This is a genomic window from Shewanella sp. MM_2022_3, assembly GCF_022557375.1.
Classification (GTDB): Bacteria; Pseudomonadota; Gammaproteobacteria; order Enterobacterales; family Shewanellaceae; genus Shewanella; species Shewanella xiamenensis.
In genome coordinates, this window is sequence record NZ_JAKZGV010000004.1 from 1 (window position 1) to 57671 (window position 57671).

A 57671-nucleotide genomic window follows, 5' to 3' on the forward strand; every position below is an offset into this window, starting at 1 on the left:
ACAACGTCCATTTGTGAGACAAATTTATTCGAAGACGAGTATTTTGAGGTTTTTAATTCTTCCGATCAATTAAATAATTATTTTATTAATACAGAACGGAGTTTTATATAGCTAGGTTTTTTAAATGTGTTTAATTTGTATGAGTTTAATAAAAGCATTAGGGTGATTAATTGAATTAAAAACATAATTGATACAATTGTTGTATAAATATTTAATGCGCACCCATTCCGTATCAATTTGTTGCAATTTTAATTAAAACGCCAATATAAGAAATGGCGTTCTAATTAAAATGGTAATTTATTGCGCTAAGTTAATATATTGAGCGGCAATATATTGGCTATCTACTGCCTTTAATATTTCTAGATTGTCTAAAGCAGGTGGTGAGGCTAAGCACTCTAGTGCCTTTTGTGCCAGCAGCGCGGGTTGGCGAACGGGGACGAGATATTGTGCTAAATGGCCTGTGAGAATTTCATTGGGCCCGTGGGGGCAATCCGTACTGACGACAGGCGTTCCACAGGCTAAAGACTCAATTACAACGGTCGGTAAGCCTTCAAAATCTGAGCTGAGTAACATCAACTCGGCCTTGGCAATCCAGGCGTAGGGATTGTGTTGAAACCCTGGAGTGATGATTCTGTGTTCGACACCGTATTTCTTGGCCAGTTTGCGCGCCTTTTTGGGGCGGTTGCACAGCAGGACAAGTTTAGGGGCTGTTGGCATATCCCTAAGTGCCTTAAACAAAATATCGTGGCGCTTTTGCCGTGTCACGCGGCCGACATGGATCATATAAGGCTCGCTTGGGATCTCGGCAATTTCTTCTTGAGTCTTCTTGCGGATCTCCTCCAATCTAAAGGGGTTATAGATGGTCTGAACGCTTTGTGGTTTGAGCCAGGAAGTGGCTCTGAGCTCATCGGCGATGCCATTGGAAACTGTGATGATTTTTTTGCCTATCAGTGCCTTGGCTTTTTTCCAGCGGCGCCAGAAATGCACTGGACCGCGCTTTAATTCCATCAATAGCTCTTGCTTAAGGGCGCAGTGGCAAAAGTAGTAGCAGGGTTCGAAGTCGCAACCCGATACAACGACATCGCAGTCGGTCGAGTTACTTAAAAATAGCGAGAACTTACCCGATTGTTCCGCTTCGGCCACCTTGGCCTTCAGGCGTTGTCTTTGTTCCTGTAGGCTTGGCTTTTGGCCGGCGTCATACAGGTAATGAATCGTCACATTTTCTGGCGGCATAAAATCTCCCTCTTTATGGAACACAAAGAGGTGAACATCTTGCCCGGCTTCCTGCAGCACTTCGGCCTGAGATAAGGCAATTTTGACCGTGCCATTCGAGAAAAAGTTATGGCAAAAAATGGCGATTTTTTTCATATAAGTGCTCTGATTACGTGGACTTAATCGGTTGCAGTATGGTTTTAATCCTCCTCGGTTGGATGAAAACCATTGCCTACTTAATCCAATATATTGCGAGTCGGCATTATATCAGTTCATGCCTTTACATGGGCTTAATCCGAGGAATTCTTGCCAGTATTTCAATTTTTAATAGGATTTTGGGTGGTTTTTATCTGGAAGATTCACTCAAGTGGCTAAAACGAGTAGACTGGCGGCAATGATTTTTAGGTATTTATCTGAGTCGAGCCAGCAAAGTGCATACAAGAGCAATTTATCCTGGGACGTTTGATCCCATTACCAATGGTCATGCCGATTTGATTGAGCGTGCGGCTAAGTTGTTTAAGCATGTGATTATTGGTATTGCAGCCAATCCATCCAAGCAACCTAGATTTACCCTCGAGGAGCGCGTTGAGCTGGTGAATCGTGTCACTGCGCATTTGGATAATGTCGAAGTGGTTGGTTTTTCGGGCTTGCTGGTGGATTTTGCCAAGGAACAGCGTGCGAGCGTGCTGGTGCGTGGTTTGCGTGCAGTGTCTGACTTTGAGTATGAGTTCCAATTGGCCAATATGAATCGTAGATTAAGCCCAGATCTTGAGAGCGTGTTTTTAACACCGGCCGAAGAAAATTCCTTTATTTCTTCCACCCTAGTGAAGGAAGTCGCGCTGCATGGCGGTGATGTGAGTCAATTTGTACACCCTGAGGTAGCAAGCGCGTTGACCGCCAAGCTTAACCTCGCAAAAGCCTGATAAGGCTGAGTATTTCTATAAAACCTTTGAGGCATCAAGCCTCGCGATGATAATGAAAAGGATGTTATGAAGGCTTTTTTGACCCCCACTATCCTCGCTGCTAGCGTTGCATCTGGTTTACTGTTTTCTGCTTCCGTTGCTGCCGCCCCTTGGGTGGATGCCTCGGACATTTATTTAAGAGCCGATATTCAAGCACTAGCCGATGCGGGCGTGATCCGTGTGCCTGTGAATACCTTTCCCTTGATGTGGTCGGGAATTGGTGGTGACTTAGCGAAAGTCGAACCCGAGCTATTGTCTCCCCGATTAGTGCAAGCCTTTGCCCGAGTTAACTTTTACTATCAAAATGCCGTCGATAATCGCGGCAATGCTAGGGTTAAACTCTCGGGGGCGACCGATCCTGCTCGCTTCCAGCATTATGGCTCCGACTACCGTGAAAAGGGCGAGGTTAAAGCCTCCTACGAATATTTAGGCTCACGTGTGGCCTATAAAACCACAGTTGCCGAGACGTATGATCCGCAAGATAACAAGAACTTCCGCCTCGATGAGTCTTATTTTGCGGTGATCATGGGGAACTGGATTGCCACCTTAGGTACGGTTGAGCAATGGTGGGGCCCAGGATTCGATTCATCACTCCATCGCTCTAATAACGCGCGTCCTATGCAGTCACTGTCGCTCAGCCGCAATAATGCCGCCGCCTTCGAAACGCCATTGTTATCTTGGATTGGTCCTTGGACCTTCAAGACCGGTTTTAGCATGGCTGAAAAAGAGCGTGCCGTGCCTAAAACGGCTGAATGGGATATGCGTTTCACCGCCAAACCCCTTCAGCAGCTAGAAATTGGTCTGTCTTGGTCGACACTCTTTTGCGGTGAAGGGCAAAATTGCGACTTCGATTCCTGGTGGGATTCGGTGGCGGGCAATGCTGTTTGTATCGACGGTTCAGATTCTTGTCTTGCCGAACAACGTCGTGACGCGGGCCATAGAACTCAGAGCATCGATTTACGCTATGCAGATACTTGGCAAGATATTCCCGTTGGTTTGTACCTTGAACGCAGCTGCGAAAACGGCAGCGATTGCGGCTCACTCTGGGGTATAGATACTCATTTCGGCACATCAGGTAAACAGTTCAAGCTGTTTATGGAATACTCGGATACCTTTGTCGAATGTGATGGCAAGCCTAACTGTTTCTATGAAGATCCTGTTTACCTCAGTGGAGCGCGTTACTACGGCAGAGCTTTAGGCTCGACCTATGATAGCGATGCTCAAGTCTTTGTGTTTGGTTTGGTTGGTCAGTTCCATAACAGTCGCGGTTTTACCTCGCTACTGCGTTATGCCAAGTTGAATAAAGACGGCACCAACGTGGCGACCACATGGGCGCCACAGCCACCGAAGGAAGACTTACTGATGCTGGAACTTTCCTATCGTATGCCGGTGTGGAAGGGCATGTGGAGTTTGGGGGGCACAGTCTCGAGATCGGAATTTGATGTACAAGAAAACGATACTAATGCGACTTTCTTTAGCAGTTTTGAATATCGTTTTTAAGCGCTAATCCAATAAAGAGGCCTGCTAATCAGCAGGACTCTTTATTTTCTCAGAGAGCTTACTTTGCGTAAAACGCGCGGTACCACTCGACAAATCTGCTCACCCCAGTATTGATATCGACTTGGGGTTTGTATCCCACGGCCTTAAATAGATCTTCGGTATCGGCCCAAGTGGAATGCACATCACCTGGCTGCATGGGTAAAAATTGCTTTTTCGCCTCGATGCCAAGCGCGCGCTCGAGTGCGGTAATAAAGTCGAGCAATTGCACCGGGCTGCCATTACCTATGTTGAATACGCGATAGGGCGCGCTGCTATTGGCGGGTGTGCCTGTTTCAATATGCCAGTCAGGAGTTGAGCTAGGTGGCTTATCTTGTACCCGAATAATGCCCTCAACGATATCGTCGATATAGGTGAAATCACGGCTGAGATCGCCATGGTTATACACATCAATCGTTTCACTGGCGAGTATCGCTTTAGTGAATTTAAACAAGGCCATATCGGGTCGTCCCCAGGGGCCATACACAGTAAAAAAGCGCAGGCCTGTGGTGGGTAACTGATAGAGATGCGAGTAAGTGTGCGACATTAACTCGTTGGCTTTCTTGGTCGCCGCATACAGGGATATCGGATGATCGACGCTATCCTCGGTCGAAAATGGCATCTTTTGATTCAAGCCGTAGACAGAGGATGAAGAGGCATACACTAGATGCTCAATCTTATGGTGGCGACACCCCTCTAATATCGTGAGATGTCCGACTAAATTGCTATCGGCATAGGCGAGGGGATTATCGAGGGAGTAGCGCACTCCAGCCTGCGCGGCGAGATGGATAACACGTTGGAAACCCTGCTGCGCAAATAGTGTTGCTATGCCTTCTCTGTCGGCTAAGTCCTGTTTGATAAAACGGAAATTGCTTAACGCTTCGAGTGGTGCCAGCCGTGCGAGTTTTAATCCAACATCATAGTAGTCATTGAGGTTATCAATCCCGACCACCTCATGGCCCATTGCGCAGAGGCGCTTACTGACGTTGGCGCCGATAAACCCTGCCGCGCCTGTGACTAAGTATTTCATGGTAAACCTTGGTGTTGGGGACGCTTAGTCGTGATGGAACAGATCTCGAGTGTAAACCTTATCGGCAACATCTTCGAGTTCACTGGCCATGCGATTCGTGACGATGACATCACACATGGCTTTAAATTCTTCTAAATTGCGGATAACGGTTGATTTAAAGAATTCGTTTTCCTTTAAGACTGGTTCATAGACCACGACTTCAATCCCTTTAGCTTTAATGCGTTTCATCACACCTTGCACCGCAGAGGCTCGGAAGTTGTCCGACTCTGACTTCATGATCAATCGGTAAATCCCCACTCGCTTAGGCTGCTTACGGATAATGGCATCGGCAATAAAATCTTTACGGGTAGTGTTAGCATCGACAATGGCGCTGATCAGATTGTTGGGCACATCGTTATAGTTTGCGAGTAATTGCTTAGTATCCTTTGGCAGGCAGTAACCACCGTAACCGAAGGAGGGATTGTTATAGTAATCGCCGATGCGCGGATCTAAACATACGCCTTCGATAATCTGGCGGGTGTTAAGTCCACGACTTTCAGCATAGGTGTCCAACTCATTAAAATAGGCGACGCGCATGGCTAAAAATGTATTGGCAAATAACTTTATCGCTTCTGCCTCGGTGCTGTCGGTGAGCAAAATCGGAATATCTTGTTTAATCGCCGCATTAGCAAGAAGGGTTGCAAAGGTTTGGGCGCGAACTGAACGTTCACCCACAATGATACGAGAGGGGTGAAGGTTATCGTAAAGAGCTTGGCCCTCGCGTAAAAACTCGGGTGAGAACAGAATGTTCTCGCTATTTAATCTGGTTCTCAAACTCGCAGTAAAGCCGACGGGTACAGTCGATTTAATAATAATCGTCGTGTCGGGATTCAGGGCGAGGACTTCCTTGGCGACATTTTCGACCGATTGAGTATTAAAGTAGTTGGTTTGCGGATCATAGTCAGTCGGGGTGGCAATAATGACAAAATCGGCGTCTTTGACTGCGTTTTTGTCCATCGTGGCGCGCAGATTTAAGACACTATTGCACAGGTATTCTTCAATCAGGTTGTCCGCGACGGTTGATTTTCGGTCATTGACCAATTTGACTCGTTCAGGCATCAGATCAATAGCAGTCACTTGGTTTTGCTGCGCGAGCAACACCGCATTTGATAGGCCGACATAGCCCATTCCAACCACAACTATGTTCATAGATTCAATAAAGTTTGGCATGTAGTTATCTAACCTAGCATTTTCTGTGGCGATAAAATATGTCATTTCGATGAAATCCACAGTTCCAAATTAAGTACTCTTTTCTTGCATTTTACGCCTATACAATGCTGGTCTTGCATACGGTTTAATTCATAACATCCTATCAATGCAGATTTTTATTTTGCAACAATCCTATGTTACCGTATTTATGGTCATAAACGCTGGAGTATTAATGTGATTTCAGTTGTCATCCCCGCAAAAGATGAGGTGGGCAATATTGGCCCATTAATGGAAGAGATATGCCAAGCCCTGCAAGGGATGACTGAGTTTGAAATTCTGGTCGTCGATGACGGTAGCCAAGATGACACTTTTGGTGAAGTCATCGATACCGCTGAACTGATGCAGTGCAACGCAAAAGCTATTCGTCACGAGCGCAGTACTGGCCAAAGTACCGCAATATTTACAGGCGTTTTACATGCCCGCGGTAAATACATCGTTACCTTAGATGCCGATGGGCAAAACGACCCTGCGGATATTCCCGCCATGTTGACACAACTGCCGCAAATACATGCCGAACACTTTTGTATTGCCGGTTACCGCAAAAACCGTAAAGACACGGCGTGGAAGCGATTCCAGTCCCGCTTTGCTAATAAAGTGCGTGATGCACTGTTACACGATGGCGTACCCGATACCGGCTGTGGCCTAAAACTCTTCCCCCGTGAAACCTTCCTTCGTATGCCTTACTTCGACCATATGCACAGATATATCCCTGCACTCGTGCGCCGCATGGGGGGAGAGGTATTTATTTCTGTGGTGAATCATAGAGATCGCCAAGTTGGGGTGTCTAAATATACCGCTTGGAATCGGGTCTGGGTCGGGATTGTCGACATCATGGGCGTCATGTGGCTCGGTCGCAGGGCGAAAATCGCTAAGGTCGCCCGTAGCGAAACCCGCTGGCACGATTAAGATGAAGCGACTCTATAAGGCGGTGTTTATCGTCTTTATTTTGCTGGTGTTAATGTTTGCGGCCCAGCAAGGGTTATTCGAGCATGTGACCGATAGCAATTGGGTGGCGCACTTTATTAAAGCGGAAGGAAACTATGCGTTAATGGCTTTACTAGCCGTGGGCGCACTATTTACCGCTGTCGGTGGACCAAGGCAGGTGATCGCCTTTGTGTTTGGTTTTGCTTTAGGTGGTATTTATGGTGGCTTATTTTCCACCTTAGCGGCATTGCTTGGCTGTGTGCTGGCGTTTTATACCGCGAGATTGACGATACGCAGTAGCCTCCAGCGACGTTTTGGCCATCGCTTGCAAAAATTTGAGGCGCTGATCATTCATCGGACTTGGTTAAAAGTCTTAATGATCCGCCTGTTGCCCGTAGGCAGTAATCTGCTGACAAACCTGTTTGCGGGAGCGACGCATATTTCCCCCGGGGGATTTTTATTTGGCAGTATGCTGGGTTATTTACCGCAGATGTTGATTTTTAGTTTTGCGGGTGCGGGTATTGGCTTGTCTGATCATAACCAACTGGGGATCAGTATCGGGCTGTTTATTATCTCGAGTCTTATCGGTGCTTACCTTTACCGTTCTAGCCTGCGTAAGCAGGTGGATGAATTGGAACACTAAATAGGGATTAGGAATGGATGCATTGAATCGTCGTTTCAATAGCGAAGATTATTACCAAGTACTCTGGCCGCTGCTGTTGATGAGTTTGCTGATCTTGCTGGTTGGCATTGGTTTTCGTTCCCCTTGGCCAGCCGACGAGCCGCGGTTTGTTGAGGTCGCGCGGGAGATGGTGGCCTCGGGTCAATGGCTATTCCCTACCCGGGGCGGGGAATATTATCCCGATAAACCACCAGTATTTATGTGGGCGATTGCCCTGTTTTATCAACTAACGGGGTCGTTAAAATTCTCCTTTTTACTCCCCAATGCCCTCTGTGGCTTGCTGACGGTATTCCTTGTCTATGATTTGGGTGCCAGATTGTGGAATGTGCGGGTTGGGCGCAACGCCGCTTTATTGCTCCTCATCGTGCCGCAATTTTTAATGCAGGCGAAAAATGCCCAGATAGATGCCATGGTGATGTGTTGGATAACCGTGGGATGTTACGGATTAATCAGACATTTTATGCTTGGGCCTAAGTGGCATTGGTATTTTATCGGTTGGGCATTTATGGGGCTTGGGGTGATCACTAAGGGGGTTGGTTTTTTGCCCCTATTGTTGCTCATTCCGATTGGGATTTACGCCTTCAAAGATAAGACCCGTTTTGAGGGGCGCTTAACTTGGCTTTGCCTCGCGGGGCCGTTGGCCATGCTGGCCGTGATTGCCTGTTGGTTAGTGCCAATGGTGATGACGGTTCAAGCCCATGGCACTCCCGAGATGGTGGCCTATCAAAATAACATTTTGTTTAAGCAAACGGGCGAGCGTTACGTCAATGCTTGGCACCATATCAAGCCTTGGTATTTCTTCGTGCTGAGCGTGATCCCTTGGATGTGGTTCCCGATTTCGTTGCTGGTGGTCGCCTATTGGAAACAGTGGCTGCAAAAGGTGAAGGCCGATCCCACCATCGCGATTCTGCTGATTTGGGTCGGGCTCGTGGTGCTGTTTTTCAGTATCAGCCCGGGCAAGCGCAACGTGTATATTCTGCCCGCATTACCTATGTTGGCCTTGGCGGCGTCAGCGGTATTAACGAGTGTTTCACCCAAAGCTTGGTTTGAAAAACTGGTCACTGGTGTGCTGTGGTTCTTGGGCGCACTCGTGTTAGTGGCCGGCGTGCTGGCATTTATCCATCACCCTGCACTTGTCAAAGCGCTGGCGGATTATACCGATGATCTCACTAGCATTAGTTACTTATTTATTTTGCTCGGGGTGCTTTGGTGTGCCTTGCTGTGGCTGGCGCGTCGTCAGTTTGCACTGGTGAAAGTGGGGTTAGTTTCAGCCTTGGGCTGGGTGCTGGTGAGCACTTGGGGTTACGCTATGCTTGATGAAATGCGCACCCCCAGAAGCCTGATGCTACATACCGCCGAAGTGATAGGTGAGGATGCCGAGCTTGGGTTAGTAAACTTTAAAGAGCAATTTATTCTGTTCTCGCCCATGAGTGTGACGCATTTTAGTTATCTCGCGCCAGTAGAAGAGCAGGAGCGTAACGCGTGGCAATGGATGCTGGAGAACAAACAGCGTTATGTGCTAGCACCTAGCGGTGCCGAGCTGAGTTGTTTCGATATTAAAGGCGGTAAGAGTATGGGGATTGCCCACCGTGACGAGTGGATTTTGTTATCCGCTGCGGAACTTAAGCCTCAGTGCCAAGCGCCAGAGCGTGAGTACCGTTACTTTACCGATCATCCTGGCCGTTGGTTAAAAGAGTAATCAAACACCATATCGAAGAAGCTAAAAATGCCTGCAATAGCAGGCATTTTTATGAGCGAGATTAACGCGTCTGGCAGATGCTGCAAAACACTGTGCTGCGTTGACCAAGGCGGATTTCGCTGAGTAGATTGCCGCACTGAGTGCAGGTTTCGCCGCCGCGGCCGTAAACATGCAGCTTTTGGGCGAAATAGCCGGGTTTACCCTCGGCATTGGTGAAGTCCTTAAGCGTGGTGCCGCCCTGCTTGATGGCGTGTGCGAGGATTTGTTTCACTTCAGCAACCAGTACCATTAAGCGTTCAATATCTATCTTGCCTGCCTCCGCCTCGGGGTGTATCCCTGCGGCAAACAGTGCTTCGTTGGCGTAAATATTTCCCACACCCACCACAATATGATTATCCATCAGGCAGAGTTTGATGGCCTTTTTCTTGCCCGCCAGTGCGGCAGCTAACTGATTGACATTAAAGGCATCGGTCAGAGGTTCTGGCCCGAGTTTTTCCAGCAGCGGATGGGCTTCCTCTGGCAATTGGCACCATAACCAAGCGCCGAAGCGTCTTGGGTCGTTAAAGCGCAGAATGCGGCCATTGGCGAGAACGAGATCGATATGGTCATGCTTCTCCACTGGCGTGTCGTGGGGCAGGATCCTTAGGCTGCCCGACATTCCCAAGTGCACTATGCTGGTGCCGGCATCGGTATCGATGAGCAGATACTTAGCACGGCGGCGCACTTGGCGTATGGTTTGGCCGATGATCTGTTTGGCAAGTTCGGGAACGGGCCAACGCAGTGAGGCGTTCCGCACAACGAGGTCAACCACGGTTTGATCGACTAAGTAAGGGGTTATCCCCTGACGGGTGACTTCGACTTCTGGTAATTCCGGCATGATTGGCTTCTTTTATTCAATAGATTAACGTGCAGGTTTCGCATCGAGGATTGGCTGTAAACCCGTCCTTAAGCTCGGTGGCACTAAGTACCAGTTGCTCGCGGGAGATTTAAGGACGCCTTCATCGGGGAAATAAATCCAGCGCTGTGATTGACGAATATCGGTAATTTGGATCACCAGCTCCTGAGGTTTGCCAGTGGGTTGTGGCGCGTCATTGAAGGGCGAGACCCTTAAGCCTTGCCAAGCCTTTGCCCATTGCTCACAGTTGAGTACTTGTGGATCGCATTCCCAGTTTGAAGTTTGTTTGTGCAGCCAAATACCATCCAACTGCAACTGAGCCAGCGGGGCATTATCATCAAATAGCCGTTGCGCATCACTGGGCACATTTTGGGTTTTCTTATCCATAAACGTGAGCACGCCAATGATAAACACGCAGGCAAGAATAATGATGTTATTCCACTGTTTACGAGTAAGCGCCATAGGAAGAGTGACACAAAAAATAGGACTAATGCCATGAGTGTATCACGGCAAAATTGAGATGCTAGCCCTGAGGTGAGGAGGTTAACCGCCGGTGGCGTTCATAAAACGCAGAATTTGTACTTCGTTATTATCGAATACATGCTGCTGAGGTTTGCGCTTAATACCATGGAGAATGGCGGTTTTTAGCCGTTCAATATCGCCGGGGAACTCTCTTATAATGCTTTTTAAATCAACGGAGTGCTCATTACCCAGACAGAGCAATAGCTGTCCCTCTACGGTAACGCGCACCCGATTACACTCGTGGCAAAAATTATGGCTATGGGGTGAGATAAAGCCGATGTGAATTGGACTATCGACCATCTTGTAGTAACGCGCGGGTCCGCCTGTGCGTTTATTGGAGAGTTGTAGTGGATAATGCTCGCTAATCATGGCCTTAACTTCATCACTGCTGCAATGGCGCATGCGTTTGCGTTCATCCATTTCACCCAGCGGCATTTCTTCAATAAAGGCGATATCGAGCTTGCGGTCGCGGCAAAAGTTAACCAGATCGATGACTTCATGATCGTTTTGCTGTTTGAGGATCACGGCATTGATTTTTATGCGCGTAAAACCTGCGGCAATGGCCGCATCAATGCCTTCGATAACGCGTGCTAATTTGCCGTTGCGTGTCAGTTGGGTAAATAGTTCGGGGTTAAGGGTATCTAAGCTGATATTTAAACGCTTAAGACCCGCATCAAACATAGGTTTGGCAAACTTACTGAGTCTAGAGCCGTTGGTGGTCATCGATAAATCTTTGAGCCCTGGGAGCTTGCCAAGTAAGTGCACCAGTTGATCGCAATCGCTACGCACTAGCGGCTCGCCGCCGGTGAGGCGAATTTTGGTCACCCCCAGTTCAGTAAAGGCTTGGGCAATCCAAGCCAACTCTTCGAGGTGCAGTACATGGTCCTTGGGCAAGAAGCAGGGATCTTCGGTCATGCAGTAGACACAACGGAAGTCGCAGCGATCTGTCACTGAGAGTCGTAAATATTCGACCTGACGGCCAAAGGCATCTACAAGTTGGCTCATAGGGACTCAGTGGCTCTTATAGAAGATCGGCAAAAGGTTGAATAAACACGGTTTCACCCGCATTCACCACCTCAGCATCATCTCCAATGATGATAAGGCAATTGCCTTTGACCATAGAGCTGAGCATGCCAGAACCTTGGTTACCAGTGCTGGTCACGTGCTGCCGGCCATCATGACCGAGGCGATAAATGCCGCGGATAAACTCAGTGCGGCCCGTGCGGCTTCGCAGGGTTTCATCGGTAATCGCTGGGAATAATGGTGCCTGCCAGTTTGTTTCGCCTGCGAGCTTACGCAGTGCAGGTTGCACAAATTGCAGGAACGACACCATCACCGCCACCGGATTGCCGGGCAAGCCGAAGAATAGGCTATCGCCGACCTTACCAAAGGCGAGTGGGCGACCAGGGCGCATATTGATCCGCCAGAAGTCGATATTGCCAAGGCGTGCCAGCACGGCCTTGATGTAGTCGGCATCGCCAACGGAAACCCCGCCAGAGCTAATCACCACATCGGCCTGCGCCGCAGCCTTGGTTAAGGTGGCTTCGAGAGCGCTTTCGGAGTCTTCGATAATGCCTAAGTCAATGACGTCACAACCTAAACGTTTTGCCATCGCTTTGATGGTGTAACGGTTTGAGTCATAAATACAGTTTGGATTCAGTGCTTCGCCGGGTTGGCTGACTTCATCCCCGGTTGAAAACACGGCTACTGTTGGACGGCGATAAACCGTCACACGGTTAAGGCCGAGGGAGGCTAATAAGCCTTGCTCGGCGGCGCTTAGGCGCGTGGCCTGTGTGAGTGCGACTTGGCCTTGGCCAATGTCTTCACCCGCAAGGCGAACGTGTTGGCCCTGCTGAATGCGGCCTTCAAAACTGACCTTGGCATTGGCCTCGTTAGCTAGCTCTCGAGGTTGAACAGTATCGGCGCCAGCGGGCACGGGCGCACCCGTCATTATGCGAACAGTCTCTCCTGCCTTAAGAATGCCCGAATATTGATGTCCGGCGAGGACCTCTCCGACTAAGGTGAAGCTTGCAGGCAGCGGATCTTGATAGGCGAAGGCATAACCATCCATCGCCGAGTTGGTTTGCTGCGGTACATCCACGGGCGAAATGCTGTCGCGGGCGAGCACGCGATAATCTAAATCGTCTAAGCCTATGTCTTCCACCTCTGTGACCGGCGTGACATGGGATAAAATCTGCGCTAACCCTTGGCTCACGCTCAGGTTTTTATCGCTGCCCAAGGTGCAGGCATCGACAGTTGCGAACGGTAATGCGGGGTTAGGGGCTTGCCAGCTATTGGCATATTCCATCACAAAGTCAGCAATTTGCGCGACATTGTTAAGGTCGAGTCTTCTTAGCTCGCTCGGTAGCTCGGTGTCATCACAGCAAGCGATGGCGAGAATATTGTCGTCTTGGGTATAGATAAACGGCTTGCCGTGGGCGGCGCGGTGCAGCTCAATTTTCGGTAATGTGAGTTTTTTAAAGCCTTCGACTAAGACGATATCGACTTTATCGGCTTCAATTTGTTTGAGTAGGTGGACTAACTCTGGGTCGCCATCGCGGGCATCTTCGGTCATCAGCGCCCAACGCACATGGGAGGCGACTAACATTTGCCGTGCGCCAGCTTTTCGCATCTCGTAGCTGTCTTTACCTGGGATATCGACATCGAAATTGTGGTGAGCATGTTTGATCACCGCCAGACGCAGGCCGCGCTGATTTAATTCGGGGATCAATTGCTTGAGTAGGGTGGTTTTCCCCGTGCCGCTATAGGCACAAAATCCGAGAACGGGAATAGATAGCGGATTGACGAAGGGAGTACTCATTTGCACCTCTAATCTGGGAAATTTGAAGCCTTAGCTTTGGTTTATCTCTGCTGCCAGTCGTTGTTTTTGTTCTGGCGTGTTCACATTGACGAAGGCATTGGGTTGATCGGCAAAGGCCGCCACGGCATAGCGATGTTTGGCATACCAAAAATCAATTTTACGCTCACCCGCTTCGAGAAAGGCGGTCATCGACTCGCGCAGGCTCGGCTTTAGTAACATCACCACCGGCTGCTCACGTTTCCCATCGCTGGCCACGGCAAGTTCAGCGCCGTTTGCCTCAATGGCGGTTAATAAGCGGGCGACTAAATCCCGCGGGAGTAGCGGACAATCGCAGGGCACCACGAGCAGATAGTCTGCTTGGGTGTGACCCATAGCGGTGATCATGCCCGCCAAGGGGCCGAGAAACCCAGTATGCTCATCGCTCAACACCGTAAAACCGAACTCAGCATAGCGTGTTTGGTTACGATTTGCGTTGATCAGGATCTCCTTAACCTGAGGTTTTATCCGTTCGATAGTGTGTTCTATCATGGCCTTGCCGTTTAGCTCGACGAGGCCTTTATCGTCCCCGCCCATACGGCGTGCCATACCACCGGCAAGAATAACCGCATCAATTTGCAACGACATATAAAGATCCCTGTGTGGAGTTTGTGGGCGTTTGCTGATGGGAGGTTATCACCTGTTGGTCTGCAATGTGCCACTGCTGCTCGCAAATGGCGGTGAGCGCACAGTTTTGGTGGCTGCTTAATAGCATTCCCGTCCCTTGCTGTTTGAGCTGTTGGATCATTTGCAGCACTAAGGCTTGGGAGTCCTTATCCATATTGGAGGTCGGCTCATCGAGCATCAGTAACTTTGGCTGCAATATCCAAGCGCGGGCGATGGCGAGGCGTTGTCTTTCGCCGCCGGATAAATTGCTGGCTCTGGCTTGTAATAGCGAGCCTAGTTGGGCCATTTCAATTGCTTGGCCTATTCTGCGTTTGGCCTCGGTTTTTGAGGCCGCAAAGGGGAGCCCGTAGGTCAGGTTGTAATTGACTGTACCATCGAATAGATAGGGATGTTGGTGGAGGTAAACGGCTTTGCCGAGCAAAGGGTTACGTGTCCACCATGCGTCCTTTTTAAAGCCGCTAACTTCAATCTTGCCCTGAGATGGCGGCTGTAAACCCGCGAGGATCTTCATTAGGGTCGACTTGCCCGAGCCGTTGTCACCCTGCAAATAAATGACGTTCCCTTGGCACAACTCTAGGCTATGGGCTTTGAATAATAAGCGCGAGCCAAAGGACATTTCCAAGTCACGGGCGATCAGTTTGGCTTGGGTCATAAGTTAATGGCTCCTTGGCGTTTCTTTGCCGCGTAAACTACCTAAGGCAAAGTTGAGGATCAAGGCCAAGATTAGCAGCACTAATCCGAGGGCGATAGCTTGGGCGAAATCGCCTTTACTGGTTTCCAGTGCGATAGCCGTCGGGATATTACGTGTTACGTTTAAAATGTTGCCGCCGACCATCATAGAACAGCCGACTTCGGTGAGAATACGGCTAAAGGCCGCGACAATTGCCAGCAATAACGGCATACGCAGTTCGCGACACACGGTCCAGACCGCGCTAAACCAAGAGGCGCCTAAGGTGCGTGAGGTTTCCCATGCACGGCGATCGACACTGGTGAATGCAGCTTGGCTCATGGCGATCATCACTGGGGCGCAAATCAGCATTTGGCCGAGGATCATCCCCTCTTGAGTAAACAGCCACTTTAAATCCCCAAGCGGGCCGTTGCGGGTCAAGATGAGGTACACCAGAAGGCCGATCACTACGGTGGGAATCGATTGCAGTGTCTGCACTAAGTTGGTGACAAACCACTTTCCAGGGAAATGGGCAAACGCCAACACAAAACCGAGCACCATCGACGGGACTAAGGTAATGAGAAGTGCCGCGAACGAAACCGAAAACGAGACAGAAATGATGGACCAAACGTCGGGGTCCAATGAAAACAGCAGGCTTAACGCCTGCTGTAACAGTGCTAGCCAGCCTTCGTTCATTCGCTATAGGTTGCCTTGAACAGTTGCTCGCCTTCAACTTTGAAGTTGTTGATCATGCTTTGACCTTCTTTGCTGATCAGCCAGTCACTGAAGGCTTTTGCGCCTTTGTGGTTCAGATCTGGGTATTTCGCTGGGTTGATCAGAATCACTTGGTATGGGTTCGCTAGGGTTTTTCCACCATCAAAATCCACACCTAAGTCCAACTTCGTTTTGTACGCTACGAAAGTACCACGGTCAGATAGAGTGTAACCTTGTAATTCGTTTGCCATCAGCAGGGTTTTACCCATGCCTTGACCGACTGAAGTGTAACCTTTGAAGTCAGGAGTCACGCCTGCGGCTTTCCATACTTCTAGCTCTTTGATGTGAGTGCCAGAGTTGTCACCACGAGATAAGAAAGGTAAGCCAGATTTGGCGATTTTAGCGAAGGCTTCTTCAGCGGTTTTGCTTTCACGCAGTTTGGCAGGGTCGTTTTTAGGGCCTAATACGACGAAATCGTTTTCCATAATGCCACGTGGCTCAACACCAAAACCATCGGCAACAAATTTTGCTTCAGCGCTTGGTGCGTGGGTCATCACTAAATCTACATCGCCTTGCTCACCTAGTTTCAGTGCTTTACCTGTACCAGTGGCGATAACTTGTACTTTATAGCCTGTTGCACTTTCAAACTTAGGCAGTAATTCTTGTAACAGACCAGAGTTTTCAGTACTGGTCGTGGTGGCTAACTTAATCACTTCAGCCGATTGAGCGGGTAACACTGTGAGCATACTGGCTGCAACAACTAAGCCTAGTAAAGATTTCATGTGGGATTTCACGTTTAGCATGGATACTCCTTGGCGAAAAATAGGGGTCCGACTCAATTGCCTACTGAGTGGGAGATTCCGTAAATTGTAATGCGTTCGATGGAAAGCAAATAGGATGCCAAACCAATAATGGTGCATTTACCTTCACAGCATGATCTAAATTGTGAGCTCGATCCCAGGCTCAGCAAATAGTTTACAGACAAATTGTCCCAGCGCATGCTTCTGATGGTTCATAGTGACCTATTCGTCTAGTTTCAATGCTAGAATTGGTCGCAATTGAGTCAAAATGTCCAGAAGTGAGCACTATGAGCCAGATAGATAATAACCTCAAGCCCCTTCCTTCCGCTGTTTCAGTCCTGATCGTCGATGACGAGCCGGGGATGCGTAGCTTTTTGAATAAGGCGCTCTCGAAGAAATTCGCCTTAGTCGAAACGGCGGGCAGTATTGAAGATGCTGAGCAGTTACGTAGCCGCTGCCATTTCGACTTGCTGATTGTCGATATCCGCTTACCCGGTCGTTCGGGTATCGAGTGGCACGAAGCCTTAGATGAGCAAGGTCGACGTTCCGATGTAATCTTTATGACCGGCTATGCGGATTTAGAGGTGGCGATTAAAGCGCTGCGAGCAGGTGCCTCAGATTTCATTATGAAGCCATTCCATCTCGAGCAGATGATGTCGGCGGTTGACCGTTGTATTGAACGCCGATTGCTGCGCCGTGAAAACTTGATGTTGCGTCGCGAAGTCTCTATCGGCTATTCCTCTACCATCATAGGGAGTAGCGACGCCATGAAGTCGGTGAAGCAAGTGATAGAGCGCGTGGCACCGACCAATGCCGTGGTATTAATTCAAGGCGAATCGGGCACGGGTAAAGAGTTAGTTGCGCGCCAATTACATTTACTCAGCGGTCGCCAAGGGCCCTTCGTGCCAGTTAACTGTGGCTCGATAGCCCCCGAACTGCTTGAGAGTGAACTCTTTGGTCATACGGCAGGGGCGTTTACTGGTGCTAAAGGTAACCGTGAAGGCCTATTTAGTTTTGCCTCCGGCGGTACGATTTTCCTCGATGAAATTGGCGAGATGCCGCTCAAAATGCAAACAGCGTTGTTAAGGGTGCTGGAGCAGAAGGCGATTCGCCCCGTGGGCAGTGAGAAGGAAGTCAATATTGATGTCCGGGTGATTGCGGCAACTAACCGTACTCTGATGGATGAAGTCGAAGCGGGGAACTTCCGTCGCGATCTTTATTATCGACTGAATGTGCTGGATATTTTTATTCCTCCGCTGCGTGAGCGTCCGGAAGATGTGGTCGAATTGACCCACCATTTTACCCGCCAATTGGCTGCTGAATTAGGCGTGCGTGAAGTGGTGTGGAGTCATGAAGACATGGTAAAGCTGCAACAACATGAATGGCCGGGTAATATCCGCGAACTGCGTAATATGATTGAGCGCTGTATTCTGCTCGGCAAACCGCCAGCGGAGTACTGGAAGCAGCAGGTTAAAACCGAGTCTTCGGCTTTGCAGGGTTATCCTTTAGATTGGCCATTAAAAGATGTGGAAAAACACCATGTGACGAGTGTGGTCGATCTGCATTCTGGTAATAAATCTGCGGCTGCTCGGGACTTAGGGGTTTCCCGCAAGACCTTAGATCGCAAATATAAAGAGTGGTTTGACGTTAGCGACGAGCAGGAGTTTTAAGTGTCTTTTTTTACTCACTTTTTTGGAGTTAGTTGGCAGCAAATGCAGGCTAAAGTGCGTTATCGCATTTTGATCCTCACATTGCTGCCGATTTTGCTCACTTTGGTGAGTTTAGTGTTTATCACGATTTACTGGAATATCAGCTACACAGGCAAGCAACTGTTTATGAAGGTCAAAGCCGATTTGGCTGTGGCTGAAAACACCCTGCAACAGGTGCAAGTTCGCCAAGAAAAACAGCTAGAAAGAGTGATGACCTCATGGACATTCCAGAATGATTTTAGGCCGATCCTCAGTGGTGCATTAGATCATAGGACGAGCATAGATAGTTTTCTTGATGAGCAAAAGCAGCAACTCGATTTAGACTTTTTGCGGCTGGTCAGTGTGGCTGAAGCGGCGGCGGATCCTGATTTACGACAGATTTTACCGAAAATGGGTGGAATGTTGCCTTATTCAGGACTGATGGTGTTATCTCGTGAACGTTTGGCGCGGATTGACCCTGATTTAGCGCAAAGAGCGAGTATTCCACTGTTAGCGACCTTGCGGGCACAAAGTCCCAATAAGCAAGTTGAGGATCGTGGTTTGCTCAGCCGTAGCTTGTTGCCGATCCCCGATACTGAAGGCAAAGTGGCATGGTATCTCGACGGCGGGGTGTTATTTAACCGCGACACCCGCATCGTTGATCATATCCGCGATCTTGTCTACGACAAGGGTACCTTGCCCGAACGTTCAATTGGTACTGTGACGATTTTTCTCGATAATATTCGGGTATCGACTAACGTTCCTTTGCATTTTTTTCCACAGCCGAATGAATCCCAAGGGCGTGCGCTGGGGAGTTTGGTCTCGGAGGAAGTGCGAGAAAAAGTGTTAAATCACGGAGAGTTATGGGTCGATAGGGCGTTTGTGTACAATGATTGGTTTATTTCTGCCTATGCGCCGTTAGAAGATGTCCGTGGACAACGAATTGGGATGATTTACACCGGTTTTTCGGAGTCACCTTTTATTCATAACTACCTGCTTAATATCATTGAGTTAGGTACCATTCTGATGTTAGTGCTGCTTATTTCTGGATTGCTGGTTTACCGCGGTGCCTACAGTTTATTGCAGCCGATTGAGCGGATTCACCATGTGGTGCAAGCGGTGCAGTCTGGACGCAATGTGCGTATTGGTGCCTTGGGGTTAGATAGGGATAACGAGTTGTCGAATCTTGCCGAGCAGTTCGACCGTATGCTCGATCTATTGCAGCGGCGCAACGCGCAAATTCAGGCCGCTGCCGAACAGCTCGAAATGAAGGTCGAAGAGCGCACTCGTAGCCTGCAAGATAAGACCTTAGAGCTACAGCGTAACGTCGCTTTACTCAATGAGACACGCCAGCAGTTAGTGACTAATGAAAAGTTGACCGCTCTAGGAGAGTTAACCGCTGGTATTGCACACGAAATCAATAATCCGACCGCTGTTATCCTCGGCAATATGGAGTTACTGCGCTATGAGCTGGGTGATAATGCCGACGTCGTAAAAGAAGAAATTGATCTAGTTATTCAGCAGGTTGGTCGTATAAGCACTATTATCCGTAGCCTACTGCAATATAGTCGCCCGGGAGAGTTTAACGCTCCCTTAGAGATGCACCCTATCACGCCGATCATTGAGGAAATGCTGGTATTAGTGCGGCATTCAATTCAAAAGCAAGAAGTTGTGCTGATAACGGAACTGAACGCCAGTTGCCCTGTTCAGGTCAATCGCCCGCAGTTACTGCAAGTACTGATTAACCTTGTGGTGAACGCAGCCCATGCGATGGATGGTAAGGGACGCATTTGGGTTCGCACTTATGATTGGGTGCAGCAAGATATGCCGATTGGCGTCAAAATCGAGGTTGAAGACGAAGGGTCTGGGATTGAGCCTGAGCAATTGGGGCGGATTTTTGATCCTTTCTATACCACGCGTAAAGATGGCACTGGTCTTGGGCTGTCGCTCAGCTACGGTATTATTAAGCGCATCGGTGGCACCATAGAGGTGAGCTCTGTATTAGGTAAAGGCTCAATCTTCACCATTGGCTTGTATCACGAGGCTAAGGAAGATCAACAAAACAACCTTTACGATGGCTTACATTTTTCTGGACATAATGCTGAAATCTAAATTCTGCGCGAGTTAAGTATAAGGTTCAAAGAGCTTTATTGAATAAAAAGCAAAAAAAAAAGCCGGATGATGAATCCGGCCACAAAAGAGTGTGTGAGCAATGTCGTGCTTGCAAACTCAGGAGCACTTTAACAACGTCAGATTACCAGTCATCGGTGTTAAAGATGAGTTTTGGAACGCAAGTTAACGATAATCATTCTCAATTGTGTTTGCAAGCTATTTATTGCAAAAAATGCATATTTTTATCTATGGTATATTTATGCCGCCACAATAGACTTGCTTAAATGTAATTTATGGTTGATCAAACTCTGGGGATCTGCATTTAGCTCGGTAATTAAATATTGGTTTCTAATCAATAGATTGAGCATTGCAGGGAAACGATTCATGGTTTTAACCTGAATATGGTTATAGCCTTGGAGGCTGGCCCATTTCTCTTGGTATTCCAGTAGGCTTTGTGCTAATCCTAAACGTCTAAAGTCTGTCGCAACGCCACCTAACCAACTGTAAAAAATCCCTTTTTCCTGTTCATATCCCAGCTTGAACCCCGCCAGTTCGCCTTCCACATAGGCTAGGAGAATCAAGCAAGTCTTGCCTGAAAGCCGTGTCGTTAAGGTGTCAGGCGTCAAGGGACGGTCGAGCTCAGGAATTTGCTTACTTAGTTCGATGAGTTGTATGGCTAACTCGGGAGTCAGAGCTGTGATTGCTTTGATTTCAATTGAATACATAATTTTCTCTCACAAAAATCAGCCCCAATAGCGTATCAAACGCATTGGGGCCGAATAAAAACTGTTCAAATTATAACAGGTCTGGCCAGTTGGGTTAATCAGGAAAATGATTTTTGTGGGCTGGTTTGCAATATCTTGTCTTGTAACACTTTCAGCAGCACACCGTAGGCGGGTAAGAATAGCCCTAGGCTAACAAGCAATTTAAAGCTGTAATCGACAGTGGCAATTTCAGGCCAGTTGGCGGCCATAAAGCTGTCTGTTGAAGCATAAAAAGCGATGCTGAAGAACACTAAGGTATCGACTAAATTACCAACAATCGTCGATGCCGCAGGCGCGACCCACCATGAACGGCTCTGGCGCAGACGGGCGAATACAGTGATATCCATCAGCTGACCAATCAAATAAGCCGCAAAGCTGGCAAACGCAATACGAAACACAAAGGTGTTCCATTGGCTTAAGGAGTCCATCCCTTGGAAGCTACCCTGATGGAATACGACTCCCATAACATAGGAAATCATCAGTGCGGGCACCATGGCCTTGAGGATGATGCTTCGAGCGGGTGTTTGTCCAAAAATGCGCACCGTTAGATCGGTTGCAAGGTAAACAAAAGGAAAACTAAACGCGCCCCAAGTGGTGTGATAACCAAACAATTGAAACGGCAGTTGTACCAAGTAGTTGCTTAGGCAAATAATCAGTATGTGAAATCCCACTAATAGCAGGAGTGCGCGGCGAAGCTGCGCAGGGGTTAACATTAACATATGTGGCCTTTTTAGTTGTGTAGGGCGGGGTGAGGGAACCCGCTAAATCGTCTGCTGTTATTTTATCCCGTTCCAGCGTGCTGAAATCGGGCCGCCATTATAGTGACCATGTTTGAAGATGCAAGCTTACGGTTTATATTCCAAGCAATTTAGCCGCGAATACTGCGCAAACCTAAGGCATAGGGATCGAAATTGTCCTACACTTTCTAAGAAATGTTAGGAGAAACCGATGAGATTATTTCTTGCCGCCTTGTGTGTTAGCTTATTGAGTTTATGTGCTTTCGCGACTCCCAATAAGCCGGTCGTGGTGCATCTTGTCACAGCCTCTTGGGAAGGTTTTGCTAATCCTGATGAGACGGGTTACTACTTTGATCTCCTCAGGCGTGTCTTTCCATCACCGGAATGGCAGGTCGATGTGCAGTTTATGCCTTTTGCTCGTACCTTATATCTGATTGAAAGCGGACGGGTTGATATGGTTCTCAGCGTGTACAAAGGCGATGTGAAAAATAGCCTACTGAGTGAAAATGCCGTTGAGCTTGATTCAATTGATGCCGCAGTAACGCCTCAAATTGCAGCAACTTGGGCTGGGATGGAGAGTTTATCCCATAAGAGAGTCCAAGCCATGCTGGCCTATCGTTACAATATGCTGACCTCCATACCGATGTTTTACGAAGAAAGTAGCGACATGCTGAGTATGCTCAATAGTGTAAATGCGGGACGAATCGATGCAGTACTGGATTACAAAAAGAATATGGGGGCGCTCATTCCTGAACTGAGGGCGCCACAAACGTTTGTGATTATCCAAGGCGTGTTAAATGCAGAAACTTTTTTTGCCTTTGCCAATACCGAAAAAGGACAAATGCTAAAGCAACATTTTGATATTGAACATAAAAAAATCATTGACTCCGGTGAGCAGGATAGGCTTTACACTGAGACCAAAGCAAAGGGGTTTTAATGTTTCGGCATCAGTGTTAAATGTTTATAGCTCAATCAGAATCGACATTATCGTTGCAAGTTTATTCTCTAGCTCTTGCCACTCAGCCTCGGGATCTGAACCTGCAATAATGCCCGCACCCGCAAACAGATTAATTTTACCTGGCTCAATCAATGCACTGCGGATGGCGACTGAAAACTCACTCTCATCTTGATTAAAATATCCGCAAGCACCAGCGTACCAGCCTCGCATATAGCCTTCCCGCTGGCGAATGAACTTCATTGCAGATTCTCTAGGGAGGCCTCCCACCGCGGGTGTAGGATGCAGTGCTTGTAACAGCTGAAAATCGTTCACGCCAGGCTTTAACTCGGCACGAATAGCGCGGTGCAGATGCTGAATATGATTTAACTTAAAGATTGTGGCCGCTTCTTCTGCACCGACATACTGACTCAAAGGCGTGAGCATATTGACTATGTGACGGCGAACAAGCTGATTTTCAACACTATTTTTATTGTCTTCCAGCAGCGCATTGGCTAGTGCCACATCTTCTTCTTTATTTAATCCGCGAACTGTCGTGCCCGCTAATGCCTCGGTAAACAATTGTTGCCGACGACGACGAAATAAGCGCTCTGGGGAGCAGGAGATATAAGTACGCTCAGGGCTAAATTGGAATCCAAATTGAAAGCTATTGGGGTTACGGCCTTGCCAGCAGGCTAATACCATCCAAGGATCAACTTGCTCGTTAACCTTAAGCTCTGTCAAACGTGAGAGAACGACCTTGGGCGTATCTTGATTAAATTCAGGCTCAACGACTTGTTCGACTAAGGTTTTCCAACGAGGAAAGTCCGGAATATCTTGGCGGCTCACTAGGGTGAGTTTATTGGGTGGCGCCAAGGGGCGTGCTGGCATAACCGCTTCAATAGCGGCAATCGCAAGGTCGATCTCATCGATAGGATTGTTATCGGCAAAATTAAGATTTACCCGCAAACTAAACTGATCCGCACTGCGTCTAAACTCGATTCTGGGTAGTACAAATCGGCTATTACCAAACTCAGGCCAAGATTCAATGCTGCGGTCAAAGGCTACACCGCCATAGTATCGAATGTCTGGATTGCTAGATAAAACACGTTGCCGTTCGTAAACACTGGCCAGCTCGTTATCCTGGACGCCAGTTTCAAATTTTATGTCTTTACAAGCACCTATGGCTGCAACTTCTTCAATTTTGTCACGCCCATGCCAGTAGATGCGTGGATACTGAGTTTGTGACGCCAACCATGAAATCAAAGGAATAGAGACAGTCGTTAAAGATAGCTGCACTATCGGCTCCGACGCTGGAACCTGTTTCATTTGAATGAGTTTGTCGATGAGAGACTTAAGGTCTTCAGACAGGGCATGAGCAGGCAAGTAAAACTCCAAAGATAACGGAATGAAGGTAGTGGCTGAAGTTCCGGTTCTCAGCGGTGAATATGAACTAGGTTAATGCATTCTTTTTAAAGTCATTTACACCAAGTTGATTAGAGCGTGTAAATAAGAATCTTTCGCTCAAATTAAAGGCCGAGGCCGTCAGTGTCAAGAAGCAAGCCATGAGTGTGTGACTTTTACCATAGTCTCATTTTAAGACGCAAAAAAATGTGACCAAGATGGGTCTTTTTGTCGATACCGTTGGCAGTGTTGGACATTTTGTCTCTTTGTGACTAAAGGCGTGTTCCATTTGCCGTAATTAGTCGATCTGGGTTGGTTTTTAATTTTTTTTTGGTTGAGACGGAATTATCTAAGACCACAATAGGGAGCACATCTTAAATTTCCTGTATGACAACAATAATATGATTACCAGACAAACGATTTTTAGAGTGTCGTCCTTAGCGTTAGCGATTGGGCTCAGTTTAACGGCTCACGCCGATGAAATCGCCCGCGATCCCCTGCTAAATGTGAATGAAGTGATTGTCGTCCATGGCGAAGGCGCCGATGCGGAGCAATTGGCGACCACTCATTGGAGCATCAATGAGGCCGAAATCCGTGCTTTGGGTGCGCAGACATTAGACCAAGTGCTGAAGAATGTGCCCGGGGTTTATATCCGTGTGGGTGGTGATGGCACCCCTAGGGTCGATATCCGTGGTTTTAAGACCCGCCATGTCACTCTGTTGGTAAACGGCGTGCCCATGAGCAGTGCCGACGATGGGCAGTTCGACCCAAGCGTGATCCCAACCAGCCAAATTGCCTCGGTTGAAGTGTCGGTCGGCCCGACTTCAGTGCTGTATGGCCCAAGCGGTGCCGGCGGGGTGATCAATATTATTACTAAGCAAGGCAGCACTGCGCCCGCCTTGTCTGGACGTGTAGAAGCGGGTAAAGACAATACCTTTAATGGCGACATCAGCGCCGCAGGTTCGGGTGATGATTGGCAGGGATTAGTGAGTGTTAGCCGTCAACAGACCGATGGTTTCCCGATGTCGAACGATTTCGAGCCGACCAAATATCAAGACGGTGAACTGCGTGCCAACTCAGATAAAGAAGTCACCAACGTTTATGCCCAAGGTAGTTACTGGTTATCGGATAAGACCCAACTGATTGCCAACGCGGCACTGCGTAATGGCGAATGGGGCAAACCTGCCCGTGATGGAACTGGCAGTGGCAAACTTAAGTATGAGCGCACCGACGATTACGATTCACATACCTTCCAGCTCGGCTTAGCCCATCAGTTCGACGATACTTTTACCCTGCGAGGTTTTGGCTATCACAATCAAAGCGATACCTTAGAAGCCGCTTATGCCGATGAAACTTATTTGGCATTAACGCAAACTCAAGACGGTCGCTCCGTGGTTCAAGGGGTCAATTTACAGCTGATCACTGATTTTCATAAGGCCGGGCTGTTAACCACCTCTGTGATTGCTGAAGAGCAGAGCTGGAAGTCTGTAGTGGACACATACTCCAGCAATACTGGTAGTGGTACGGGGAATAACTCGGGCACTGGTTCAGGTTCTGGCGGTGGCACTGGTAGTGGTGGCGGAACAGGTTCCGGCGGTGGCACTGGTAGCGGCGGCGGAACAGGTTCTGGCGGTGGTACTGGAAGCGGCGGCGGAACTGGTTCTGGCGGTGGTACTGGAAGCGGCGGTGGAACAGGTTCTGGCGGCGGCAATGGTAGCGGTGGCGGTTCTGGTGGCGCTGAAAACCTAAATGATTCTGCATGGTTATATACTGCGGCAGCCGAATATCAGTATCAATCTGAGCACAACTATGGCGTTACCTTAGGTGGAGCTTTCCATTCACTCGATGCCTCTGATGGCACGGATGATAATTACTCGGCAATGGCATCTAGCTACTGGCAAGTGGTACCCGATTCACGTTTAAGCCTAAGTGTGGCACGTAAAGTCCGTTTCCCTTCCATGGTGAACTTGTACTCGCAATCATCGGGTAACCGTGATTTAGAAGCAGAAGAGTCTAAGCATGTTGAGTTGGGTTTAGAGCAAAACTTACCCGCCAGCACCGACTTCTCGCTCTACGGTTATTACACGGACGCGAAGAACTACATTGCCAAAGATACTGCGGGTTTCTACCAAAATATGGGGCGCTATGAGTTCAAAGGGATTGATTTTCAAATTAATAACCATGTGATTGAACATTTGGATCTGAGCTTCTCCTACAGCTACTTAGATTCAAAAGAAATGGAAGGCGATGATACCTTAGATGCGCTGCAATACCGTCCTCGTCACCAACTGCGCTGGCAAATGAGCTATGAATTCCCATTCGAGACACAAGTCCACCTCAATGTGGAACGTATCCTCGATCAGGTTTATGCGACTCAGGTGAAGGTAAACGGACAAAACCAGTATCAACAGCAATCGTTGGATAATTACACCTTAGTGGATATCAACTTAGTGCAGCCGCTGATCACCGATAAGTTAGACGTGTATCTGCGTGCCACTAACCTATTGGATGAGAACTACTACCAGAGTGAAGCCCTGCCTCAGGCTGGCCGTCAGTTCTTCGTGGGTGTGAACTGGCAGATTTAAGATGAAATTACTCGAGCTCGACGGTGTCAGCTTTAACTATGGCAGCCAGCTAGCCCCGGTTTTACAGGAGCTTAATCTCTCGATTGGCGCAGGCCAATGCCATTGTGTGAGTGGGCCCACGGGCTCGGGTAAATCGAGTCTATTAAATCTACTGGCGGGCGTACAGAATCGCCCGCATGAGGGCGATATTTGGCGTCACCCCGAGTTGGTTACTGGCTTAGTGATGCAGGATCCGCAAACCCAGCTACTAAGGCAAACAGTGGGCGCCGAAGTCGCCTTCGCCTTAGAGAATCTCGGCATCCCCGCCGAGAATATGTTACCTAAAGTGCAGTTAGCGCTGCGACGCGTCGGGCTGTTTTTACGGCTCGACACCCCAGTCAGCACCCTTTCCCTCGGTCAAAAATACCGTTTGATGATTGCCGCACAGTTGGTGTGTGAGCCGCATTTACTCTTGCTCGATGAGCCATGGGCGCAGCTCGATGACCATGGCGTGAGTGAGTTGTTAGCGGTATTACGTAATCTAATTACCGAAGGCATGGCATTGGTGTTAGTGGAACATAATGCGGCGGCCTTTGCCGAGATTATCCAGCATTATTGGCAATTAGAGGCAGGCCGTTTATCCGAGGGGATATATACCGTCAGCGATGCCACCGTGCAGGAAGCGCCAGTGAGAGCTTGGGGAAGTACACATCACTTAGGCAAAGTACAGGTGAGCGCCGAGGCGTTTGATTTCTGCTTCGATGGTTGTCAGCCCTTGTTTAGCTGTCCACAAGGGTTTGAATTGCACGCCGGCGAGATAGTGACCTTAGTGGGGGATAATGGTGCGGGTAAAACTAGCCTCTTAAAATCCATCGCGGGCATGCTGCACTTAAAGCAGCGTTTGCCACTCAAGGTGCTAGGCCGTAAACCTAAACTCGGTGTGTACGGCGCCGAGTTAGGGTTATTGCTGCAAAGGCCGAGTCGACAACTGTTTGAAACCAGCGTGCTGGCCGAGATGCAGTTTAGTTTGAATCGTTTCGAACTGCCTAAAGAGCGTGCCGAGCAAATGCTGCTCGATCTCGAATTGAGTGCGCTGGCCGAACAGTCGCCTCATAAGTTGTCCTACGGTCAACAGCATCTTATTGCCTTGGCATCATTAGCCTGCTTGCAACCTAAGGTGTTGCTACTCGATGATCCACTCGCGGGCATGGATAAAGAGTACTATCGCAAAGTATGGTATCTGCTCAGGCGCCTCAGTGCGCAAGGTTGCGCCATTTTAATGAGTAGTCACAGAGTAGTCGTGCATAGTGCCGTGTCTCGGCAACTCAGTTTACACAATGGGTTGTTGACGGAAGACACTCTGATGGAGGAGCGCTATGTGGGTTAGTTGTCGTCGATGGCGACTACGTGCCCGCCGGCGTTGGAGTCGCGAGAAGCAAGAAACTACGCTATGCGCGCTGTCGCTGTTTTTCGTCTGCGTACTTTCCGCCTGCGCTTTTGTATTGCCCGCCGATTTATTGCTGCCGCTGGCGGCCGTGAATGGCTTGCTAGTGCTCCATGGCTTAGCGCGCCGGGGCAGTATTATGGGCGTGGTTAAACTCGGTGTGATTCAACTGACGATTACTTTAAGTCTTTATTTATTGCTCTATGGCGTTGATCACCTCGCCCAAGGCGCCGTGGTGGTGGGACGCATTATTTTAGCGACTATCCCCGGCTGGTGGTTGTGTATCACGGCGGCGCCCGAGCGCATTGGCGAAGTATTAAGTGCATTTTTGCCGAGCAAATGGGCCTTTGTGGTGGCCGCATCTTTGAGTTTACTGCCCTATATGGCGGACGAAGTGCGCGAGATTTACCAGATCCAATGTCTGCGAGGCGCGCATATTACCCCTAAGGCGCTGCGAAATCCTAAAAATTGGCCTGAGCTAGTGTATTGCGTGCTGTTTCCTGTATTAATCCAATTACTTAAATTATCTCGCCAGATGGCGGTTGCGGCCCAGAGTCGTCACTTTGGCAAGCGTACGCGTGTCACCCATTGGCACTCACCGAGAGACAAAAAATGAAGAAAAAACTTCCTCTGAGTTTGCAGGACTCGCTGTTTATTGGTTTTTGCGCCACTTTGCTGGTGGCATTGACGAGTATGTTAAGGCTTAAGCTCGGGATTTCTGGCCATAGCATGTTTTTGATGAGTTTCTTCTATTTGATTTGCTACGGCGTACTTGGGCGTTTTGGCAGCATGATTGCCTGTGGTGGTGTTGCAGGGCTAGTCGCGATGGCGCTCGGTGTTGGTAAGGGCGGCCCAATGATTTTATTGAAGTTTATCTTACCTGCTATTGCGATGGATCTGGTGGCCTTGTTGCTACCTCTCACCTTAAGCCTGCACTGGCGCTGCGTGATTTTAGGCATTGTTGGCTGTATGGCCTGGGCGGTCAAGGTGGCTCTGACCAATGCGCTGGCGGGCATGGCGCTCGATGTTGTACTGATCCAATGGGGTGCTAGCGTGCTTAAGGGCGGATTTTTTGCCACCTTAGGTGCCCTGCTGGTGCCTCCCGTGCTGCATAGGCTTAAGGCCCATGACCTCCTCCACCGTGACAAGTTTTAACTGCTAGGAATACCGATGAAAAATTGGCTTATTTGTATCGATGATACCGACGACATTGGCACTAAAGGCACAGGCGAGATAGCTGAGGAAATTGCACATTTGCTCGCGCAAAACTCGGGTGGCAAGGCTTCCTTTGTGACGCGGCACCAATTATTTGTGCATCCTGATATTCCTTACACCTCCCACAATAGCGCTATGTGTTTTGCGTTGCAGTCGCCGTTATCACAGGCCGAGATCTATCGTCTGGCGGTCGCGCATCTGGTGGCTGAATCTGCACCTAAGGCAGATCCTGGGATTGCAATTTTGGATGTTGATTCCGACTATGATGTGAACGCGCTGATAGACTTTGGGCTCAGAGCCAAGCGTGAAGTCATTACCAAAGCGGCCGCCTATCAGCTTGCTGAGCAGTTACAGATTCATCTGACTGAGCACGGTGGTACTGGTCAAGGTGTGATTGGTGCTTTGGCTGGGCTTGGATTGCGGTTAATGGGCAATGATGGGCGAGTGAAGGGCCAAATCAAACTCGGTCAACTTGAAGAGGTTTCCCTTGAGCTACCTGTGGCCGATATCCTCGAACAAACCGGCTTGGATGCGGTGATGAGTACCGATAAATACCGCTTGGCCGCAGACGAAAAAGTCCAACTCAAAGGCAAAGTAAAAGCTGTCTATCTTGAACATCAATTTGTTTTATTAGTCGCGAAGGACGGTGAGCTGTGGCGTAATGCTGGCAAGCAAGCCTTGCAGGACTATTGAGGTGGGAATGGATCAAAAGTTACTCAAACTGTTTGAATATGAGACTGAACGTTGGATTTTTCGGGTGGGTTTACAGCAATATTCAGAAGCAAGGCGGGCGGCGCGGTTGTGCACTCATTTTGCTCCAGATGATGAAGATGAGCAGATAGATGATGATCTTCATTCCTGCTATAACTGCCAATATCGCCGTTGGATGGTGGCAAGCTTCGAATGTGTAATATTAAAAAGTGCTATATTATTAGACGATTAGCTCGCTCTTGAGTAATGGCATAGGATTCTACTAGGTTTTTGTCTTGTTCTTTGATGCTAATCATCAAAGCATATGGTGCTTTTATCTTCCTCAGCATAGAATGCGCGTTATACTGTCCTATACTTCCAGGAAGTAAACAACGGCATCGTGCGCCCAATAGTGCGGCATGTTACGTAGTCGATAGCAGTAATATTCTCTATGCCTTGGGGTTGCTAGTATGAGTGAGTCGGCAGAATCGGTTGACCTAATCAAATTGCCAGTGTCGAAATTGACGTTGGGAATGTTTGTCACAGCAATTGACAGAAATGATCAGGGCCGGTTGGCAATTGCAAATGCTGGACAAATCAAGCACAAGGACTCGATTCTAAAATTATCAAAGAGTGGCATCAAATATGTTTGGGTCGATACGGAGCGTTCGGCTGAACATTGTGGTTTTAAACGTAAAGCCAGCAACGATAGCCTATCAGAAGTTAAAAAATCCCTACTGACCCGTGAGAAGCAACAAGCGCAGGCGAAGGTCATTTTGACCGAAGCGAAGGATCTCATTCGCAAAGTACTCTCAGAAACATTCGAGGGTAAAGCGATTGAAGTCGCTCCTTTTGAAGCACTTGCTGACAGCATGATTGAGTCAGTGTTGTTGGATGAAGACGCCCTAAAGTGTATGTCAGCACTGCGCACTAAAGATGCTTATCTGTTAGAGCACTCAGTGAATGTCGCCTTCCTGCTCGTTACTTTCGGTAAATACCTTAAACTCGACCGCGCTATGTTAAGAGAAATGGCGGTGGGCGGCATTTTGCATGATATTGGCAAAATTAAGGTTGACAATAAAGTCCTGCATAAACCGGGCAAGCTCACGCCTGAAGAATTCGAGCATATGAAGTTGCATCAAGTATATGCACTTGAAATAATGAATGAAACCAAAGGGTTGTCGCAGATAAGTAAAGATATCTGCCTAATGCACCATGAAAAATTAGATGGGCGGGGCTATCCAAGGGGATTAAAGGGAGATGAGATACCTCGCCACGGTCGGATGAGTTGTATTGTCGATATATTTGATGCCTTAACCGCGACGCGTTGCTACAAAGAGGCCATGAGTCCTGCGGCCGCCTTTAAGATCTTACTGAGCTTGACGCCATTTCACTTAGATCAAGAGCTGGTTTATGAGTTTATTCGTTGTATCGGTGTATATCCTGTAGGCTCTTTAGTCGAATTGTCCGATGGTCGAGTTGGTATTGTTTGGACCTCCAAGGATAGAGATGCATTACATCCAATTGTGAAGTGTTTTTATTCTCTAAAAGCAAAGCGTTACACTGAAGTCGCCATGGTAGACCTTCTTAAATCAGACCTTCACATTGAGCGAGGCGTATCGCCAAGCTCCTTAGATATAGATCCATCACCCTTTTATTGATTGCCCAAGTTGCACTTGATATCTACCAAGATCTTAAGTGCCATTCATTGCCCCCGCTGCGCCAAAAGCCTTACACTGGGTGAAAGTTTGCTTTGGGCTCAGTTATGAACAGTGTTCGTCAATCTCTCCTTCCCATTCTCGTTATTCTGCTGTCTTTGGCGTTGTTAATTCCCGGCGTAACTCAGCCCATTTTGAGCCTTAACGGCAGCATAAATAAGGCCAAATTAGCCGAACAGGGGATTGAGCAGGTTGCCCAAAGTTTCGATGAAGACTCGGGGCGCGACAGTGCCCGCGGCATGTTGAATATGGTTAGTGGCCTGCTGGGGCTAAATAACCTTAAAGGTGAGGTCCAAGTATTGCAGCAAACCCGTAGTATTTGGAGCACAGTCACCGAATTATATAATACTGGCAATGGCTTAGTTGCAGGACTGGTGATGCTGTTTAGTATCATTATCCCTGCGGTAAAACTCAGCTTAATGTTGGTACAACAAACCGTGAGTTCGATTGCGCTGCAGTGGCGTATTCATCATCTAGTGTCTGCGCTGGCGAAATGGTCGATGGCCGATGTGTTTGTGGTGGCTCTGATCATTACCTTTTTGGCGGGTAATGCCTCGGGCGGTATGGGTGAAATGCTAAAGACCAAGGCGGAGTTTGAGAGCGGATTCTACTTCTTTACCGCCTATTGCATCCTCTCCATCGCCAGTGGTTACTTAGTGCGTCGTCCAACACCGATTCTGTAGTCAATCAAAGGGCATACAGCAGGTTCCGTATGCCCTTTATCGTTAGGAAAGCGTGCCGTTTTGATAGATGGGCATAATCCAATAACGGCAAGGGTTGTGTTTACAGACCTTTGCTAGTGCTTCAAGCAGGGCGCTTTGCTGGCTTGCAGGGTGCATAATCTCAAACTTACAAAACTCCCGATAACCTTCCACCTGTTCCTTGATATTGAAATGGCTGTGCTCTCGGCTAAATCCGCAAATATTGCCCAAGCTAAAGCCGGATAAAAACTCCAACTCAATTAGAGTGTCGACTATATCGTCCTTAATATCGTTTTGGGCGATCAGGACTAGCAGTTGTTCCGTGCTCATCGGCGTTTCTCCAGCCAAAAATACAACATGGGCAGTAAATACAGGGTCGTAATGGTCGATGTGAGCAATCCACCGATCACCACAATGGCCAAGGGTTTTTGGATTTCAGCACCAGGGCCCGAGGCGAACACTAAGGGGATCAAACCAAACATGGCGGTGGTGGCCGTCATCAGAATGGGTCTGAGTCGCCGCGCGGCACCCTGTTCGACTCGCTCCCTGAGGCTGCCAAATAAGTATTTGGTTTGTTCGTAATAACTGACCATCACTACGCCGTTAAGCACCGCGACACCGAGCAGGGCGATAAAACCTACTGAAGCGGGCACCGAGAGGTACTCCCCCGAGAGATACAAGCTGACGATACCGCCCATCATAGCGAACGGGACGTTAGCGAGGATTAATCCCGATTTTGCTAGCGAGCCAAAGGTGGTGAATAAAATCAAAGTGATCAGTGCGATAGCTATGGGGATCACCAGCAACAAATTGCTGGTGGCGCGCTGCTGGTTTTCAAACTCGCCACCGAAGCTGACGCTATAGCCGCTTGGTAGTTTGATTTCCTTGGCGATTTTGCTGTTAAGCTCTTCCACAAAGCCCACAATATCCCGCCCTTGAACGTTGGTGGTGATTACCGAAAAGCGATTTCCCTGTTCCCGCTCGATCAGGATTGGGCCCTGTTTATAGCTCAAAACGGCCACATCGCTTAGGCGTTTTAGGGAATGATCCGGCATCACCAATAGCTGATTTTGCAGTTCGTTAATGTTGCTGATCTGCGCTTGATTATTGGCGATAAGCACAGGCGTGCGCTTCTTCCCTTGCAGCACCTCGGTGACGACCACGCCTTCGAGTTGGCTCTTGAGGTAACGGGCAAATTCCATAGTGCTCATCCCAAACCCACGGGCCAGCTCGTTATCTAAGGTGAGATTGATAAAGGGGCTGCCTTCAATCATTGCCATCTTAACGTCGACGCTGCCCTGAGTGGCGGTGACCAGTTGCTCTATCTCTCCGGTGAGTTTGCCTAAGGTCTCGATATCATTACCGAATACTTTAATCGCGACATCCCCGATACTGCCTGTGAGCATTTCGGAGACACGCATCTGTATCGGTTGCGTAAAGTTAAAGTTCACGCCGGGATATTTAAGCAGCACAGTGCGGATGGCATCGATAAGCTGCTCTTTAGTGGCAAAACGCCATTCGCTGCGTGGAGCCAGTTCTAAAAACACATCGGTTTCGTTCAGTCCCATGGGATCTAAACCAATCTCATCGGCGCCGGTGCGCGCCACCATCTGTTTGATTTCGGGGATTTGGCCTAGCAGGGTTTGCTGGATCTGTTTATCGATAGCGATGGAGGCGTCGAGGGAAATCGAAGGGGATTTCTCTAACTGGAGAATGATGTCGCCCTCATCTAAGGTCGGCATAAAGGTTTTCCCCACCAGACTAAATAGGCCGAGACTGACGATCAGCAAGCTAAAGGCGATGAGCATAAAAGGCTTTTGCCAACCAAAGCAGGCCTTTAGGCTGCCAAGGTAAAGATGCTTGAGCTTTTCGATGGCCTTAGGTTCTTTCGCGGCCTTTTCGTTAACGAGGTATGAGGCAATCACGGGGATCACAGTCAGCGATAACACCAGCGCCGACAGCATGGCAAACACTATGGTGATGGCGACTGGGGTAAAGAGTTTACCCTCTAAACCACTGAGGGTAAGCAGTGGCGAGAACACTATGATGACGATAACCGTGCCCGAGACTACGGGAATGGCGACGTCTTTGGTGGCGCGAAAGATTAAGTGCAAACGCGGCAAACGCTGTTTAGTGGCGATTAAATTTACCATGTTTTCAACCACGACCACGGAGGAGTCCACCAACATGCCGATAGCGATAACGAGGCCACCGAGGCTCATCAAGTTAGCGGAAAGATTGAAGTGATCCATCATCAAAAAGGTGAACAGTGCGGCCAGTGGCAGCGATAGTGACACCACTAACGCGGCGCGCACATTCCCTAAAAACAGCGCCAGCAATACGATGACCAGTACCACGGCCTCGAATAGCGCATTGGAGATGGTCTCGATAGCGGTATTGATCAGGTTAGCGCGGTCGTAAAAGGTGTTTATCTGGCTGCTTTCGGGGAGAGTTAGGCTGATTTGTGCCAGCTTTTCCTTAATGTTGTTAACCACTTGTGCCGTATTGGCATCCTTGAGGGCAATGATTAAAGCTTCGGCGGTTTCGTTGCCATCCTTAGTGACGGCGCCGTAGCGTGCAAGGTGGCCTATCTGGATATCGGCGAGATCCTGCAAGCGATAGACTTTGGCATTATCGGCTTTGATCACTAGCTGTTTAAGCTCGTCGATATCATCGATGCGTCCCTCGGAGCGCACTATGATGGTGTCAGTACCTATGGTGAGCTTACCAGCACCTTCGTTGTGATTATTCTCCACAATCGCCTGTTGCAGCGCGGCAAAGCTCACGCCCGCAGCCGCCATCGCCGCAGGATTGGGGCTGATACTAAAACTCTTGGCATAACTGCCGAGGATATTCACATCGGCAACACCCGGCACTGTGCGCAGCAGCGGCCGAATTTCCCACTCGAGTAATTGACGTCGCTCCAGTAGGGAAAGATTGGGGTTTTCGAGTGAAAACATAAAGATTTCACTCAGCGGTGTGCTCATGGGCGCCACACCGCCACTCACACCTTCGGGAAAACTGTCCCAGACCGCCGAGAGGCGCTCGCTCACCTGTTGGCGCGCCCAATAGATATCCGTGCCTTCTTCAAAATCGAGGGTGATATCGCTAATGGCATACTTAGTGGTCGAGCGTAGAATCGATTGCTGCGGAATGCCGAGCAGCTCGGTTTCAATCGGGACGGTAATCTGGGCCTCGATTTCCTCCGGCGTCATGCCGGGAGCCTTGAGGATGATCTTCACTTGGGTTGGGGAAATATCCGGAAAGGCATCCAAGGGAATGGCAAACCAAGCTCGTGCGCCAGCCAACATGAGGATCAGCGCCACAATCAGCACAAAGAGTCGCTGAGTGAGCGAAAAACGGATCACAGAGGTGAGCATCTTATTCGCCTCCTAAACCGAGCATGATGCCTTTCACCGCGGCAACCGACTGGGATAGGACTTGCAGCTGACTCAAGTCTTGATCGCTGGCGACAATATATTGCTCCGGGGTTGAGCCTAAAATATCGACCGTTAGCGCATTGAGCTGGTTATCGGACAGAGTGAACACTTGACTGTCTTGCTCCCAACTAAACACACTGTTTTTGGGGAGCAAATACACGGCTTTTTGATACTCGGGAACCACAGTCATTTGCTGACCTAACAACAGGTTACATTCCTGTGGCACCGCCGATGACCAAGCCGTGACAAAGGCGCCTTCGGCAATCGCCGACAGTGACTCAATCGCGATATGGCATTGATTAATATTGATGGCCGACAGGGAGTGGGACTGGCCCGTCGGCACATTGACTTTGACGCGGATGCTGTTATTGGGCACCAGTGAAAACAGCTGGTCCCCCGCCATATAAGGGCCGCTGATGGCATTGAGTTTAACGATACCGTCGACGGGCGCGGCGACCACTAAGGAGTCAGTTGCCGCATCTGTGCTGTGGACGCGCTCCATAAAGTGCTGCATATGCTCGTATTCGAGGTGAGTCGTGAAATAGTCCTGACTGATCTCACGCCATTTTTCGGCGCTTATGCTGCCATTGGCGAGCAAAGGTTTGTTGCGCTCATAACGACTCTTGGCGAGTTGATACAGGGTAGCCGCGGCCTCGACTTGGGCGAGGTAGTGGAACACTTCTGGCCCTGTGAGTTTAACTATCGCTAGGCCTTTACTGACGCGCTGGCCTTGGCCGACGAGAAAGTGCACCTGCTGGATGTTCTCGGGCGTGCTGATCCAGTAATCATTGCCGGGGAGAATTTCAACCTGCGCCGGCAGTGGGCTGCCCTCATAACTGGCGACTCTTTGGGGTTGGGTGTAACTGAGGTCGAGATTACCTAAGGCGCTGATGGCTAAGCTTTCGGCCTGTGCCAAACCTACAACACTCGTGGATAAACAGAGAAGGCATGCGCCGTACTTGGCCATCATAATGAAATTCCTAAGGCTTGGAGTTGTTGGGAATGCAGTTGTTGTAAACTGACGCGGTTGAGCGCCAAGCGGGATTCGGTGTCGAGCGCCTCCATATAGCGGCGTAGCCAGACTTCATAACTCACCTGATCTTGATCTTTTACCTTGGCGAGTTCCTCGGTAATGGTGCGACTGAGGGCGAGCGCTTGGGTGAGTAGGCGCTGTTGCTCGACGAGGTTAGTTTGCTGGCGGACTAATTGATCCCATTGGTTTTTAAGCTCGAGGGCGCTGCGGTCAAGATTGAGACTTTGCTCGGTATTCGCTTGTTGCCATTGGGACAAATCGCTCTGGGACAGCGCCGAGCCCAAGGTTAAGGGCACTGACACGGCTATGCCTAACTGCTGATCATCCACGCCTGTATCCGCAGTATTTTTTGCAGTGAGTGAGACGGTCCAAGGATCGCGCTCACCCGCTTGCTGAGTTTGGATCAGCAGCAGGTGTTGCTGTTGTTGCAGCTTTAGCAATTGCCATAGGGGATGTTGGGCTAAGGTCTCGGCGCCCTTGCCAAGCGGGCGGTCAGTTTCTTCTATCGCGCTCGGCATTCGGTCTTGACCCGTCAGCTGTTGATACAGGGCTAAAGATTGGGCTTGTTGCTGCAGAATGTCGGCGCGGCTTAAGGCGATATCGACACTTTCCCGCTCCAGCAGCAGGGTGTTGGCCAGTGGTAATTCCCCCGCATCGGTCAGTTGTTTTTGCTGGTGATGGAGTTTATCGAGCAACTGCTGTTTACGCTCAAGCTGCGACAGTTTGACTTCGCTCTGGCGGTAATCCCACAGGCTCTGCCTTAATAATCCCGAGAGATATAAGCCTTGCAGCGCCGTTTGTTGTTGATGAATTTGCTCGGCGAGCTGTTTTATTTGCTTATCGCTGCTGTGTAGCGCGGGGGATTTAAATGGCAAATTGACTGAGAGTTCCTGCTCGTAGCTGTTACTATTATCCAAACTCCCGAGGTGACTTAAGCTAATGCTCGGCAGGCCAGTGAGCCAGGTCGAGCTGGTTAAATTGGCCGCTTGGGTATTCGATGAAGTGATATGAGCCAACCTCGCTTGGCTGCTCGACAGCGCTTGGGAAAGTTCGGCTTCCGCCGCAAGACATAGGAAACTACTGCCGACTAAGCTGGTCAACAGACATAACTTGATACAAGACGAACTGACAGACATGACATGATTCTGTGGTATTAAACAATGCTGTCAGTGTAGGGATTGACGGGTGAAAGTCGTCGGGGACCTGTATCATAAATCCGCCTATGGTACATATGTCCCATAAAATAATTGATTGATTTTGCTTTTATTTAGGAGTTTTAAATGAAGGATATTGTCATTATTGGTCTGCTGGCACTGATCATGTGCTTTAAGCTTTTTGACATTAGTTCCGACATTCAATTAGGCATTCCGCAATGGCATTTAGTGCAGGAAGCCATACTCTTAGTGCTCACCGCAGTCGGGGCCATCTACCTCAGTTACGATTTAATTCGCCGCTCGCGCGAAGTTAAAGCCTTAGCAAAACGCCTCGAGTACGCCGATAAAAAAATCGACAATATGTCGACTCAAATGCGCTCCGCCAGACAGGAATATAGCCAAGCCGTTGCAAACCAGTTTGATACTTGGGGTTTTACCAAGAGCGAGCAGCAAGTCGCATTTTTATTGCTTAAAGGGCTGAGTTTTAAAGAAATTGCCGAAGTGAGACAGACAAAAGAGAAAACGGTGCGCCAACAGGCGTCGACCATTTATGGCAAGGCCGCCGTGGATGGCCGCCACACCTTTTGTGCTTGGTTTATGGAGGATTTTATTCAAGAACATAACCAAGAACTAGCGGCAAACGAGTCCGATAGCGCCCATAAAGCCGCTTAAGCTAAACGCTCAGGCTTAGTTTTTATAGCTATTTGTTATTGAAAATTGATATTTGCTGGCTTTTTGGTTCTAAACAATAATGATCATCCTCGAAATTTGTCGGAGGATGCAATTGAAAAACTCGCTGCTGATTGTGTTTTGCCTTATTGCCTTGGTTGCATCCACGCAAACCACAGGATTACTCCGTTCGCTGATCGAATTTTCCGCCTTTTTAGGCGTACTGGGGGTGGCTTGGCGGATAAAACCCAACGCCGAATAAAGCTTCCTGCATTAGCACGTCAATCTGATCAGCTAGACTCAAATCCAATCTATTGAAAATACAGAATATAAGCTAAAGACGTTACCCCAATCGCCGCCCACAGAACCACGCCCAGCAACAAAGGCTTAGGGCCGCTCGCACGCATTTTTTGCACCGTAATCCCCGCGCCAATCAAGAACAGACACAGAACCAAGGTACGTTTAGACACCATAAACAGCGTGTCGTAGAGCGGCTGAAACTGCGGCAGCCAATGGGCGATTGCGATGGCTAAACAGTAAAATCCGATAAAATACGGTAGGTTAAGCTTACGTTTATCGCCGCCAAAGATCAGCGCACTGACAAGGGCGATAGGGATAATCCACAGTGCGCGCGCCAGTTTAATGGTGGTGGCGGTTTTAAGTGCTTCATCACCATAGGCAGAGGCCGCGCCGACGACTGAGGAGGTGTCATGAATCGCGATGGCACTCCACACGCCAAAATCGTACTGGCTCATATTGAGCAAATGCCCGAGGGCGGGGAATAAAAACAAAGCCACCGAGTTAAGTACAAATACACAGGCTAATGCGGTGGCGGTTTGGTCTGGTTTGGCATTAATGGCGGGCGATACGGCGGCAATGGCGCTGCCGCCACAGATGGCGGTGCCAGAGGCGATTAAGTGGCCTGTGATCGGGTCAAACTTCAGGGCTCGAGTCACCATAAAGCCTAAGATCAGCGTAAAAATAATCGAGCCGACAATTAATCCTAGGTTATGGCTGCTGGCCTCAATCGCGGCGTTGAAATTAATGCCAAAGCCTAAGCCGATAATCGAATAGGACAGTAATTTTTTGGTGAGGGCAGCGATATTCCAGCCGTTTGGCACCCAACCTAGGCTGGCCAAGGTAAAACCGAGCACAAGTGCCATAGGGGATGAGATAACAGGCGCGAGGCACAGCAGTGCGGCGCAGATAAACACAAGGCGATGGGGTTGCTTAAGTTGCGAGACTATCGATGAAAAATTCATAACGCCTTAGGTTTGCGACGGATTGTTTGGTTCTAACTACTGGAGCGTGGTTTTATATGGCAACGAGGTTAGAACAGAGACGCTGATAAAAGCGGGTATTATAGCGATGGAATTAATCTTCAATAAAATCAATTTAATTTATTTTGAGAGTCAGTTTTACTGATTGTTGGGTCGATGAAATGATCATCAAGGAAAGCTGAGGAGACTCACCTATGGCTTTATCTCCTCCAACTGTAGGATTAAATTAAAGATTAACAATACTTTGTAGGCTGTAGTCACCACCATCTTTAGCGGTAAATAACTTGTCTTGAATATCGTTGGCGCTTGGCATTCCCGCATGTAACAGGCTTAACCAGTGGCGCGATGTGGCGTTGCGAGTGTCCTTTGGCTCAGTCGCTTGCACCATTGGTGTTTCAATTTGCACATCTTCCAAATTCGCTAAATCCCGCGCGCCTATCATGCCAGTGCGGTCGAAGCATAACTCTACATGGCTGCCTTGGTCCTGTAACACTATGGCGCTTGGCGCATCTTTAGTGCCGTTAAAGGCAACAAACTGCTTGGTTTGGCGTAATCCGCTGTGGCTGCCGTCGGCAAAAAATGCCAGCAGGTGTTGGTAATAAACCACATAGCTGATTACATCCTGGTGCGAACCCGCATCCAGCGGGAAATGACGGTCGAGGAACTGCTTCGCTTGGGCAAGTTTTTCATGTTCGGCCACGTTCACTTGGGCGACGGCAAGCACTTCTTCGGCGATGAAGCTGTTAAGATTCGATTGGATCTGGTTGCTCTTGATAATTGACATATTCATCGCTAGTTCCTCTACACTTTCCAATTTAAAAATTAGGGCCTTGATTTCACTTTAGCTTGTCCAGCAGCGTTAATCGTTAAGCAGTGCTAGGTGGATAACCTGCCTCGATTGCTTAATTTGTAGTCTAGTCTTTTTTTTACTACAATTTCACAATAAAAATTTTACAATGTGAATTTTACAAAATGCGCAATGACCAGAGCTTGATGAGAAAGTCACATTTCCTCGGGACAAAAATACGTAACCTACGGAAACGTAACAATTTAACCATGGAAGATTTATCGGCACGTTGCATCCGCGTCGATGCGGGCAGTGCGCCCTCTGTGTCATATTTGTCGATGATCGAACGCGGAAAACGCGTGCCGAGTGCCGAAATGTTGGCCGTGATTGCCACGGTTTTTCAAAAGGACGTTGACTGGTTTTTAGACGACGTGCCCGAGGAGAGCGCCATCACGCCGGACAAGGGCCGCCGTGGTGGGATCAGCGGCATGGCGCTCGAACCCAGCTTTTTGTTTTCAAATGATATTTTGCAAATTGCGATTCCTGAAATGCTATCCCAGACTGGGATCTCGGGTCGGCAATTCGCCCATTTGTTAATCCGCGCCCATCAGGAACACCATCAAAACCATTTCCCCGATCTTGAACGTGCCGCCGAAGAGGTTGGGTTAAAACGTATGCCCTTATCCCTCGAGGAGATGCTGGATATTGCCAAGGGTGTAGGCTTAAAAATCAAATGGATAGATAGCACGCCCCAGGAAGTGATCGACGAGCGCGGCGTAAGCTCCCATCAGTTAGTGACCTCTTTCTTCGAGCCACCCAGCACAATTTACATCAATAAAGTCCTTAAAAATCGCCCCAGTCGGCTGAAGTACGATCTCGCCGCCCATATCGGCCATTGTGTATTGCACAACAAAGATGGGCTTAAGAGTGTGATGATTTCTGGCCGAAAATTGGAGATGGATGAAGAAGTGACGATGCAATCTAATACCCTGAACGCGCAGGATATTTTGCATGCGTGGCGCGACTTCGAGTCCAGCTTTTTTGCCGGAGCCTTATTATGTCCTAAGGTGCCCTATCGACAATTGCTCGACCGCCACGGTTACGAAATTGAGGTGCATAAACAGCTGCAAGTGTCGGCTTCGGTCGCCATGCGGCGGATGACTGTCGTATCGCCTTATCCCCATTGGCATTATTTTGATGCTTACGCGCCGGGCAAACTCAAAGCCGTTTACCGTGGTAATGGGATTCCCCTGCCTTGGGGCAATATGCGGCTGGTGGAAGACCCTTGTCAGCACTGGGCGGTGTTTAGAATGATCAGCGAGCCCAAGGTCGGCACCTCGGCGCAAATTTCGATTTTAAATGTGGGCAATGAACCACGGATTTACTGCTGCGAGTCGATTAAGGTCGAAGACTCGGCGGGCAATCCCCATGTGCTTTGTGCCGGTATCGATTTGAATCCGGCCATTGAGGCTCAAGGCAAAGATGCACTCTCTATCGCCCATGATTTAAAAGCCGCCTGTGTGTCTGGCGGTGGCTCAGTCGCGATTCCTAAGCATATTAAAAGCGATCTGGTCAGCGTGGCTAAGATATTGAATATCAACTGGATTGAACGCGGGATTAAAAATGATGCCCGGCTTATTTGCTCCCGCGGCGCCGTCTGCCCACGGCAACCCAGTTGTTATCAAGCGGGGAAATCGCAGTGTGATGGGGCAGCGTAAATCACTATTTGATTTACGTTGAGTTTTGCGGCCTTACGGCCGAGGTGAATCAAGGTCGTGGGTCTTCAACCCACACCCGACCAAGAGGGGATCAACAGCAATTCCCTCTTGGATCTCCCTTGCCGCCCCCAACGGAGTTGAAAGCCCCTTGTGCTCATTGGCAAATTTGCTATCGCTTCCGAAGGATGCGTCCCTGCACCTGCGAAAGCTAGTCGGTCATCCATGACCTCACTCACACAATTTGCCTATTCGCCCTGCGGCAACTCCGAGGGGAGTCGTATTCTGCGGCATCGGGCGGTAAATCTATGCTTAAAGCAATCTAGCGGTAATTCTTTCTTTTGAGGCAAGAATATTAAAGGAGTTAAATGTGAATAGGTTATGGATATTACTGTTAGTTTTTGTTCTGGGGCATCCAATATCCATTGCCAACGCCAAAAACTGTAAAAAGGGTCAACCGTGTGGCAACTCTTGCATTTCTTGGAGCAAAACTTGTCGTATCGGATCGGTAAATACAAGTGCTAGCGTCTTGGCATCACAAGAGACAAGCCATTTCAAATCGCCAAACGCGGATATGGTGAGTAATCCCGTTCTGGAGAATGGACAACTATATGAAGTGATTATCGATAAGCTCAATATCCGTAATCAACCTAAGAAAAATGCGGAGTTACTGGGGGCACTTTCAAAAGGTGAGCGTATTAATGTGCTTGCTGCAAGCGGTGATTGGAAAGCCTTTCTATATCAAGACAAACTCGCTTGGGTATTTTCGAAACATTTGAAAGCCGTATAAGAAGTATGAAGCTCTATTTCAATGGCGAGCACTTAAATAAAGCCCCAAGGGAGAATACCTTGGGGCTTTATTATTTAATTAATCACATCGTCGACGTAGTCGCTAAGCTCTAATCTGCCCTGTGCCTGAAACCAGATATTTTTCAGTGGTTAAGGCTTCGAGTCCCATGGGGCCGTAGGCATGCAGCTTAGTGGTGGCGATGCCGATTTCGGCGCCGAGGCCGAGTTCGCTGCCATCGGAAAAACGTGATGAGGCATTCACCATAACGACTGAGGCATCCACTGCGCGTTGAAAGCGGGCCGCGGTGAGTTCATTGTCGGTGCAAATCACCTCGGTATGGTGGCTGCCAAACTTAGCGATATGTTGGGTGGCGACCTCAAAACTGTCGACTTGGCGAATGGCGATTTCTAAGTCCAAGTATTCTTGGCCAAAATCTTCTTCTGCCATATAAGTGCAAGCGTCGAAATAAGCGGCGGCCGGAGGGCATGCATTGATTTTTACTTGATGCTCGGCCAGTGCTTTGGCTGCGCGGGGTAAGAATCGCGGCGCGATATCCTTATGCACTAACAAGCCTTCGAGGGCGTTGCATACGCCTGTGCGTTGGGTTTTACCATTAAGCAGCAAATCTAAGGCGATATCTTGATTGGCGTCCTTATCCACATATAAATGGCACACGCCTTTAAAGTGCTGGATTACCGGAATACTACTGTTTTCAGTGACGTAATTAATCAGTCCTTCGCCACCGCGAGGGATGATCACATCGATAAATTCCCGCTGCTGCATCAGTTCGAGCATCAGGGCGCGGTCAGGATTTGGGATCACGCTGATTAAAGCCTTAGGCAATCCATAGGCAGTCAGTACCGCCTGTAAAATGCTGGCGATCACTTGGCTGGTGTGTAGCGCTTCTTTACCGCCACGCAGGATCACCGCATTGCCGGATTTAAAGCACAGGGCGCCTGCATCGGCAGTGACATTAGGGCGCGCCTCATAAATCATACACACCACGCCGAGTGGCACGCGCATCTTACTGATAGATAAACCATTGGGGCGTTTACCAATAAAACGCTCGCGCCCAACGGGATCGGGCAGGGCGGCGATGGTTTCGATTCCTTGCGCCATTGCCTCAATACGATGCTGGTTCAGCGTGAGGCGATCGACCATGGCGGGGCTTAAGTTGTCCTGAGTCGCTCGGTGCACGTCAATCAGGTTGGCGCTTTGGATTTCATAGGTTTTTTCCCTTAATGAGCGCGCCATATCCAGTAATACGGTATTTTTTAACGACTCATCGAGTTGGGCGAGTGTGCGGGCCGCATGGGCTGCATCGGCAGATATTTGTTTAATTAGGCTCATAGTTTCTCCACTCAAATGGATTTAAGAATGGCGATATTCTTATCGGAAATGATGGGGCCGGTTTTTTGCTGGAATTCACTGGCAAACGCCTGATCATCCTGCTCGGTAATAAAACTCAGTAGGCAACTGCTGTAGTTAGATTTGGCTTTCGCCAACTTAGTGCCATCGCCTTTACGCACCAGAATGGTGTCGCCCACTGAGAAATCCCCTTTGACTTCAACCACATCATCGCTGGTTAATTGCTCGCTGTGCTGATCGAGTGCGAGGTCAAAATCATCCTCGACGATCACTTCGCCCTGTGCTTGCGAGGTGTGAGTCATCCAATGCAAATGCTCCTGCATCGGTTTTTCGTAGGGGGTAAAGAGAGTACCCGGATTTTGCCCCTTTAGCAGTTGGCTAAAGGAATCGGCATTAAAGCCATTGATAATAAAGGTCTCAATGCCGTGGGAGATGGCTTTCTCGGCGGCTTGGATCTTAGTGCGCATGCCTCCGGTGCCAACATCACTGCTGGCGCCCCCCGCCATGGCATAGATCTCGGCATTGATTTCAGTCACTTGCTTTATCAGTTTGGCATTGGGATGTTCGTGGGGATTTTGATCGTAGAGCCCATCCACATCCGAGCAAATCACTAAGGTGTCGGCATCGGCCGCAGCCGCCACCATGGCCGAGAGATTATCGTTATCGCCAACCTTAAGTTTGTCAGCGGTAACGGCATCATTCTCATTGATGATCGGCATTAAACCGTGTTCGAGCAGGCTAAAAATCGTGTCTCGAATACTGATATAACGCTCGCGATTACGTAAGTCTCCATGGGTCAGCAGCAGTTGGGCGGTGGGAAAATCAAATAGCTTATTCCATGTCGCCATCATATCCGCCTGACCCGCAGCCGCCATGGCCTTTTTCACCGTCACACTCGGCTGAGTTTGGCCCTCAAAATGATGCCAACCTGCGGCAACCGAGCCGGATGAAACCAGTACCACTTGAATACCTTGGACGCGGCAGTAAGTAATAAACTGCGCGATACCCAAGAGATAATGGCTGCTGCAACCTTGCTTGTGGGGCGCGATTAAGGCGCTCCCCACTTTGACGACGATACGTTTACGGGGAGAGTCTGTCATAGCGCCTCCTTAGCTTTCCTCGGCCAATACACGACCGGCCTGATGGAATTGCTTAGTGGTTTTAGCGCACGGGTCGTTATCGAATTTGCTCACCAGATAAATCACTGTGCAGCTGACAACAAAGCCGGGGATCATCTCATACACTAAGCTAGTCAATGCCTTACCATCGGCAAGCACGGGGGCATAAATCCAAAAGAGTACCGTGAGCGCGCCCGAAATAATCCCCGCAATCGCCGCTTTATGGGTGAGATTGGCTTTATACAAACTAAACAGCACCAGCGGGCCAAACGCGGCGCCAAATCCTGCCCAAGCATTACTCACGAGGGAGAGGATACTGTTCGAGCGGTCGAGTGCCAGCAGCGTTGCGACAATGGCAACACCTGCAACCCCGTAACGGCCCATTTTCACCATCTCTTTTTCGCTCGCTTGTTTCTTCGACAGCGTGCGATAAATATCTTCGGTCAGCGAACTCGAAGAGACCAATAACTGCGATGAAATCGTGCTCATAATCGCTGCCAAAATCGCTGCCAACAGGAAGCCACTGACCAAGGGATGGAACAGTAACTCTGAAAACACGATAAAGATGGTTTCAGGATCCGAAAGCTTCATGCCAAATTTATTGGCGTAGGCGATACCGACCAGGCCCGTCGCTAAGGCGCCGATTATGGTGACAGTCATCCAGCTGATGCCGATGCGTCGTGCGGTTTTAATGTCGGCGACCGAGCGGATCGCCATAAAACGCACAATAATATGCGGCTGACCGAAATACCCGAGTCCCCAAGAAAGGCTGGAGATTAAGCCAAGCAGGGTCACATTTTGCATCGCGTCGGTAAAATGCGGGATCGACTGATAGGCAAAGTTCATCATGCGGTCGGCGCTGGTAAACTCTTGATATGCCACGAAAGGCACTAAGACCAAGGCGACAAACATAATGCAGCCTTGCACAAAGTCGGTGAGGCTAACGGCTAAAAATCCCCCCAGCAGAGTGTACGACACCACGACGGCTAAAGTGACGACTAGGCCAATATCGTAGTTCAGCCCAAAGGCGGATTCGAACAACTTGCCGCCAGCGACTAATCCCGCCGAGGTATAGAGGGTGAAAAAGATCACTATGATGGCGGCGGCAATAATACGAATGCTGTTATCGGCCTGACCAAAGCGTTTGGCGAAGAACTCTGGAATAGTCAGCGCGTTATCGGCGACCTCTGTGTAGACCCGTAATTTAGGGGCAACAACCAGATAATTGATTAGAGCACCAATTAATAATCCGAGGGCGATATACAAGGTTTCAAACCCCACCAGAAACATAGCGCCGGGTAGGCCCATCAGCATCCAGCCACTCATATCCGAGGCGCCGGCCGAGAGAGCCGTGACTTGTGGGCTCACTTGGCGGCCACCCAAAATGTAGCCAGAGACATCATCGGTCGACTTACGATAGGCGAACAAACCAATAGCGAGCATGGCAATAAAGTAAATTGCCAATGAAACGTAAGAGAGGGAATTCATCGATTATTTTCCTCCTAACGCTTTGTTATTTTGAATGAAGCTCGGTTTCAAAATGACAAAGAGATAGGTACTTAGAATGGCGAACAGGCAGAAATATTGTAGTGTTCCATGCAGGCGTTCCCGGTTGGAACGGATGATCTGTGAGATGGGGTTTTCATCTGCAGCATGCTTAGCTGACATAATGCCTCCTTGATTTATTTAGAGCGAATAATAGTTAGTGCTATAACTATAATAAGATCTTTATTAGCAAAATATCAAGTTGAAATGCCCAGTTTGCATACTTTCGATTGGCATAAAGTAAGAGAAATTGATTTGAATACTGATAAATTTACCTGTGCTTTTAACCGATAATTGGGGCGAAAGAGTGGGATGTTGAGAGCGGATAAATAGGCTTGATGGCTTATCGTTGAACATAAAAAAAGCGGCGCTGAGAATATCAGAACCGCTTCGATAAAATGCAACATTCACAGGCTATTGAGCCTGATTTAAAACTTGAGTCATGCGCTTAGCGCATAGTCACAAATTCCTCAGCGCCAGTGGGGTGGATGGCGACAACGGCATCGAAATCGGCTTTGGTGGCGCCCATTTTCATGGCGACGCCAAATCCTTGAAGGATCTCATCCATACCAAAACCAATGCCATGAATACCCACGACTTTCTCTTCTTTACCGGCGCAGACCAGCTTCATCTTACAGGCTTGGCGGTGGCTAGTGACGGCGGTATACATGGAGGTAAAGCCTGAGGTGTAAACCTTCACATTATCATCACCATATTGCGCGCGGGCTTCAGGCTCGGTTAAGCCCATAGTGCCAATCGGAGGATGGCTAAAGACCACGGTTGGGATTTGGCTGTAATCCATTTTGGCATCGCTCATGCCGTTAAATAGGCGCTCAGAGAGTAAGCGACCGGCTTTAACCGCTACTGGGGTCAGCTCCACGCCGCCCGCCATAATATCGCCCACGCAATAAATGCCTTTGTGGGTGGTATTTTGCTGCGCGTCGGTAATTACATAACCTTTGCTATCCAGTTGCACATCGGTGTTTTCTAAGCCGATATTGCCCGTTGCGGGTGAGCGGCCAATAGCCCAAATCAGGCAATCAACGGTCACGCTTTCGCCATTTTCGAGGTTCAGAGTCAGGCTGTCGTCGGCATTTTTGACCACAGATTGTGGGACGCTGTTGGTGTGCAGGGTTGGGCCTTCGGTCTTCATGGCATCGACGAGGGCGTCGATCAGCATAGGGTCGAAGTTACGCAGCGGCGCATGTTTACGCACAAACAGGTGAGTCTCACTGCCAAGTGCGTGCAACACGCCCGCGACTTCGACGGCGATATAGCCAGCACCGACGACAGCGACACGTTTAGGTTGTTCGCGCAGGGCGAAGAAACCATCGGAATCAATCCCGTATTCTGCACCCGGAATGTTAGGGATAGTAGGTGCGCCGCCAGTGGCGATCAGGATATGGTCAGCCGTGTAGTGCTCACCATTCACTTCAATCGTGTTGCCATTAACGAAACGGCCATAGCCATTCAGCAGGGTGACTTTGTTATTGGTAAAACCGCGACCGTAGGCCTCGTGGATGCGACCAATATAGGCTTCGCGGCTGTTTACTAAGGTGTTCCAGTCGAATTTGTTGACTGAAACATCAAATCCATAATCTTTGGCGTAGAGGTTCATGGCTTCGGCGATATGCGCACCATACCACATGACTTTTTTGGGTACGCAGCCCACGTTTACGCAGGTGCCGCCAACATGTTTTGCTTCGATGAGTAGAACTTTAGCGCCACGCATGGCAGCTCGGTTAGCTGAGGCGATACCGCCGCTGCCTGCGCCTAGGCAGATATAGTCAAAATGTTGAGCCATGAGTTTCTCCGTCTAACTCTAAGAATGAGGTGCTTATTAGCAGAAGGTCATTGTAGGTTGGAATGGGTTTGCAGACCAGCCCATTAGGTTGCTTTGGTATAGACCTTGTTTTGCCGCAAAAAATCTCAGCAAAGCACCTACTTTATCTTTGGGCGGTTAGCTCAAGCTTAACGGCGATATTGGCAGCGATAGTGATCGTCTTGGTTTGGCCCTTCTGCGCCGCATTTGAGGCATTGCCACTCCTGCTGACGGGCACTGAGCTCATCGGTCTGATAGCTTGCGGCTTTGTCGGGGCGGTTGCCAATCTGGGTCTCGAGTTGTGACATGCGGGCATTGAGCCAGCGACAACTAGGGTCGTTAGCGACCCTTTCTCGGCTGGCGAGTTGTTGCTTGCGGCTCTGCTTTTTCTTTTTCGATGACGTCGATTTTGCCTTATGGGTATTTGTTTTCGCAGGCATATTGTCAGTGTCTATCACGGGAGATTGGTAATCTAAGGCGCTTTGTTGAGCCGGGAGCGGAAGCGGTTTCCCCTCACTGTCGAGTAAGGTTCCTAAAGGTAGGGGCTCAGTTGTGGCTGGTTTGGATAATTGTTCTAATTCTGGCTCGGCAGCAAATGATAATAAGCCATAAAATATCAATAAGATAAATGTATTAGAGAACCATTTTATATGATGCGTTAACATTCCCTGTTCCTCGCTTAATTTGAGTCGTTCCATCGACTTCTTGAGTGTAGTTAGAGTGGGGAGAGTTTGCCAAACGCAGAAGCGTGCTTAAAACTTAGAAGCTGATATTGAAATGGATACCCGCATAGGTTTGATCCTGTGAGCTAAAGTCGCCATTGGCGGCGGCTTCTTGCTCAATATCGTTCTGGGCAATGCTGTGGCTAATATGGCCACTGAGACTCATATTATCGGCCAGATCATAATTCGCCTCCAAACCAAATTGGAGGTGATTACGGCCATTGTGGTCTTCTGTTCGATATTTAAAATCAAGTCCTTGGGTTATATAAGGAGCGAGAGTAAAGCCTTCACTCAGTTGCCAATAACTGTGCAGACTCAGCTCGACAAAATAGCCGGCAGCCTCGGTGGAATACACATAATTTACCGAGGGGACTAACCAAGGGGCGGCGGTGTAGGCTAATTCTGCGAACAGTTCGTTATCCTGACAGCGACTGCTGCTATAACCTTCAATCCGCTGATAACCAAGATTCGCTTCTAAATGTTCACTTAAATCCAAAGCGTATTCTAGGCCAATATTCCACTCGGTATAGGCTTGGCTATCACCACGGCCAACGAGGGCATAGGTGGTGAGATTGCCGTATTGAATACTGGTATTCATCCAATAAATACCGCCTTCAGCCAAGTTATTGCGCCCCTGCGAAACATACTTGCTATCCCAGCCTAAATCGATGTTAGCAGTTAAAGGCACGTTAGCCGCAGATAATTTGCTGTTTAATATCCCTTCGGTTTGCGCCAAGCTCTCGTTGGCCAAACATGGATGGCTAAAGCAAACTAAGCTAATGGCGCCTACGGCGCTAATGATGGATTTAACTGATGCAGCCATAAATAAGCCAATCTAATTGAAAATATAGAATATGCACAGATGTTAGCCTATATACATATAAGCGTTAATGAGAATGGATTTGATTTGCGATCAAACTATCAAGATTCAAAGGGTAAATTTAGTGTAAATCCTAATTGAGAGCTGGTTCACTTTTTTATTGATGAAATGGCGTTAGGCCTACAAACGAAGATAGCAATCGATTTTCTCGCCTTGATAAATTGAACATAAGCCCTTATTTATTAGCTACACAGATTGTAGAGGAATCATTATGAGCAACCCTTTGCTTAACGGCGCTGCATTACCGCTTTTTTCACAGATTAAACCTGAACATATTCAAGTTGCCGTTGAGCAAGCCATTGCTCAGTGTCGTGCCAAGATTGATGAAGTGCTGCAAAACCCTGGGCCTTTTACGTGGGATAACTTAGTCGCCCCGCTGGAGCAAGTAGATGATGAGTTAAGCCAGATTTGGTCACCCGTCTCCCATATGAACTCAGTGGTGAGCACAGATGAATGGCGCGCGGCCCATGATGCTTGTTTGCCACTGTTATCCGAATACGGCACTTACGTTGGCCAACACCAAGGGTTATACGAGGCTTACAAATCACTGCGTGCATCGGCAGAGTTTGCTCAATTAAGCCAAGCACAACAGATGGTGATTGAGCACAGCTTACGGGACTTCGAGCTTTCGGGTATCGGCTTAGACGATGCGCAAAAACTGCGTTATGGTGAAATCGTTAAACGTCTTTCTGAACTTACCAGCGGCTTTTCCAATCAACTGCTCGATGCAACCCAAGCCTGGACTAAGTTAATTACCGATGAGGCAGAACTCGCGGGCTTGCCCGATTCAGCTAAAGCGGCCGCAAAAGCGATGGCCGAGGCCCGCGAATTAGAGGGCTGGCTATTTACCTTAGATTTCCCTTCCTATTTACCTGTGATGACCTACAGCGAAAACCGCAACTTGCGTGAAGAGTGTTACCGAGCCTTCGTGACTCGCGCCTCGGATCAAGGTCCAAATGCGGGCGAATTCGATAACGGTCCATTGATGGATGAAATTCTCGCACTGCGCCATGAATTGGCACAGTTGTTAGGCTTTGATAGCTTTGCCGAAAAATCCCTCGCCACGAAAATGGCTGAAACGCCTGCGCAGGTGATGGCCTTCTTAAATGAATTGGCGCTGCGTTCAAAAGACCAAGCCAAGGCCGAATTAGCCGAGTTAAAAGCCTTTGCACTGGAGCATTATGGTGTGAGCGAAATGGCTTCTTGGGATTTAAGTTTCTACGCTGAGAAATTACAGCAACATAAGTATGAGATTTCCCAAGAGTTGCTGCGCCCTTACTTCCCTGAAGATAAAGTGCTATCTGGCTTGTTTTACACTGTCTCACGCCTATTTGGCTTAAAGATTGTTGAGCAAACCGAGTTTGACCGTTGGCATAAAGACGTGCGTTTCTTCGATATTTTTGACGAAACGGGCGAGCACAGAGGCAGTTTCTATTTAGACTTATACGCCCGCACTGGTAAACGCGGCGGCGCTTGGATGGATGATTGCCGCGTGCGTCGTCAAACCGCCAATGGCTTACAAAAACCCGTTGCCTATCTCACTTGTAACTTTAATGGCCCTGTGGATGGTAAGCCTGCGCTTTTCACCCACGATGAAGTGACGACCTTATTCCATGAGTTTGGCCATGGCATTCACCATATGCTGACCAAAATCGATGTTGCTGGCGTGTCTGGTATCAACGGTGTGCCATGGGACGCGGTCGAATTACCTAGCCAATTTATGGAAAACTGGTGCTGGCAAGAAGAAGCCTTAGCGGAGATCTCCGGTCACTACGAAACCGGTGAACCTTTACCAAAAGCGATGCTAGACAAGATGTTAGCGGCGAAAAATTTCCAATCCGGCATGATGATGTTGCGCCAGCTGGAGTTTTCACTGTTCGATTTTAGGCTGCACCACGAATATGACCCTGCAAAAGGCGCGTGTATTCAACAGACCTTAGACGAAGTGCGTCGTCAGGTGGCCGTGTTAATTCCGCCAGCATTTAACCGTTTCCAACATGGTTTTGCGCATATTTTTGCTGGCGGCTATGCTGCGGGTTATTACAGCTACAAGTGGGCCGAAGTGCTGTCGGCGGACGCGTTTTCTCGCTTCGAAGAGGAGGGCATCTTCAATCCTGATACGGGCCGTAGCTTCCTGCACAACATCCTCGAAATGGGCGGTTCTGCTGAGCCTATGGACTTGTTCAAACAGTTTATGGGACGCGAGCCGAGTATTGATGCGCTGCTGCGCCACTCTGGGATTGCCGCTTAAGCCATACTAAATAGCTGTGCTTGAGCATAAAAAGGCGCCGAATGGCGCCTTTTTTGTGAGCTAGATCTCGCTTGCCCTCTGGTATGACCTCTGTTAGCCTGTGGCTCTTCTTTTTAGGGCGACTGCATATGAATCTGTATTTCCGTTTGTTTTGGTTGTTATTTTGGCGCACGCGCCATTGCCGTAAGATTGATTTTTTGGGGACGAGCCGCATTACTTATCGCGCGTTGCCCAGTGATTGCGATATCAATTTCCATCTCACTAACTCCCGTTACCCAGCGTTTATGGATCTGGCCCGCACCTATATGTTGGCCGAAATGGGGTTGCTGAAGCGTTTCCTCAAATTAAAATGGATGCCAATTGTTAACGCCGCCGAATTTACCTATATCCGCGATATCAAGCCCTTAAAAAAGTTTGAGATTGAAACCAAGGTCGTGGGCTGGGATGAAAAATATTTCTATATTGAACAACGCTTTATCAGTGAGCGCGGCCTGCATTGTATAGTGCATGTGCGTGGTGTATTTGTGTGTAAAGGTAAGCAAGTGCCTTTAGAGGTATTAGTTAAAGAAGCAGGCTATACCGATCCAGCTCCAGAGTTACCGCCCGAAGTCGTGAAATGGAAAGCATTTTTACAATTAAAGAAAGAGCGTAATCTTTAGGACGCGCTGGTACTAGGGAATACTCCTAATCCCAGTGTCTTCTTCCATTTCGGCTAGTAGCACTTCTTCAAGCACGAGTGTCCAGGCGCCGCGAAGCTGCGCCTGTTGCCAATAACGGACTAACTCATCTAAATCCAATAGGTTTAAGTGAGCAAAGCTGTAGCTTAAGCAGGGGATCAGTGCACAGTCGGCTAAGGTAAAACTGTCGCCACACACCCAATGATTTTGACTAAGATGGCTATCTAAGCGTTGAAATTGGGTAAGCATTTGTTTTTCAATCTGCTTGATTTCGAACTCATGCCCATCAGGGGCATACTTTAATTTTTCTAATTGGAATAGTGGGTTATTGATATCAAAATCAATAATGCGATCGAATAGGCGCACCGCCAAATTCCGTTCAGCCTCCGCGGGTAATAACTCTGTACCGTTTTGAAAATGCCTGTCTAAGTATTCAATAATAATGCTGGATTCGGGGATCAGTTGGCCTTCTTGCGTTTTGAGCAATGGCAGTTTGCCAGGAGGATAAAATTGCTGGAAGGCCTTGCGTGCCAGTGGGTCGCGTAAATCAGTGATCCGCGGATAAAAGTTCGCTTGTTTCTCATAGAGAGCAATTAATACTTTCTGTGAATATCGTGATAACGGATGATAGAAAAGCTCCATAGGTACCGACCCCATAACCACTGCATTTTTGACTCTACGCCTTAACTTTAGTCGGTATCAACATGCGTGCAGTGGGAATTTCTTCAAAGGGCCAGAAATGGACGTAAAACAGGTTTTCCATACGGAATGATCCCCGTGGGCTCAAATTCGGTACTATTAACGCCTAGAAACGCTAGTGAAATATCGATAATCAAAGGTAACAGCATGAGCCAATTAGAAAGTTTCTCATCCATCTATGCCAGAGCGAGTGAGCGCAAAGGCGGTAAAAAGGGACTCGAAGCCTTACTTCCTGGGTGTCTAACGAGTGCTGAAATTCGTCAATACGATGATGCTACGCTGCTTTCGGCCATGAGCCGACAAGTGTTCCAGAGTGGTTTTGTCTGGCGCGTGGTCGATAATAAATGGCCTGCTTACGAAAAATCCTTCTTTCATTTTGTGCCCGAGAAGGTATTAATGTTGTCACCCGAGCAGATCCAAGCTCGCGCTGCGGATGCGACCTTGATTCGCCACCTAAAGAAAACCCAAGCAATTTATGATAATGCTTTGATGATCCATGATATTGCCCGCGAACATGGCAGCTTGGCTAAGCTGATTGCTGACTGGCCGACCGAAGATATCGTCGGACTCTGGGCGTTCTTAAAGAAGCGCGGCGCTCGTCTCGGTGGCAATACGGGGCCGTATTTCTTACGTGGAATCGGTAAGGATACCTTTTTGTTAACCGATGATGTGCAAGGCTATTTTAAAGCGCACAAGCTGGTAGATGCCGGCTTTAGCTCGCAAACGGCGTTAAAACAGGTACAGGCCGTGTTCAATCAATGGCAACAGGAGTCGGGCCGTTGTCTTGCGGATATCAGCCGGGTGTTAGCCTGTAGCGTGGGTGATAATCGTATTTAGATAAAAAAAGACCAGCCAAATTTGGCTGGTCAAGGCTCGATATTTCAAGCAATTGGAGTACTGCAGGGAAGCAGCGGGATGAACGTATAAGCAAAAAACAGGATTAGAAACTTTTACTGATCCCAATGACGACTCTGTCATCGAAGATTTCAGTTTGTGTACCATAGACTTTATGGTCAGTGTCGACAGTGCTGCCGTGGTAGCGTAAATCGAAGTTAAGGCCGTAATAGGCTTTGCTTAAACCTATGTTCCAGTGGCCCCAACCTTCGGCGCCATCACCAGTGAGATCTTGATAACCCACAGATGCTGAGATTTTTACACCGTTGTCAAAGCTATAGCTGGGGTGTAGAGCGTAGTTCACCCCGTGCCAGCCATCGACACCAAACCAGTCATCCACCGTTGGGGTGACTTCGAGTTGCAGATTGGCTCGACCGAATTGTTTACCCACTTTTAGCCATAATTCGGTGTAGTTGGAATAGGAAGCTCCGGGGTAAAGGTATGAAAACAGCATGACATCATAGGTAAAGCCAGAATCGCCAAACTCTCCCGCTTTACCAATAAAAGGCGCGGTAACAATTTCTAAGTTTGGGTCAGCAAACTTAATGTTGGAGCTAAATACCCCAGCATACCAACCTTGATTGTGGTTCCAACTTAATGTGCCTTGGACGACCGGAATATCGCCATCTAAGGTCTCGGATTCACCACGAAACACATAGTCCGAAGCAAAATTAACATTGCCGTTAAGGGTGCCACCAAAGAGTTGATTATCTTCAGCAGCGTGGGAGCTGGCCGCCAAAGAAAGTAACGCCCCAGTGAGCAGCAATTTAGTACGAGTCTTCATAATCATCATCTCAAAGTGATTGGAAATTGTTAGCGCACCTATATCGTAAAAATAAATTGTTAATAGCGGTGCCGCCTGGGATGAACCAATAACGAAAAGATATGAATGAATGTGAATAAGCAGCGAAATAACAGGGTCAATAAAAGCGTAATTTATAAAACTGCATTTTTTTGGGAAGCTGAGTTTCATTAAATGGGGTGCAAAATGTAATATCCAATTTGCGCTATACAACGCTTGGTCATAAAATGTCGCGTCCAAAGGTTTGAATATCTATTCGTTTCCCTGACCCATTTGTAACAAGGATTTACGTAGCAATAGTATGCATTCGGATAGCAAGGTATGGTCATTCCATGCTTGATCCAATATGACCACACAAGGGTTATATATGCACAAAACCTTATGTAAAAGCTTGTGCTAATATGCCCTAGCTGTATCAAATAAATGTTTACTCAGGTTAATCGAGTATAAACATTTGTGTCGCCAAACATGTTTGCAACATTTTTGATATAGAGTAGGCTGAATAAGTGCTTTGTATCGTATAACGCTAACAATCTTATCTACAGTTAACATACTTCTTAAATAGGATAACAATTCTACTAATAAGGTATTGGCAAAGGTGTGAATATTTTCATTAGTTTACACTTTTGTTTGTTTATCTTTCTTGTTGATCCTTATAGGGTATACGATAAGTAATAGCTTTGATTTTAGTTATAATTATGGCCGTGAAATCATCCATATTGTGTGAACACGGTGGCGTTAAAATTTAAAGGAGTTCTCATGCGGCAGACAATTAAACTTGCCTCAGTAATCAGCGTGGCGTTGTGGATGGCAGCTTGTAGCCCTCAAGAGGATAAAGCCGCTCATGGCGGCGCGGGGCCGCAGAGCATGGAAGTTGGGATAATTAAAGTGGAAGCTAAGCCACAGGTTATCCAAGTCGAGTTACCGGGTCGTAGCAAGGCATTTCTTGAAGCCGAAGTTCGTCCTCAAGTGAATGGCATTATCACTAAGCGTAGCTTTGTCGAAGGCGGCAATGTGAAGCAAGGCGAATCTCTTTATCAAATTGATTCTGCGCCTTATAAAGCCGCACTTGTCAGTGCAAATGCTGACTTAGCTCGAGCAAATGCAAGCCTTGCTTCTGCTAAGGCAAAAGCGGCTCGTTATCAGCAGTTAGTTAAAACTAACGCGATCAGTAAACAAGATTTCGACGAAGCCGAAGCCGCTTACAAAGAAGCGCTGGCCAGCGTGACTGTAGCAGAAGCGGCAATCAATACTGCGAAAATCAATCTTCAATACACTGAAGTATTAGCGCCGATTTCAGGCCGTATCGGTAAGTCGAGTGTAACAGCGGGTGCGCTAGTCACGGCTAACCAAAGCCAAACTCTGGCAACCATTCAACAGCTTGATCCTATCAATGTGGATATCGCTCAATCGAGTGCTCAGCTGTTACGCCTAAAAGCCAAACTGAAGCAAGGTAAGCTGCAGGCGGCGGACAACGCTGACGTGCAGTTAGTCTTAGAAGACGGCACGATTTATGGTCACAACGGTAAGCTGCAATTTGCTGAAGTGAGCGTGGATGAAAATACTGGCTCAGTGATCCTACGCGCCGAGTTCCCTAACCCAGATGGCATCTTACTGCCTGGCATGTATGTTCGTGCTGTATTGAATACCGGTACCGATCCTCAAGCCATTCTAGTCCC

The 57671-nt window shown here is 48.5% G+C and carries 53 protein-coding genes (1 of these 53 running past the window's edge); 24 read left to right on the top strand and 29 right to left on the bottom strand.

Going from position 1 to position 57671, the window contains the following annotated elements:
• Positions 1-297 precede the first annotated feature (297 nt).
• Entirely contained in the window at positions 298-1368 is a 1071-nt protein-coding gene (locus MMG82_RS03595) for a glycosyltransferase (RefSeq protein WP_172590736.1), read from the bottom strand.
• A 275-nt stretch (positions 1369-1643) separates the two neighbouring features.
• Here MMG82_RS03595 and coaD point away from each other — a divergent pair, with 275 nt between their 5' ends.
• Positions 1644-2135, top strand: coding sequence for a pantetheine-phosphate adenylyltransferase (gene coaD, locus MMG82_RS03600; protein WP_011718800.1), 492 nt, complete (start codon positions 1644-1646; stop codon positions 2133-2135).
• A 66-nt stretch (positions 2136-2201) separates the two neighbouring features.
• Complete coding sequence (locus tag MMG82_RS03605; protein WP_172590735.1) at positions 2202-3674, top strand: capsule assembly Wzi family protein; 1473 nt, start codon at positions 2202-2204, stop codon at positions 3672-3674.
• Between the two features lie 58 nt (positions 3675-3732).
• Here MMG82_RS03605 and MMG82_RS03610 read toward each other — a convergent pair whose 3' ends face one another.
• Complete coding sequence (locus MMG82_RS03610) at positions 3733-4740, bottom strand: NAD-dependent epimerase (RefSeq protein ID WP_047533828.1); 1008 nt, start codon at positions 4738-4740, stop codon at positions 3733-3735.
• Positions 4741-4764: 24 nt separating this feature from the next.
• Positions 4765-5928: a nucleotide sugar dehydrogenase gene (locus tag MMG82_RS03615; protein ID WP_047540075.1), complete on the bottom strand. Its 1164-nt coding sequence runs from the start codon at positions 5926-5928 to the stop codon at positions 4765-4767.
• A 234-nt stretch (positions 5929-6162) separates the two neighbouring features.
• Here MMG82_RS03615 and MMG82_RS03620 point away from each other — a divergent pair, with 234 nt between their 5' ends.
• From MMG82_RS03620 to MMG82_RS03630, 3 genes are read left to right on the top strand one after another with little or no spacing between them, the layout of a single operon-like run.
• Positions 6163-6894 carry a glycosyltransferase family 2 protein gene (locus MMG82_RS03620; RefSeq protein WP_047533826.1) on the top strand — a complete coding sequence of 244 codons (732 nt, stop codon included), beginning with the start codon at positions 6163-6165 and terminating at the stop codon, positions 6892-6894.
• A gap of 1 nt (position 6895) precedes the next feature.
• Positions 6896-7555, top strand: coding sequence for a VTT domain-containing protein (locus tag MMG82_RS03625; protein WP_241406473.1), 660 nt, complete (start codon positions 6896-6898; stop codon positions 7553-7555).
• Between the two features lie 13 nt (positions 7556-7568).
• On the top strand, positions 7569-9293 hold the full coding sequence (locus MMG82_RS03630; RefSeq protein ID WP_241406474.1) for a glycosyltransferase family 39 protein: 1725 nt from the start codon (positions 7569-7571) through the stop codon (positions 9291-9293).
• A 61-nt stretch (positions 9294-9354) separates the two neighbouring features.
• On the opposite strand, the gene mutM is transcribed toward MMG82_RS03630, so the two are convergent.
• The 8 genes from mutM to MMG82_RS03670 form a co-directional block, all read right to left on the bottom strand.
• The gene (gene mutM, locus MMG82_RS03635; protein WP_047533820.1) at positions 9355-10170 is read right to left on the bottom strand and encodes a bifunctional DNA-formamidopyrimidine glycosylase/DNA-(apurinic or apyrimidinic site) lyase; all 816 of its coding nucleotides are present in this window, start codon (positions 10168-10170) and stop codon (positions 9355-9357) included.
• A 24-nt stretch (positions 10171-10194) separates the two neighbouring features.
• The gene (locus MMG82_RS03640) at positions 10195-10650 is read right to left on the bottom strand and encodes a hypothetical protein (protein WP_047533817.1); all 456 of its coding nucleotides are present in this window, start codon (positions 10648-10650) and stop codon (positions 10195-10197) included.
• 81 nt (positions 10651-10731) lie between these two features.
• Entirely contained in the window at positions 10732-11715 is a 984-nt protein-coding gene (gene moaA, locus MMG82_RS03645; protein ID WP_037424015.1) for a GTP 3',8-cyclase MoaA, read from the bottom strand.
• A 16-nt stretch (positions 11716-11731) separates the two neighbouring features.
• Positions 11732-13531: a bifunctional molybdopterin-guanine dinucleotide biosynthesis adaptor protein MobB/molybdopterin molybdotransferase MoeA gene (locus MMG82_RS03650; RefSeq protein WP_047533815.1), complete on the bottom strand. Its 1800-nt coding sequence runs from the start codon at positions 13529-13531 to the stop codon at positions 11732-11734.
• A gap of 30 nt (positions 13532-13561) precedes the next feature.
• The gene (mobA, locus tag MMG82_RS03655; protein WP_047533813.1) at positions 13562-14155 is read right to left on the bottom strand and encodes a molybdenum cofactor guanylyltransferase MobA; all 594 of its coding nucleotides are present in this window, start codon (positions 14153-14155) and stop codon (positions 13562-13564) included.
• On the bottom strand, positions 14139-14846 hold the full coding sequence (locus tag MMG82_RS03660; RefSeq protein ID WP_241406475.1) for an energy-coupling factor ABC transporter ATP-binding protein: 708 nt from the start codon (positions 14844-14846) through the stop codon (positions 14139-14141). The genes mobA and MMG82_RS03660 overlap by 17 nt, the downstream gene beginning before the upstream one ends.
• Positions 14847-14849: 3 nt before the next feature.
• A complete protein-coding gene (locus tag MMG82_RS03665) occupies positions 14850-15557 on the bottom strand; it encodes an ABC transporter permease (protein ID WP_144346365.1) in 708 nt (235 codons plus the stop codon).
• Positions 15554-16378 (bottom strand): substrate-binding domain-containing protein, encoded by an 825-nt coding sequence (locus MMG82_RS03670; RefSeq protein ID WP_037423998.1) that lies wholly within the window; start codon positions 16376-16378, stop codon positions 15554-15556. The genes MMG82_RS03665 and MMG82_RS03670 overlap by 4 nt, the downstream gene beginning before the upstream one ends.
• 284 nt (positions 16379-16662) lie before the next feature.
• Between MMG82_RS03670 and MMG82_RS03675 the strand changes: the two genes are divergently transcribed.
• Both MMG82_RS03675 and MMG82_RS03680 read left to right on the top strand, forming a co-directional pair.
• Positions 16663-18045: a sigma-54 dependent transcriptional regulator gene (locus tag MMG82_RS03675; protein ID WP_037423995.1), complete on the top strand. Its 1383-nt coding sequence runs from the start codon at positions 16663-16665 to the stop codon at positions 18043-18045.
• Positions 18046-20175, top strand: coding sequence for a cache domain-containing protein (locus MMG82_RS03680; protein ID WP_037423992.1), 2130 nt, complete (start codon positions 18046-18048; stop codon positions 20173-20175).
• A gap of 257 nt (positions 20176-20432) precedes the next feature.
• Here the strand turns inward: MMG82_RS03680 and MMG82_RS03685 are convergent, their stop codons facing one another.
• Together MMG82_RS03685 and MMG82_RS03690 are read right to left on the bottom strand one after the other, a co-directional pair.
• Positions 20433-20900: a GNAT family N-acetyltransferase gene (locus MMG82_RS03685; RefSeq protein ID WP_172589762.1), complete on the bottom strand. Its 468-nt coding sequence runs from the start codon at positions 20898-20900 to the stop codon at positions 20433-20435.
• Positions 20901-20998: 98 nt separating this feature from the next.
• On the bottom strand, positions 20999-21658 hold the full coding sequence (locus MMG82_RS03690) for a 7-cyano-7-deazaguanine/7-aminomethyl-7-deazaguanine transporter (RefSeq protein ID WP_037423985.1): 660 nt from the start codon (positions 21656-21658) through the stop codon (positions 20999-21001).
• 229 nt (positions 21659-21887) lie between these two features.
• On the opposite strand from MMG82_RS03690, the gene MMG82_RS03695 reads away from it, so the two are divergent.
• Positions 21888-22613, top strand: coding sequence for a transporter substrate-binding domain-containing protein (locus tag MMG82_RS03695; protein WP_047533787.1), 726 nt, complete (start codon positions 21888-21890; stop codon positions 22611-22613).
• Positions 22614-22637: 24 nt separating this feature from the next.
• On the opposite strand, the gene MMG82_RS03700 is transcribed toward MMG82_RS03695, so the two are convergent.
• The gene (locus MMG82_RS03700) at positions 22638-23996 is read right to left on the bottom strand and encodes an isochorismate synthase (protein WP_037428343.1); all 1359 of its coding nucleotides are present in this window, start codon (positions 23994-23996) and stop codon (positions 22638-22640) included.
• Positions 23997-24415: 419 nt separating this feature from the next.
• Between MMG82_RS03700 and MMG82_RS03705 the strand changes: the two genes are divergently transcribed.
• The 8 genes from MMG82_RS03705 (at position 24416) to MMG82_RS03740 (ending at position 32328) form a co-directional block, all read left to right on the top strand.
• Positions 24416-26599, top strand: a complete 2184-nt coding sequence (locus MMG82_RS03705) for a TonB-dependent receptor plug domain-containing protein (RefSeq protein ID WP_047533775.1) — start codon at positions 24416-24418, stop codon at positions 26597-26599.
• 1 nt (position 26600) lies between these two features.
• Positions 26601-27965 (top strand): ATP-binding cassette domain-containing protein, encoded by a 1365-nt coding sequence (locus MMG82_RS03710; protein ID WP_173944716.1) that lies wholly within the window; start codon positions 26601-26603, stop codon positions 27963-27965.
• Positions 27955-28638 carry an energy-coupling factor transporter transmembrane component T gene (locus tag MMG82_RS03715; RefSeq protein ID WP_047535525.1) on the top strand — a complete coding sequence of 228 codons (684 nt, stop codon included), beginning with the start codon at positions 27955-27957 and terminating at the stop codon, positions 28636-28638. Before MMG82_RS03710 ends, MMG82_RS03715 begins: the two co-directional genes overlap by 11 nt.
• Positions 28635-29177 carry a hypothetical protein gene (locus MMG82_RS03720; protein ID WP_037428350.1) on the top strand — a complete coding sequence of 181 codons (543 nt, stop codon included), beginning with the start codon at positions 28635-28637 and terminating at the stop codon, positions 29175-29177. The genes MMG82_RS03715 and MMG82_RS03720 overlap by 4 nt, the downstream gene beginning before the upstream one ends.
• A 15-nt stretch (positions 29178-29192) precedes the next feature.
• Positions 29193-29930 (top strand): DNA-binding protein, encoded by a 738-nt coding sequence (locus MMG82_RS03725; RefSeq protein ID WP_037423964.1) that lies wholly within the window; start codon positions 29193-29195, stop codon positions 29928-29930.
• Positions 29931-29937: 7 nt separating this feature from the next.
• Complete coding sequence (locus MMG82_RS03730) at positions 29938-30180, top strand: hypothetical protein (protein WP_037423962.1); 243 nt, start codon at positions 29938-29940, stop codon at positions 30178-30180.
• A gap of 217 nt (positions 30181-30397) precedes the next feature.
• Complete coding sequence (locus tag MMG82_RS03735) at positions 30398-31588, top strand: HD-GYP domain-containing protein (protein ID WP_037428357.1); 1191 nt, start codon at positions 30398-30400, stop codon at positions 31586-31588.
• Between the two features lie 104 nt (positions 31589-31692).
• Positions 31693-32328, top strand: coding sequence for a paraquat-inducible protein A (locus MMG82_RS03740; protein WP_203432428.1), 636 nt, complete (start codon positions 31693-31695; stop codon positions 32326-32328).
• 42 nt (positions 32329-32370) lie between these two features.
• Here MMG82_RS03740 and MMG82_RS03745 read toward each other — a convergent pair whose 3' ends face one another.
• The 4 genes from MMG82_RS03745 to MMG82_RS03760 are packed head-to-tail and all read right to left on the bottom strand — an operon-like array spanning position 32371 to position 37955.
• Positions 32371-32676 carry a DUF3240 family protein gene (locus MMG82_RS03745; RefSeq protein ID WP_011627657.1) on the bottom strand — a complete coding sequence of 102 codons (306 nt, stop codon included), beginning with the start codon at positions 32674-32676 and terminating at the stop codon, positions 32371-32373.
• Entirely contained in the window at positions 32673-35726 is a 3054-nt protein-coding gene (locus MMG82_RS03750) for a CusA/CzcA family heavy metal efflux RND transporter (RefSeq protein WP_241406476.1), read from the bottom strand. The genes MMG82_RS03745 and MMG82_RS03750 overlap by 4 nt, the downstream gene beginning before the upstream one ends.
• A gap of 1 nt (position 35727) precedes the next feature.
• Positions 35728-36756 carry a membrane fusion-like protein gene (locus MMG82_RS03755; protein ID WP_241406477.1) on the bottom strand — a complete coding sequence of 343 codons (1029 nt, stop codon included), beginning with the start codon at positions 36754-36756 and terminating at the stop codon, positions 35728-35730.
• Positions 36753-37955 (bottom strand): metal transporter, encoded by a 1203-nt coding sequence (locus MMG82_RS03760; RefSeq protein WP_241406478.1) that lies wholly within the window; start codon positions 37953-37955, stop codon positions 36753-36755. The genes MMG82_RS03755 and MMG82_RS03760 overlap by 4 nt, the downstream gene beginning before the upstream one ends.
• A 144-nt stretch (positions 37956-38099) precedes the next feature.
• Between MMG82_RS03760 and MMG82_RS03765 the strand changes: the two genes are divergently transcribed.
• Both MMG82_RS03765 and MMG82_RS03770 read left to right on the top strand, forming a co-directional pair.
• On the top strand, positions 38100-38645 hold the full coding sequence (locus tag MMG82_RS03765; protein ID WP_011718776.1) for a LuxR C-terminal-related transcriptional regulator: 546 nt from the start codon (positions 38100-38102) through the stop codon (positions 38643-38645).
• A gap of 112 nt (positions 38646-38757) precedes the next feature.
• Positions 38758-38904 (top strand): hypothetical protein, encoded by a 147-nt coding sequence (locus tag MMG82_RS03770; RefSeq protein ID WP_241406531.1) that lies wholly within the window; start codon positions 38758-38760, stop codon positions 38902-38904.
• A 49-nt stretch (positions 38905-38953) separates the two neighbouring features.
• Here the strand turns inward: MMG82_RS03770 and MMG82_RS03775 are convergent, their stop codons facing one another.
• Together MMG82_RS03775 and MMG82_RS03780 are read right to left on the bottom strand one after the other, a co-directional pair.
• Positions 38954-39904: a putative sulfate exporter family transporter gene (locus tag MMG82_RS03775; RefSeq protein ID WP_241406479.1), complete on the bottom strand. Its 951-nt coding sequence runs from the start codon at positions 39902-39904 to the stop codon at positions 38954-38956.
• 244 nt (positions 39905-40148) lie between these two features.
• Complete coding sequence (locus MMG82_RS03780) at positions 40149-40712, bottom strand: malate synthase (RefSeq protein ID WP_241406480.1); 564 nt, start codon at positions 40710-40712, stop codon at positions 40149-40151.
• A gap of 182 nt (positions 40713-40894) precedes the next feature.
• On the opposite strand from MMG82_RS03780, the gene MMG82_RS03785 reads away from it, so the two are divergent.
• Positions 40895-42427, top strand: a complete 1533-nt coding sequence (locus MMG82_RS03785) for a DUF3612 domain-containing protein (RefSeq protein ID WP_011627650.1) — start codon at positions 40895-40897, stop codon at positions 42425-42427.
• A 367-nt stretch (positions 42428-42794) separates the two neighbouring features.
• Positions 42795-43214: an SH3 domain-containing protein gene (locus tag MMG82_RS03790; protein WP_241406481.1), complete on the top strand. Its 420-nt coding sequence runs from the start codon at positions 42795-42797 to the stop codon at positions 43212-43214.
• A 102-nt stretch (positions 43215-43316) separates the two neighbouring features.
• Here MMG82_RS03790 and MMG82_RS03795 read toward each other — a convergent pair whose 3' ends face one another.
• The 7 genes from MMG82_RS03795 to MMG82_RS03825 all read right to left on the bottom strand — a co-directional run bounded on the left by MMG82_RS03795 (position 43317) and on the right by MMG82_RS03825 (position 50612).
• Positions 43317-44564, bottom strand: a complete 1248-nt coding sequence (locus MMG82_RS03795; RefSeq protein ID WP_241406482.1) for a glutamate-5-semialdehyde dehydrogenase — start codon at positions 44562-44564, stop codon at positions 43317-43319.
• Between the two features lie 11 nt (positions 44565-44575).
• Positions 44576-45682: a glutamate 5-kinase gene (proB, locus tag MMG82_RS03800; protein WP_241406483.1), complete on the bottom strand. Its 1107-nt coding sequence runs from the start codon at positions 45680-45682 to the stop codon at positions 44576-44578.
• 9 nt (positions 45683-45691) lie between these two features.
• Entirely contained in the window at positions 45692-47188 is a 1497-nt protein-coding gene (putP, locus tag MMG82_RS03805) for a sodium/proline symporter PutP (RefSeq protein WP_241406484.1), read from the bottom strand.
• 3 nt (positions 47189-47191) lie between these two features.
• Entirely contained in the window at positions 47192-47368 is a 177-nt protein-coding gene (locus tag MMG82_RS03810; RefSeq protein WP_181159862.1) for a hypothetical protein, read from the bottom strand.
• Between the two features lie 325 nt (positions 47369-47693).
• On the bottom strand, positions 47694-49049 hold the full coding sequence (gene gorA, locus MMG82_RS03815) for a glutathione-disulfide reductase (protein WP_011718767.1): 1356 nt from the start codon (positions 49047-49049) through the stop codon (positions 47694-47696).
• Positions 49050-49216: 167 nt separating this feature from the next.
• Positions 49217-49732 (bottom strand): hypothetical protein, encoded by a 516-nt coding sequence (locus tag MMG82_RS03820; protein WP_241406485.1) that lies wholly within the window; start codon positions 49730-49732, stop codon positions 49217-49219.
• Between the two features lie 94 nt (positions 49733-49826).
• Positions 49827-50612 (bottom strand): hypothetical protein, encoded by a 786-nt coding sequence (locus MMG82_RS03825; RefSeq protein ID WP_241406486.1) that lies wholly within the window; start codon positions 50610-50612, stop codon positions 49827-49829.
• Between the two features lie 268 nt (positions 50613-50880).
• On the opposite strand from MMG82_RS03825, the gene prlC reads away from it, so the two are divergent.
• A complete protein-coding gene (prlC, locus tag MMG82_RS03830) occupies positions 50881-52920 on the top strand; it encodes an oligopeptidase A (RefSeq protein ID WP_144345341.1) in 2040 nt (679 codons plus the stop codon).
• Positions 52921-53048: 128 nt separating this feature from the next.
• The gene (locus MMG82_RS03835) at positions 53049-53579 is read left to right on the top strand and encodes a thioesterase family protein (RefSeq protein WP_037423843.1); all 531 of its coding nucleotides are present in this window, start codon (positions 53049-53051) and stop codon (positions 53577-53579) included.
• 12 nt (positions 53580-53591) lie between these two features.
• Here MMG82_RS03835 and MMG82_RS03840 read toward each other — a convergent pair whose 3' ends face one another.
• A complete protein-coding gene (locus MMG82_RS03840; protein WP_037423840.1) occupies positions 53592-54239 on the bottom strand; it encodes a glutathione S-transferase family protein in 648 nt (215 codons plus the stop codon).
• A 204-nt stretch (positions 54240-54443) separates the two neighbouring features.
• Between MMG82_RS03840 and MMG82_RS03845 the strand changes: the two genes are divergently transcribed.
• Positions 54444-55133 (top strand): DNA-3-methyladenine glycosylase I, encoded by a 690-nt coding sequence (locus tag MMG82_RS03845; RefSeq protein ID WP_037423837.1) that lies wholly within the window; start codon positions 54444-54446, stop codon positions 55131-55133.
• A 103-nt stretch (positions 55134-55236) separates the two neighbouring features.
• On the opposite strand, the gene MMG82_RS03850 is transcribed toward MMG82_RS03845, so the two are convergent.
• Positions 55237-55983, bottom strand: a complete 747-nt coding sequence (locus tag MMG82_RS03850; RefSeq protein WP_099458477.1) for a TorF family putative porin — start codon at positions 55981-55983, stop codon at positions 55237-55239.
• Positions 55984-56751: 768 nt separating this feature from the next.
• Here MMG82_RS03850 and MMG82_RS03855 point away from each other — a divergent pair.
• Positions 56752-57671: the 5' portion of an efflux RND transporter periplasmic adaptor subunit gene (locus MMG82_RS03855; protein WP_037423834.1), read on the top strand. It continues 229 nt past the right edge of the window; 920 of the gene's 1149 nt are visible here — the first part of the coding sequence; it begins with the start codon at positions 56752-56754; its stop codon lies off the right edge, out of view.

What these genes read in the sequence shown, in the direction of transcription:
- mutM (WP_047533820.1), bottom strand. Translation starts at nt 10,170, where the DNA reads ATGCCGGAATTACCAGAAGTCGAAGTCACCCGTCAGGGGATAACCCCT.
- MMG82_RS03695 (WP_047533787.1), top strand. Translation starts at nt 21,888, where the DNA reads ATGAGATTATTTCTTGCCGCCTTGTGTGTTAGCTTATTGAGTTTATGT.
- MMG82_RS03685 (WP_172589762.1), bottom strand. Translation starts at nt 20,900, where the DNA reads ATGTATTCAATTGAAATCAAAGCAATCACAGCTCTGACTCCCGAGTTA.
- MMG82_RS03820 (WP_241406485.1), bottom strand. Translation starts at nt 49,732, where the DNA reads ATGTTAACGCATCATATAAAATGGTTCTCTAATACATTTATCTTATTG.
- MMG82_RS03650 (WP_047533815.1), bottom strand. Translation starts at nt 13,531, where the DNA reads ATGAGTACTCCCTTCGTCAATCCGCTATCTATTCCCGTTCTCGGATTT.
- MMG82_RS03610 (WP_047533828.1), bottom strand. Translation starts at nt 4,740, where the DNA reads ATGAAATACTTAGTCACAGGCGCGGCAGGGTTTATCGGCGCCAACGTC.
- MMG82_RS03750 (WP_241406476.1), bottom strand. Translation starts at nt 35,726, where the DNA reads ATGCTCACCTCTGTGATCCGTTTTTCGCTCACTCAGCGACTCTTTGTG.
- MMG82_RS03675 (WP_037423995.1), top strand. Translation starts at nt 16,663, where the DNA reads ATGAGCCAGATAGATAATAACCTCAAGCCCCTTCCTTCCGCTGTTTCA.
- MMG82_RS03850 (WP_099458477.1), bottom strand. Translation starts at nt 55,983, where the DNA reads ATGATGATTATGAAGACTCGTACTAAATTGCTGCTCACTGGGGCGTTA.
- MMG82_RS03745 (WP_011627657.1), bottom strand. Translation starts at nt 32,676, where the DNA reads ATGAGCACGGAACAACTGCTAGTCCTGATCGCCCAAAACGATATTAAG.
- MMG82_RS03605 (WP_172590735.1), top strand. Translation starts at nt 2,202, where the DNA reads ATGAAGGCTTTTTTGACCCCCACTATCCTCGCTGCTAGCGTTGCATCT.
- MMG82_RS03730 (WP_037423962.1), top strand. Translation starts at nt 29,938, where the DNA reads ATGGATCAAAAGTTACTCAAACTGTTTGAATATGAGACTGAACGTTGG.
- MMG82_RS03775 (WP_241406479.1), bottom strand. Translation starts at nt 39,904, where the DNA reads ATGAATTTTTCATCGATAGTCTCGCAACTTAAGCAACCCCATCGCCTT.
- MMG82_RS03690 (WP_037423985.1), bottom strand. Translation starts at nt 21,658, where the DNA reads ATGTTAATGTTAACCCCTGCGCAGCTTCGCCGCGCACTCCTGCTATTA.
- MMG82_RS03835 (WP_037423843.1), top strand. Translation starts at nt 53,049, where the DNA reads ATGAATCTGTATTTCCGTTTGTTTTGGTTGTTATTTTGGCGCACGCGC.
- MMG82_RS03625 (WP_241406473.1), top strand. Translation starts at nt 6,896, where the DNA reads ATGAAGCGACTCTATAAGGCGGTGTTTATCGTCTTTATTTTGCTGGTG.
- MMG82_RS03755 (WP_241406477.1), bottom strand. Translation starts at nt 36,756, where the DNA reads ATGATGGCCAAGTACGGCGCATGCCTTCTCTGTTTATCCACGAGTGTT.
- MMG82_RS03715 (WP_047535525.1), top strand. Translation starts at nt 27,955, where the DNA reads ATGTGGGTTAGTTGTCGTCGATGGCGACTACGTGCCCGCCGGCGTTGG.
- MMG82_RS03740 (WP_203432428.1), top strand. Translation starts at nt 31,693, where the DNA reads ATGAACAGTGTTCGTCAATCTCTCCTTCCCATTCTCGTTATTCTGCTG.
- MMG82_RS03615 (WP_047540075.1), bottom strand. Translation starts at nt 5,928, where the DNA reads ATGAACATAGTTGTGGTTGGAATGGGCTATGTCGGCCTATCAAATGCG.
- MMG82_RS03780 (WP_241406480.1), bottom strand. Translation starts at nt 40,712, where the DNA reads ATGAATATGTCAATTATCAAGAGCAACCAGATCCAATCGAATCTTAAC.
- MMG82_RS03595 (WP_172590736.1), bottom strand. Translation starts at nt 1,368, where the DNA reads ATGAAAAAAATCGCCATTTTTTGCCATAACTTTTTCTCGAATGGCACG.
- MMG82_RS03630 (WP_241406474.1), top strand. Translation starts at nt 7,569, where the DNA reads ATGGATGCATTGAATCGTCGTTTCAATAGCGAAGATTATTACCAAGTA.
- MMG82_RS03720 (WP_037428350.1), top strand. Translation starts at nt 28,635, where the DNA reads ATGAAGAAAAAACTTCCTCTGAGTTTGCAGGACTCGCTGTTTATTGGT.
- moaA (WP_037424015.1), bottom strand. Translation starts at nt 11,715, where the DNA reads ATGAGCCAACTTGTAGATGCCTTTGGCCGTCAGGTCGAATATTTACGA.
- MMG82_RS03705 (WP_047533775.1), top strand. Translation starts at nt 24,416, where the DNA reads ATGATTACCAGACAAACGATTTTTAGAGTGTCGTCCTTAGCGTTAGCG.
- proB (WP_241406483.1), bottom strand. Translation starts at nt 45,682, where the DNA reads ATGACAGACTCTCCCCGTAAACGTATCGTCGTCAAAGTGGGGAGCGCC.
- MMG82_RS03840 (WP_037423840.1), bottom strand. Translation starts at nt 54,239, where the DNA reads ATGGAGCTTTTCTATCATCCGTTATCACGATATTCACAGAAAGTATTA.
- MMG82_RS03725 (WP_037423964.1), top strand. Translation starts at nt 29,193, where the DNA reads ATGAAAAATTGGCTTATTTGTATCGATGATACCGACGACATTGGCACT.
- MMG82_RS03710 (WP_173944716.1), top strand. Translation starts at nt 26,601, where the DNA reads ATGAAATTACTCGAGCTCGACGGTGTCAGCTTTAACTATGGCAGCCAG.
- MMG82_RS03660 (WP_241406475.1), bottom strand. Translation starts at nt 14,846, where the DNA reads ATGACCCAAGCCAAACTGATCGCCCGTGACTTGGAAATGTCCTTTGGC.
- MMG82_RS03825 (WP_241406486.1), bottom strand. Translation starts at nt 50,612, where the DNA reads ATGGCTGCATCAGTTAAATCCATCATTAGCGCCGTAGGCGCCATTAGC.
- MMG82_RS03735 (WP_037428357.1), top strand. Translation starts at nt 30,398, where the DNA reads ATGAGTGAGTCGGCAGAATCGGTTGACCTAATCAAATTGCCAGTGTCG.
- MMG82_RS03845 (WP_037423837.1), top strand. Translation starts at nt 54,444, where the DNA reads ATGAGCCAATTAGAAAGTTTCTCATCCATCTATGCCAGAGCGAGTGAG.
- gorA (WP_011718767.1), bottom strand. Translation starts at nt 49,049, where the DNA reads ATGGCTCAACATTTTGACTATATCTGCCTAGGCGCAGGCAGCGGCGGT.
- MMG82_RS03640 (WP_047533817.1), bottom strand. Translation starts at nt 10,650, where the DNA reads ATGGCGCTTACTCGTAAACAGTGGAATAACATCATTATTCTTGCCTGC.
- MMG82_RS03810 (WP_181159862.1), bottom strand. Translation starts at nt 47,368, where the DNA reads ATGTCAGCTAAGCATGCTGCAGATGAAAACCCCATCTCACAGATCATC.
- prlC (WP_144345341.1), top strand. Translation starts at nt 50,881, where the DNA reads ATGAGCAACCCTTTGCTTAACGGCGCTGCATTACCGCTTTTTTCACAG.
- MMG82_RS03760 (WP_241406478.1), bottom strand. Translation starts at nt 37,955, where the DNA reads ATGTCTGTCAGTTCGTCTTGTATCAAGTTATGTCTGTTGACCAGCTTA.
- putP (WP_241406484.1), bottom strand. Translation starts at nt 47,188, where the DNA reads ATGAATTCCCTCTCTTACGTTTCATTGGCAATTTACTTTATTGCCATG.
- mobA (WP_047533813.1), bottom strand. Translation starts at nt 14,155, where the DNA reads ATGTCGTTGCAAATTGATGCGGTTATTCTTGCCGGTGGTATGGCACGC.
- MMG82_RS03765 (WP_011718776.1), top strand. Translation starts at nt 38,100, where the DNA reads ATGAAGGATATTGTCATTATTGGTCTGCTGGCACTGATCATGTGCTTT.
- MMG82_RS03665 (WP_144346365.1), bottom strand. Translation starts at nt 15,557, where the DNA reads ATGAACGAAGGCTGGCTAGCACTGTTACAGCAGGCGTTAAGCCTGCTG.
- MMG82_RS03670 (WP_037423998.1), bottom strand. Translation starts at nt 16,378, where the DNA reads ATGCTAAACGTGAAATCCCACATGAAATCTTTACTAGGCTTAGTTGTT.
- MMG82_RS03795 (WP_241406482.1), bottom strand. Translation starts at nt 44,564, where the DNA reads ATGAGCCTAATTAAACAAATATCTGCCGATGCAGCCCATGCGGCCCGC.
- MMG82_RS03785 (WP_011627650.1), top strand. Translation starts at nt 40,895, where the DNA reads ATGCGCAATGACCAGAGCTTGATGAGAAAGTCACATTTCCTCGGGACA.